Origin of the sequence: Psychrobacter sp. UBA2514, assembly GCF_002341255.1 — a bacterium.
Classification (GTDB): Bacteria; Pseudomonadota; Gammaproteobacteria; order Pseudomonadales; family Moraxellaceae; genus Psychrobacter; species Psychrobacter pacificensis.
The window spans coordinates 37,190-89,120 of the sequence record NZ_DDNS01000010.1 but is presented as its reverse complement, the minus strand read 5'-3'; the positions used below and the strand labels follow the sequence as shown (position 1 = coordinate 89,120).

Genomic DNA, 51,931 nt, shown 5'->3' with positions numbered 1-51,931 from the left:
AATACAAGCGTAGACCTTGCCATTACGCTTTAACTGGCTGTGGTTTTATTAACACCGATTAGGCTTGCTGCTGTTCTCGCGGTAGAACCGGCAACAAATAGCTCGATGAGTCTGTTTTGTTTATACCAACTTAGTTTACTCTTTCTCATAGTGCTATCCTAAATAATTTTACTTATCTAGGACAGCCCCAAAAACAATTAGTCTAAAAAAAAGACTTAGCAAACGTCTCCTTTAAACTCTTTGGCTCACGGCGCTTGACGTCGTTGAGTTTATGGCGAGTCTCGGAGGCGACTTGATAGGCCTTGAGACGCGACTGTTGTAAGTTTCCGATAGGACGGTTCTCTTCAAGACAGCGAAATGGGGTAAAGGATAGATTCTCCATAATCTCAAAATTACCGTCATCTGGTACGTCTTGGCAAGGAAGGGTTAAACGCGCTACGGTGACAAAGGGCGTATCCGACTCTTGCCACTGCGTCGTAATCTCTTCAATCGGCTGCTTTTTGAGATTACGGCATAGCTGAATCTGGATATCAAACTGATAATCATGTTCGCGTATCTCCTCGACGATAAGCGGTCGCAGCGCCTCTTCGCGGGCGTCGACATCGACATCACGGCGCGTGACTTTTTTGACAGAAGCGGCTGTTGGCGTTGCCCGTATCTTTGCCATATAATCACCATGACGCACCACACCTTGCGAATGAAAGTCGTATAACAAGGTATTTTTTGGTTCAATCCTCGTAAAGCCGCCGATAGCTTTAAAGGTTTTAATCGACTCTTTGGTTGGTAATCTTGAGCCGTAATTGGTCAGCCAGTTAAACGCCAACTGCGCTTTACCGATCGCGCCCTTCTCCGTGTATTTAGGTAATTCCAAAAACAGTCTTGAGAGATAGGTATACTCCTCAATTCTATTGCAAAAGAACACCGGATGATTGATAAAGTTATAATCAAAGGTCGTACTGTCCTCCTCCCCGGGAGCGAGCTTCTTACCCGGTACGTCAAAGACTTTAATCGCGAGACCTTGAGCAAAGCCCAACTTACGATCAGCGAATACTCGAGATGAACCGTTGGACAAACGAATCACCGCATCATGAATGCCCGCTTTAGCATACAAACCTTGCGCGTACTCTTTGGGAATATCATCTAATATCTCAAACTTAGCTTTTAGTGCGCAGTACCCCTTGGCATGCGCATCACGCGTGTGATAATCGATATTGCTAGCTTTATCACTACGCGCAATATAGCTTTTGATATCGTCGGTAATAGTACGAATGTTTTTTTCGTCCTCAGCATTTAATTCGATATATTTTGGATCGTAGGGGACGTATTTGGGTTTAAATAATTTTTTTAGCATTATATTTCCTAATTTTATTCATGATTATTATTGTTAAGTGGTGACTATTATAAATGGTACTGAGAGTTAAGACAGCTCGCTAATCCATTTTAGCGCCGATAAACTCGGAATAAAAAAGTACTCGCCGCCGTGCAAGGTATTAAAGGTTTCAATACCATGGTAGCGTTTGCGAATTGGATCAGCCGGAACAGTAAAGGTATCTGCATCGCTGTCTTTATCACTTCCTCCTTTATCACCAGAGTGCAAACCAACCATAGGATCTTTTTCTTCGCCTAAGCTCATAAAGTTGCCATCGTTGATCCACTGTGATTGCAAGAACTCAACCGTCTCCATGGCATGAGCATTAATACCAATAAAAAACAGACCGCGATCTTTGCCATCGTCCTCTATTACATCGGATGGCACAACTTCACCAAAGCCCACGCTACGTCTAACGATACGGTGAATACGCACATCAGATAAAATAAAATCTTCGCTATCGCGTGGGTTCATACGCCTGATATGCGCGCCAAACGGACACTTTTTACCGTAAGGATCGTCTTTATAACCAAAGTCGTTATTGCGGCTAGGATCATCGCCAAGCGCTTTATCATCATGATCGGGAGACAAAACGAGCGGCGCGCCTGAACGCCAGCGTCCCCACATTTTTGCACCCAGCAGCTCCGCCTCTTCTTCGCTGTCGGTATTATCTTTGCGGTATTTATTAAAAGTAGCAACATGGCTATGATAAGCACGTAACACCATAAACGAGCCGTTCTTGCCTAAGACTTCAGGCTGCGGCATAGGTGCAACTAGTCCTGCCTCCCCTTCGTAACCGAGCACAAACTCCCCTGCGGCAATAGGATCGCCGTCATGGTTCGAAGGCGTCTGAATACCACTGCCTTGAATCTCAGGATTACTGATACCATCACGATAACCAAAGACGTTTTTGACGTTGTCATTTGAACCAAAGTCCTGCTCGATTAGGATTTCTACATCACCATTAGCAGGATTGTCCACATCGATATGATCGGTAAGATGATCTCGAAGCTCATCAAGTTTGGCCTGCCATTTATCTTTGGTATCAGCGATAATAGCCGCGCCCACATGGATATCACCCTTATCCCCAAAAGGTGCCATCCAATTCTCAGGGGCATTAACATCAAAATCGCGTAACTGCTCAGCACGCGCTGCCATACCTGCTTTAAAAGACTCAGGAAAGCTATCAAGTGATGACTGCGGTACACCTAATGCTTGTAGACCCTCGTAAGTCATGACGATAGACAGCGTGGCTTGCATGTCTTTGTGCCAGTCTTCACTACCGGTTACATCAGGCAACACCTGTGCTAGCATTTGTTTGCCAACGTCAGCATTATTGATTTTTAGTGCTACTACCGTGCCAAAATATGGGGTGGGACGCTCACGTAGGACGATGGATTGAATATCTTTTAGCTGCATGGTGACGAGATTGGGGTTAAAGACCCCGCGCGCCCTACGAGCCATCATCTCAATACCGTCACCGACTTCCTCTTTCACACCTTTAAGCCACGTCTCAAAATCACTGTTTTCGATGCGATTGCCAAACTCATCTTTTAAGTCTTGCAACTTATCGGTCAATCCCGTTAAAGGTTTGTTATCATCATTACTCATACATCGCCCTATTCATTTTTTATCGTTATTAAAATATGATCGTATCAAAGCCCTGAAATTTATGCGCTTAAAAATACAATGTCTAAAAAATTAGTTTGTTTGCGCTTCATCTAAAGCTTTATTGATGCCTTTAACAATACGCTCATGACGGCGAATATCTTGTACCGTCAGATGCGGGACGCCTACGTACCAGCCTGCAGCGGTAATCTGATGATCAAGAATAAACTGCTTAACACTTGGGTCTTTGATACCCGGCCAGCCTTCGACATTGCCGAATAAAATATCCATGAGTTCAGGAATTTTGGTGGCGAAATCATCAATATAAGGATCCCAGTCACCGTCATAAGCGGTGCAAAAAAGCACTCTTGTATCATTATCTAAAAAGACGAAGCGCAAATCGTGCAAAGTGCCTACCCTTGTCGCGCCTTTTAGATTGCCCCCTGCTATTTTTAGAATCTCTTTGAGACGGGCAGCGCCGCCGTCTTTTAGCGGTGCGATAACGGTAAGCTCGGATACTTTGCCTGACTTTAGACCTTTCTCGCCGGCGCTAGAGATTGAGTGATCATAACCATCATTGCCGCCCTCTTTTAAATTCGCCACTAACAGATCTGCCCGCAGTTTAAAGGCATCCATAGACTCAGTGATTTTATCTTTCAGATCTTCTGAATTATCGATAATCCGCTCTTTATTATTGTTTTTACTCATAAGTCTTTCCTATATGATTGCTGTTGAGCTATTACCATAGCAAAAACGGTAAAAGGCTCAAGTAATAGCGGACTAATCACACAAAACAAAACATAGATTTAACAATAACGTTTTAAATTGCAGCAGTGTTACAAAAATAGACGGCGCACTTACCGGTGCAATAAATCTTGGTCGTACTTATTAAGTCTTTAAAAGCATGACTGTTTTTGTACTCGTTATTAAATACTAAAAAAGCTTGGCTACTCTAGGTAACCAAGCTTTGAAATCATACTTCGAGTTTTTATAATTATTTATATAGTCAGTTCAAAATAAAATTGTTATGGTTAGGACAAACATCATAAAACAATTTGGATAAGTCGTTTTCCATCCAGCCTTGGCGTAGAAACTTTACTTGTGCCCATTTCTTTTCAATGGAATTCAGATCAGGGCTGTATGGTGGCAGCCATAGAATACGATGACCATGCCTATTCAGTAGCTTTTGAATACGCTTACTCTTATGAAATCTGGCATTATCCATCACAATCAAGCATTTGGTTTTAAGACTTGGGATTAGCTTGTGTTTGCACCAGTGATAGAAGACGATGCTGTTGATGTTTGTCTCAAAGTAATCTAGGGCAAACAGCATCTTTTCATACAGAGCACCGATAACGTTGGTTCGCTTTTTACCTTACCAGTTGTAGCTATCGATACAAGGCTTACCAATCGGTGCATAACCATGAGAGCGAATGGTCTGACTCTCAAAGCCGCGCGCGTATATATAAACGATGGGGTAGCCTTGCTGCCTAAAGCTATAAAGCTTACTGTGGTATATCGCTCTTTTGATCGGACAGGCTTTTGGATGTTCTAAAGTCTTTTTTTTGACTGATACCAAGCCGCTTTAGGGCATGATGAATGCCTGTTTTACTACAGTTCAAACGGAAATACCCCCCAAATTTAAAACACCAAATAAGTAGAACTAAGCTGCCATTATACTATCGATATCCTTCCAATTTTCTTGCATCTCTGCGAGTATAAGCCTTATCTGTTTGCTCAAACAAAAAATCCTAATACCACTTTTCATCGTGGTATTAGGATTTTTTTATATCTTTTCTATATTAAAAAGAAGTACGGCGATAGTGACGGTATTCAGGTAACCAAAAGTTTGCCTCTATTCTGCGTTGTAAGTTTTCCGCGGTATCAGGTAGTGCCAGCTTATCTTCAACCGCTTGCACTGCTACGGCATAGGCTATTTTTTCACTAATCTCTCTGATCACTTTGATTGGCGGTAGTATAGCACCCGGTGCTTTTTGGTACTCCATAGAGATATCTGCAAGGGCTTGGCTTGCCGCCATTAGCATATTATCACTGATACTTGTCGCCTGAGCCGCCAAAACGCCAAGACCGATGCCTGGGAATATATAGCTGTTATTACACTGAGACACCTCAAAGGTCTGGCCATTGAAGGTCGTGGGAGGAAAAGGACTGCCTGTTGCAATGATGGCTTTGCCACGACTCCAGTTCATCACTTCTTGCGGTGTTGCCTCAACACGAGTTGTTGGGTTTGACAGCGGTAATACAATTGGATGTTCCGTATTGGCGCATAACGCTTCGATGACCTCTTGGGTAAACAGACCTTTTTGGCCACTGACACCGAACAATACCGTCACACCGCCTTGCTGAACGACTTGTGCCAAACCGAGCTTGTTGCTCTTGTCCCAATGCGCAATGTCTGATTCTTTTTGTACCAATGGTACTTGGAATTTTTGTAGCTCGGTCATGCTGTCGGTCAACAGACCATAACGATCCACCATAAATACTTGGCTACGTGCTTGCGCTTCAGTCAACCCTTCACGCTGCATTTGGCGAACAATATGTTCGGCGATACCACAACCTGCCGAGCCTGCGCCCAAAAACGCGATTTTTTGCTCGCTTAATTTTTGACCTTTATTCAAGCAAGCAGCAATCAAGGTACCGACCGATACCGCAGCTGTCCCTTGGATATCATCATTGAAACAGCATAGCTGGTCACGATATTTATTCAATAATGGGGTGGCATTTTCCTGTGCAAAATCTTCAAACTGCAATAACGCTTCTGGCCAACGGCGTTTAACGGCTTGAATGAATAAATCCACAAACTCATTATACTCATCGCCAGAGATACGTGGGTTTCTCCAGCCCATATACATAGGATCGTCAAGGAGCTGTTGATTATTGGTGCCGACATCTAACAAGATTGGTAAGCAATACGCTGGGCTAATACCACCGCACGCCGTGTATAAAGACAACTTACCGATTGGAATGCCCATACCGCCAATACCTTGGTCTCCAAGGCCCAATATACGTTCGCCGTCAGTGACAACGATCACTTTGACGTTTTGTTTGGTGGCATTTTGCAATATATCATCAATTTGATGGCGCTCAGCATATGAGACAAATAGCCCCCGTTTACGGCGATAGATTTGCGAGAATTTTTCACACGCTTGACCAACTGTCGGGGTATATATGAGCGGCATGATTTCTTCAATGTGCTGCTCAACCAAATGATAAAACAAGGTTTCATTGGTGTCTTGAATATTACGCAAATAGATATGCTTGTCCATATCACTCGTGAATGAGCGCAGCTGATGATAAGCACGCAATGATTGCTCTTCAATCGTCTCAATATTATGCGGTAGTAACCCAGTTAAATTAAAGCTATTGCGCTCTTCTGCTGAGAAGGCACTGCCTTTATTGAGTAAAGGGGTCTCTAAAAGAGCGGGGCCAGCAACGGGAATATATAAGGGACGCTTATTTGACATGATAAAATATTCTTCTTAAGGGCATATGAATGAAAACTGTATTAGGGCTGCATTATACATAGCATCGACTGCTATTTAACAATATGTAACAAAATCATTTTAAACATGTATTTTTTTAGAGATCTTTATCATTATGCATTCCATCCTGATTCGCATCCAATCGCTGACAATATATAATTGTCTTGATAAACAATTGCCCAATTGATATAGCAGATATATACTCTTATAAAAGCATATATTTGTAAGGGAGGCTAAATTGTTTATTAATCATAAAAGATGTCCGAAATGTGATACTAGCCTCAAACGTTCTGATTGGAGCTGTAGCCACTGTGGTAACCAAAATTTGACGAATTGGATGCTCACTTTGCCTATGTGGGGCATTGGCATTTTTATCTTCATCATGATTATTCTATTGATGATTAACAATTTTTGTAGTACTGAGATGTTCCGTTCATTTAGCAAGAGTTATGGTGTTATGTGCTGATTATAGACATAAAAAAGCCCAGCTATATCAATAGCTAGGCTTATATTTATCAAGTAGCTCATATCTATCAAGTGACTAAAGATGACTAAATAAAATCCATGTACCGATGGCAATTAGCATCACACCACCAAATATTTCAGCTCTGTGACCGATTATGGAGCCCAACACCTTTCCTAACATCACCCCTAGCGTGACCATTATCGTAGTCGCTAGACCAATCAGACCTGCCGCCAGCAAAATATTGACCTTGACAAATGCTAGGCTCACACCGACAGCCATGGCATCGATGCTGGTACCAAATGCAGTCAAAGCAAGTTTGAAAACAGAATGTCTCGATAGCACTTCTGCCGTTTCATCACTTGGCTTCAGTCCCTCATACAGCATGTGCAGACCGAGCGTAAAAAGTATGACAAACGCGACCCAATGATCCCATGCCTCAATAAAAGACGCATCTATAAAGGATGTGGCAGAGTGACCAATTAACCAACCAATAATCGGCGTGATCGCTTCAATGGTGCCAAAAATAACACCCATTCTGAAGGCTTCGGTAAAACGAGGGTTTTTAAGAATTGCTCCTTTACTGATTGCCACAGAAAAGGCATCCGTAGACATAGAAAAAGCAAGTAATAGAAGTGCGATAGGATTCATGTGATTTTCTCTGGTCGAGTATAGAGTCCACGACATAGCCACACCCCCGACCTGCAGTGTAGATATATCGATGGTCTCGCCAACCGAGAGGTGTTCGCACCATGGCATGTGGCCAAGTGTGTTGATACGAACGCTTTCGCAGTACGAAAGCAGGCTACTCCCCAAAGAGTGCTTAGATTAGCATTGATACGCTATAAGTCAATCATAAAATACTAAAGAAGAATTTTACACCTGATAAAGCGTGAAGTTGGAAACGCTAGCAAATACTCTTGGAGCAGATGAATGATTTAGAGAGTTATGAACATAAAGAAACCCTTCACGCTAAATTTTCATAGCATGAAGGGTTTTTTAATGCGTGGCGCTTTTTAGTAATCCACGGTATAGCTCAAGCCGTAAGTTGTCCCTGAAGCAGGCAAACGGTTTAAATCGCCAAAGGTCGTTTGATGATACACGGTCTGATAGTCTTTGTTTAAGATATTATACACGCCGTAGCCCATACGGCCGACAGGCAGTTTGACTTGCCCAAGCACATCAAAGGTCGCATAGCCTGTTAATGGCTGCGCACTCGCGTCTGGGTCGTTCTGTTGGTCCTTATAAGCCTTGTCGCTACCGCCGACTGCCAGCGCTTGCAAGCGAATATTGCTGCCTTCGCTAAAGTTATACTGCGCGTATGCCGTGCCTTTGAGTGGCGTCAGGCGTACTGCATCCAGCTCCAGCCAGTCGCCGTCTTTTTTGTATTGCCCGCGGGTATAGGCAAGGCTGCCGCCAAACTGCCAGTCTTTGTTCAAATCATGCGTGAGCGAGGCTTCAGCGCCGTAAATACGTTCGTCCGTATCGACGACTTCGACGGTATAGTCGTTGGTAAAGCGCACGGTTTTGTCCGAGTCGTTATAAAAACCGCTAACCTTTGCGCTGGTATCACCGCGCTTACCTGTCCAGCCCAGCTCATAGTTATTGATAGAAATCGGCTGAATATTGTCTGAGTTGACCACAAATCCAGCACGCACGTCACGTAAAGCGCGCTGCACGTCAGCCGTGGTAAAGCCTTGCGAGAAGTTAGCAAAGACTTGGTCGTCATCGGTCAACTGATAGCTGGTACCAAGGTTAAACAGCACTTTGTCGTGCTTACTGCTACCCGCCTCAACCGCGCCTGCTTCGTAATCAATACCGTAAGCGTCAGCAATATCACTGATGCCATTGGTCGCAAAATAATCCGCCAATAGCTGCTCATAAATGGGCACAAAACGGTCGGTATCTGATTTGATGTTTTGATAGCGCACGCCAGCGCTGGTGTGCCATTTATCGGTCATATCCACATCGGCATTGACGAACGCGCCCCATTTATCGATGGTGGTTTTTGGTCCGCCGTTATAGCTCAGACCATTACTTGTTGAAGTCAAGCCATTACTTGCAAGGAAGGTAGTCAGGTCTTGGCCATAATAGGTCTGCTCACTCTCTTCACGTTCAAAGTCCACGCCATAGCTGAACAAGGTATTTTTACCCATGACATCGGTTTCAGTCTGCATAGCGGCGCGCAGTCCAATCACCTCAATATCCGCTTCAGACTGCGTAACTACGACCGATGCACCCAATAGCTTTCCTAAAGTGTCTGCATCGGTTAAACCATTATTTACCCAAACGTCTTTGGCTTGACTGGTAAATGATTTTCCTGACGGATAAAAACGTGCTTTTTCGTCACGATAATAGCCTGTCAGACTTAGGTTAGAACCCAAAAAGTCACTGTCATTATAATTTAGGTTGACCGAGCTTTTGGTATTGTAGGGCTGGTTTTCGATATCGGCGCCATCGATAGCACGTAGTGACGGTGTGGTTCCTTTTAGCAGTACAGACAAGTTATCACCATAGTCGACACCGTAGTCGGTATCTTGCTCGCTGTCATAATAAGTCGCCGCAAGATTCATGGTCTTGGTATCGCTGATATCAAAGCCAAGGTTTGCGTTGACGCTGACAGTATCGGTGTCTTGGTTGTCGGTTTGGTTGGCGTCAGGGCTGATGCGGTCGCCATGACTGTCGAACTTGCCACCTGTGGCTTCATAATCTATATCGACATTACCATACACGCGCTCGCCACCATAACCAAAGCTATGCCCTACGTGATAGCCAAGCGAGTCCGATTTAAACTCGCGGCTGCTGTTGATACCAAGGCGTGTCTGCCCTGTAAAGCCATAGCCTGCCGTTGATTTGGTCACGATATTAATCAGACCGCCTGCTGCCCCCGCGCCATAGATGCTGGTCGCTCCTGAGAGCACTTCGACGCGCTCAATTTGCTCAGGGTCGATGCTGTTTAGCTCGCGTGACAGACTGCGCGAGCCTGTTAATGGCACGCCATTTAGCAAATACTGTACAGGACGCCCGTGCATGGTCGTACCGTAGTTACTGACCGAGCCGCTGCTCACGCCAAGGCTGGGCACGAGCTGGGCTAAGATGTCCCCAACCGTGCGATTACCTGTCGCCTGCGCCTGAATGTCCGCCTCACGAATCACTTGCGTGACAGCAGGCATTTCGCTGATTTTCTGTGCCAGCGCTGTGCCTGTTTTGGCATTGGCACTAACTGTAATAGCATCTAAAGTCACACTAGGTACATCGCTTGATGATGCATTCGAGGTCGCCGCAGCGGTGGCCTGCACACCTGATGCGCTTTGTACTGAATTGGCATTGGTTTGGGCGTATAACTGCTGGCTGATACAAAGGGTAAGAAGAGATAGAGCAACGTGATGGCGGCTTTTCATAATTACTTCACTTAGGTGGTTTCACTTAATTGGATAGGTAGGCAGTGGTATGCGTTATATTTAGCAAATAATACTGTATGTACTAACTTTGTGAATGATATTCTAAATGATAATGATTTTTATTTCTATAAGTATTTACAAATAGGTTTTTATAAGTGGCGAGTGACCATGTTGACTGACTTACTGCAATTACCGTCCGTTTCTTTGGTAAATTTGGCGAAATGGTTAGACAGTGACATAAGCAGCTTGTCTCAAAGTTTGTTCAAATAAATAGATAAAAGGGATAAGCCTTCAAGCAGATCGTCATTGACACTGGTAATCTACATACTGCCCAACTATGAAGTTGATCGTTATGGCGCGCGGGGTAATTTGCAGGCAGAAGGAAGTGTGAACAATAGCATCAACGCGATTATCACCAGTATTTCTTGGATAGCGCTTGCTATGCCAACATCACTACCTGCGGCTAGTAGCTGCGCGCTTCGACTATGGATATAAAGGGTTGTCAACGTGATAACGATGGTAGAGATGATACGGCGACTGATATTATTGAGTGCAGCTCCCTCAGTGACCGAGTCTTTAGGTAAGCTACTAAAACCCACTGTGGTGGTTGGCAGATACGCCAAACCCACGCCGACACCGCGCACACTCATCGTCAATATGAGTAGCCAAAGTGTGGGCTGGTACAAGCACCATGCGAGCATCAAAGTAGACAGCGCACTAATCGTGATACCCGCCATACCAATCCCTCGGGCACCGCGTTTGTCTACCCGCTTGCCAGCATAATGCGTGGTGATACTGGCGACGAGCGTCGCAACCATCAGAACGACGCCTGTCCATAAAGCGCTTTCACCCATCACCTCCTGAATCAATATCGGCAATAATAAAAGACACAGCATCAAGCCTACTGTTTGGGTGATACTAATAACATTACTGTGCAAATAAGTTTTATTGTCGAACAAACCCACATTTAGCAACGGATGGCTCTGACGACGCTCATACGCCCACCAAGCCACGGCTGACAGCAAAAATAAAATAGACAATGCGCCTAATGCCACTATTTTTAACAAATCATCGCGGCTTGAGATACCGTGAGTAAAATCTATTTTGAGGGTGCTCAGCCAAATCATCATCGTCAGTAGCCAGATGATCAAACTGACAAACCCTACCGTATCAAAAGGGCTTGCGGTGTCATGCGTGCCTCTATCAGGTTCAGGTATCAATCGCCACACCATCGCCATAACGATCACACTAAGGGGTAATGTAATGGCAAATAGTGTCCACCATGCAAACTGCTCAACCAAATAAGCCCCGACCAGAGGGCCAAACGCCAATGACATCATAATAACGATGCCCCATAGCGCCATTATCCTACCGTGTGGCTGTTTTGGGTAAATCTGATATAGCATGCCAATCGAGAGCGGAATAATCAGACCGCCACTCAGCCCTTGGACAGCTCTAGCCCCAATGACAAAGAGCATATTAGAGGACAACATGCCAATGACCGAGCCGAGCATAAAACCAAGTATTGCCGCCAAATAAACCGGCTTAAAACCAAACCTTTTATTTAAGTAACCACTCAGCATCAGCCCCACACTCATGGCCAATACATAAGCATTTAACACCCAGCCGCCCAGCACAATATCGACGTCAAACACTGACATAAAAACAGGGATCGCTGGGTTGAGCGCACTATTACTAAAGCTTATGACCGTACCACCGAGCAATAAGGTCACCAGTACCCGCCGTCCTTGCTTATTGCTTAGGCGATTACTATTGCTGTTTTTGTGAGCGTCATTCATAAGCGTTTGATTGTTGGTTCATCGTTTCATAAAAAAACAAACTAACCACTAGCAGCGGTTGGCACTTTGCGAATAAGCCATAAGAAATAGCCACCGCCAATGATAGCGGCAACGGTACCAGCAGGCAGCTCATAAGGAAACATCACATACCGCCCGATCCAGTCCGCTATTACCATAACCCCCGCGCCTAAGAGAGCAGCCAGCAGCAATTGGCGCTCAAGTTTGACAGCGCCAAGAGACGTCGCTAAATGCGGTACCATCAGCCCAATAAAACTCAACGGCCCCACCGCAAGCGTGCTCGCGGTACTAAGGGCAGCGACGAGCGCCAGTAGTGATAATGTCACGGGGGTCACTGCCACACCCAAATTACGTGCGACACCCGTCCCTAAACCAAGGACACGTAAGGGTTTGACAATCAATAAGCTAAGTACCAATAAGATAAGCGCAATGCCCATCAGATACCATACTGTACTAGGCTGCGCACTGTAGGTGGTGCCTGATAGCCAACTGAGCATCGCCTCAAGACGCGGGTCACCTGAGAGTTTGACCATATGCATGACCCCATCCATCATGGCAGCGATACCAATACCGACTAACAGCAAATAGCCTGAGCTGACTCTACGTGCCAGCCAAATGACCAACAGCAGCACCGCCATCGCACCTGACAGTCCTGAAATCAGTAACGTACCTGCTCCAGCAGAGAGTCCCAAACTGGGTAATAATAAAAATCCTAAAATGACCCCAAGCGCCGCGCCTGAGCTGACCCCTAAGACCTCAGGACTGGCTATAGGGTTACGCGTTAGCGTCTGTAATAATACGCCTGCGACCGCGAGCATCAACCCTGTTGCCGCCGCGCTCAAGCTACGAGGCAGACGATACTGCTGTGTCAGCGCCCAATCTGTGCTGATCCCCCAGCCATTGATATCCTGTACAAAAAGACAAGCCAACATTATCGTGATGATCACTCCAACGCTCCATCGCCAAAACACAACGGTCTTATTTTGACCGCTCATCATAGGGGTGATGGTTTCTATCCGATCGCGGCGCTGGCGCAAAATCAGCCAAATAATCAGTGGCGCTCCTAAGATTCCCGTCATGGCACCAGCGGGAATTTGCATCCCCAGCATAGGCTCAAGCAATAAGGCAACATTACTGGTCAATAGCAATAACAATGCACCCAGCCCAAATGCCGTGACCAAGCGCTTAGCAATGGACGAGATACTTAGCGCATTGACCAAGCTTGCGGCACCAAGCCCAATAAAACCAATCAAACCAACCTCACTAATGACTAGTGCGGTCACCACCGCCACAATCACTACCACTAAGGCGCGAATACCATTGATAGGCACGCCCAAACGTTTGGCTTGTGAGTCATCTAAGCTCATCAGTGTCAGCGGCTTCAATAAAGGCAGGCAGGCTATCGCCGCCAAGGTCGCTGTGATCATCAGCGCTCGACTGCTATCCCAGCTGCTTTGTGCCAAAAACCCAGCCGCCCATGACAACATACCGTTGCTTCTTTCAGCAAAAAATAACACCAATACATTGGCAACAGCGGCAAGCAAGATATTGACGACCAGACCTGCCAGTATCAGAATCAGCGGATTGAAGCGACTAGGCGCGGACAAAGCAAACACCAAGCCCATACTCATGATGGCACCGACAAAGGCCACGTAGAGGCCACCATAAATGGCTAAACTCGGTAAAAACAACGTGACAATGAGCATAGCCAACTGGGCACCAATTCCGACTCCCAAAGTGGTGTCTGATGCCAATGGATTTTTGACCAGCTGCTGTAACAAAATACTGACTACGCCCAATAATCCACCTGCCAATAGCGCCACCACACTGGTCGCAACCAAATGAAGCTGAGTCGCCATACTGGCAATATCAAGCTGCAAACTTGATAAAAACAGATCACTGAGCGGGCGTGTCCATTCTCGCTCTAATAGTGCCCAGCCACTGCAGACGGACAAAACCACCAATCCTATAAAAATCACCCACAATCGCCAAGACGCACTGCTCACGACAGACGACGGAGGCTGAGATGGATGTGGTGGCGGCTTGGGCGATGATGTCATCACAGTTGCCGTATGTGAGGAGGACGTGGAGCTTAGGCTATTAGCGCTATGGGTGTTGCTGGCACTGCTCGCATGATTGGTATGAATAGTCATTATATAGCGCCACCTGTTAACGAAACCGTGGATAAATTATCGGCCAGACTGACCAATGACGACATCCCGCCATATATCCAGACTGGCGGCAACTCCGCCATACAGCGGCGCTCACCATAGCCCAAACGCTGCCATACCAAGCTGTCATTAATCTCAGCTCTGGTGATGGGACTGAGTGGGTCGATGATCAGCAGGCAAGTCTCATCATCTAACTGCGCCAAATCACCCATTCGTATCGGTACAAACCCCCACTGATTGCCCTCCCCTAAGACCACAAGCTCTTTGCCCATCTGTTCTAATACCACCTTAAACAGGCTGTTATCAACATACATGCGCATGTTATTGGCATCCGCAAACTGGACGACCGCGAACTTTTTGATTATTGGATAGCGCTGCTGAAACTGCTGACTGGCAAGCTGTATGTCTTTTTGACTTTGTACAATATAGTCTTCAGCCATCTTGGGATTATCAATCAATGCACCAAGCGCGCGCGTCGGTTCGGTATAGTCAGCCCACGTTGCCGCTTTTCCTTTTGCCGCAAACATCACCGACTGCGCAGGCACATCACCATATAAGCTGCGGGCATGCTCATAAAAAGCGTTATCCACAATCATATCAACGGGAAGCTGTGCAACCAGCTCAGCATTAGGCTGATAACGAATCCCAATATCGGTGGTCGCCGCTGGGAGATGGGGGCGCCCCACCCATCTGTCCCACACTCTGATATCACCAGTGGCAATCGGTGCATGACCCATCGCAGTCAGCGTTGCAGCATTGCCCCAATCAGGGGAGACGATATTAATACGGTCACTATCAATACGGCCACTATGGCTGTTTGCTGTTTCGGTAATATCTTTGGGAGGTGATGTATCAAAGTGAGTAATATCTTTGTCGGATGACGAGTGACTACAAGCGGTCAACGTTAGACAGACTAATATTATAAAAGCTAAAAGCGTCTGCCACTTGCGTACTGTTATTGGCGTCACTGACGCTGGCATGAGTATCGAGCGCTTGAATGATTCGTATTGATAAAAAATAGAAAACATAGGAGCATATCTTTTTAGGCGAGTTTGGGTGAAAGAGAAGCGATCTGATGTCAAGCAACTGCAACAGGCTGCCCAGTAATGGGATGACTGAGCAGCTGCATATCCACATTAAAAATATCGTATAATACCTCAGATTGCATCGTGCTTTTGATAGTGCCATTGTGGCAAACTCGGCCGTTTTTTAACGCAATGATTCGATCCGCATACTGCGCTGCCAGATTGATATCATGAATAATAATCACCACACTCAAGCCCTGCTCATCTACCAAGCGGCGGATAAGCTGAATGACCTCAATCTGATAATGCATATCTAATGCAGCGAGCGGCTCATCAAGCAGTAGATACTTGGTATCTTGCGCCAAGCACATCGCAAGCCAAGCACGGGCACGCTCACCGCCTGATAGCGTCGATGTAATGCGATCAGCAAATGCTTCGGTTTGGGTTACCTTTAGCGCTTGATCAACTTTATCTCTATCCATTTGGGTTGGCTTTTGTAGCCACTTTTGATGCGGATAGCGTCCGAGCATCACAAGCTCACGCACGGTAAATCCAGCGGCGTCAGGTAGTTGCTGTGGCAGATAAGCCATATGACGTGCCAGCTCCTTACTGCCGTAATCATTGATGCGAGTATCATCTAAGGTAATACTACCGCTACTACTCGCCATTTCCCCTGCCAATGCCTTAATCAGAGTCGACTTTCCTGAACCATTGTGTCCAACTAGCGCCACCAACTGCTTGATATCAATCTCGCAGCTCACGTTATCTAGTAAAGTATTCCCTTGTCGACTGATGGTCAGTTGGTTTGCACGTAACATATAGGCACTCATTATTGATAAAAATCAAAATTGATAAAAAGTAAAAAATTGGCGTCGATGATGCTTATAGTTTTGAAACAAAAGCGACAATAAAAGAGGATTTTACTCGTAAACGATAATAAAAACAATTATCATTAACCAACTAGACGTTTTATCTCCTCACTTATCATCTGCTTATGAGTATCAATATGGCTAATATCTTCCTATCTTCTGCATATAATACCTATGATCAAGACAAACCATATACTTCCTTAAACACTCCTGAACTAAACGACATCATCACCTATATCAACGAAGAGCATCTAGATGAACTATTAGGGTTTTTAAACGCATTTACTCCTATATCCACGGCTGAATTGGATAATATAGAGGTGCAATTGACTCGCGTTTACGCTGAAGGCCTTGAGTTACAAGTACAGGCAAAAAATACAGAATCTTCATCTACTAATGCTCAAGATCACCCTGAACAGAGTCAGGCTTTTTTTATTGCCTTTCCTGCAGCCATTACGCATCCTGATGAGCTACAAATTCAATATATTGCACTCAAACAAAAAGCGGATAAAAAGCTGGGTAAAAAAACGATTAAACTGACCAAGCAAGTATTTGATGTGCAAGACAGTTATAGAGTCAGCAAAAATATGCTGCGCCTTGAACTGAACATGCCTACGTTGAATAATACTAACGGCACATCAAACCCGACCTCAGTACCCATCAACGAGGCAGGTTACGCGTATTTATTTGATTTAGAGCACAATGCATTGATTAAAGACACAACAGCTGACAATATTGATGACAGTAAAAATACCTCGCGCCTTGCTCGATCTCATTGTTATTACACCTTAAGAAAAGCATGGCAAACCCCTACTGGCATACAAGCGTGGGTCGATGTTTTCTTGCATGGCAATACACCGGGCGGTAATTGGGCCAACTCACTACAAGCAGGTGATACCGTAGTGACCAAAAGGGAGTTTCCTGAAAAAATTGAGCATTTGCGTGACGGTCAAGCGTTACTGATCGCTGATGAAACGTCTATGCCAACTGTCGCGAGATTACTCGAGCTATGGGAAAACCCAACACCGCCGTTAGTTGTTAGTGTCACACAAAACGCGGCGGATCAACGTTATTTTGATACCGTAAAAATACGTAGTGGTATTGATGGCAGCATAACTAATCGTATTGACAGCAATAGTGAGTGCACTACCAAGAATACCGTTAAAGACAACTTTACTGTCCTTCCCATCGTCACCGATCAGCAATGCTCAGGACAGCATTTAGCGTCCTTAATCGATAATACGATAGGCAATTATTTGATAGATCAACCTATAAAAATTGATAAAGTCTGGGGTGCATTAGAGGCAAGCACTGTCAAGGCACTACGGCCTATGCTTAGAGAGCGGCTTGATCTTAGCCGCGCAGAGGTGGTGATAAAGGTTTATTGGCGTCAGGATTAAATCCATAAGATATGGCTTGTTGACCGCAACAATCGAGCTGAAGAGGACAGTTTTTTAACATACTCATGCATAGCATGCACCACTGACCTGTTCATGACTAAGGTTTGTAGCAGCAGACAGTTGTACGCTATAGTCTTTATTCAAGACCTTATTATGGCAGTATTTCTCGCAAGAGACACCGCAGTTCAATGTAGGCGCGACGATTAACAGTGGTACCACAACGACGCTATCACAAGCGGTGATGGCGGCGTACGATGCACCCTTTCCTGATGAGTCGTACAAAGAAGGCGCGAGGCAATTTCCACTCCTTGTCCTCACCACACCAGATGACCCTGCTTCAGAAAAAAACCGCGCCGCTTGGGTAGTACTGAGCAAATGGAAAAAACCTTTTATTACGCTGTTTAGTGATTCTGATCCAGTGACGGGTGGTGGCGATCGTATTTTGCAAAAACTCATCCACGGCACCAATGGTCAGCAGCATACGACCATTATCAACGGTGGACATTTTCTGCAAGAAGATCAAGGTGAAACGCTGGCTGAGCTGCTACTTAAATTCATTCGAGATAACCCTACCGACTCTACCAATATACCGTAACGACTCTTATCAAATGGCCAATAAAAAAACCCTGACTGTTTAAGTAGACAGTCAGGGTGTTTTCGCTAAAAAGTATCAGTCTTTATACGATGTTTTTAAAAATATCATCGATGTACTTTTCTACCGCAGCGTCATCACTGGTAATCTGAGCATACGTCCTCAGACCTATGATCTGAATTTGAAGATAGCGTGCCAATTCAATCGGGTTTTTCTCTGCACTGACTTCACCACTATCAATAGCTTGTGCGAATAACGTGGCAAATGAGGCTTCTATCCCTTCCAAAATCTCTGTGGCATGTGCCAATAGCTCGGGGCTATCATTCTGAGTCAATTCAGCGATCGTTTTTACAATCATGCACATACCACTTGGTGTTGTCGCTTTATTGACTACGATGACGGTATGGATAAAATGTTTTAATCCAGCAAGCACGGTGTCTTGTTGCTCGATACAGTCAGCCAAACGCTTGGCATCATCTGCCGCATAACGGTTTAATGACTCTATAAAGAGCTTATCTTTACTACCAAAAGCGGCATAAATACTACCAGGATGCATATTGATGACGTCTTGCAGATTGCGCATCGAGGTTGCGTGATAGCCTTTTTCCCAATAGAGATTTTTTGCTTTTTCGCTCACATCCTCGCGATTGAACTTTATCGCAGCACTCATAGTGTTTACCTTAATCACTTTGCCTCAAAATCTATTTTAAGGCAAAGTTTGTAGAACCAATATTAGCTGCTGTTTTTAATCACTTTTTTATTATAAAGCTTTTTACGTCTCTTTGCTGTTATTAGGGCGTGCTGAACATTCAACCATGGCACTGACAGAGGCTATTTTTTAGGCGATTCGCAGGTAAAAATAGTGAGTATAGTCATTCTATACGTGTATTTTTAGCAATGAAGCGGCAAAAAAGAGCCCTGTCATTTCAGGCTGATGCTTTATCGATCCAGCCCCATGCGGAGATATCAGCGATTGAATACTCGTCTCTAACCAAATACTCACAGCCTTCCAGATGGGTGTCGAGCACTTCGTAATGACGCTCAGCCTCACGAAGATAGCGGTTCATCGCATAGGGGATTTTTTCTGGCGCCTTGTGTCTAAAATGCACAGACTGACCATAATAAGGGCCCAGACCAGTTGCTAAAAACATCAACCATGAGAGCATCTCGCTACGATCTTCTGGCTGTCCTTATCAGAATGCTTATATTGAACGGTTTAATCGCAGTTACCGCAATGAGGTTTTAGACTGTTATTTTTTTAATAATTTAAACGAGGTTAGTAAGCTGACTGAAGACTGGATCAAGGTTTATAACACTGAAAGATCCCATGATTCACTTAATGATATGACACCTGCCGAGTACAGGCAGGTGGCTTAATTATTCTACAATGATGTTGTGTTAAGAATGGGGTATTTACAAGGTCATGCCTTGGTACGCTTTTTTATGGCAAAAATAATACTTTTCACTAAAGGTGCTGTGTATTATTTGTTGTTAACACTCGTACACTAAGATTTATTTCTGCTAAAATCATGCAGTAATATTATCAATACCTCATCACTGGTATGAGAAAAAGGACTTACTATGCGATTGAAATCAATCGTTCAAAAACTACATGAACGCGCCCCAAAATTGGGTAAAGCCGCATCACTCACCACAGCCACGGGTGTGATTACCTTTAATAGCATCTTGGCAGGACCTCCTGTATGGATAATGGGCGCCGCCAAAGCCTTCACGGGTGCTGCTATCGCTGACAAAGCCGTTATCGATGTCACCAATTACTGGATCAATAGTAATAATGCCGTCATCGACAATGTCCTGCCTCGTAAAGACTGGCGTATCAGCTTGCCTGATGATGTACACACAGACGGTCAATACCTACTGATCAGCAACCACCAATCGTGGGTCGATACCAGCATCATGCAATATATCAGTGAAAAGCGCCTACCATTGACGCGCTTTTTTACCAAGTTTGAGCTCATCTATATTCCAGTGATTGGGCAGGCTTTCTACTTTCTCGATTTCCCTATGATGCGTCGATATTCTAAAGAAGCCATTGCCAAAAACCCTGCTTTAAAAGGTAAAGACATCGAAGAGGCCAAACGAGCCTGTGCGCTACTCAAAGACAAGCCTTTTACTTTGCTAAATTATTTGGAAGGAACGCGCTTCACCCCTAGCAAACGTGACAAACAAAACTCACCCTATAAGCACTTGCTCAAGCCCCGTGCTGGCGGATTATCACTTGCTTTGAGCGCCCTAGGCTCAGAGATCGATGGCATCTTAGACATGACGATTGTCTATCCTGACGGCATACCCACTTATAGCGACTTGTGGAAAGGAAACATCAAACGTCTAGGCGTCGATGTGCGTCATATCGAGATACCTGAAGACTTATTTACGGCAATCAAAAATGGTGGTTATGAAACAGATAACGCGGTAAAAGCGCAGATGTTTGACTGGGTTGAGCAGGTATGGCACAAAAAAGACCAGCTGATCACAGAGATGCTGGCTGACTTTGAGCATGAAGCTCCGATGAAAGAGGCTTAGTCTACAAACAGATAGTTCAACAGACTGAGTAAATTCTTTATACCAATAATGCTTAGTATTTGATAACCTCGAGGTGTTCTGCGCGTGTACTAATATATAGTAGAGCCTTTTCTGCCAATGGTGTAAAAACACGCTAATACCATGCCTCAAAACGAAATGCGTAATCGTCACCCTATTGAAAAAAAGTGGGCACAGGCTAAGTTTCTACGACAAGGGTGAATAAAGAATAAACTACCTAAACTGTTCAATGATATGAGCTGTGCTAATTTTATTATGGATTGACTATAAGACATGGATAGAAGAAATCGACTATTTTTAGAAGCGGACTTGTGATGTTGTATAAGAAAGGGCTGTATTGATATAGAGCCGTTTATCTGGCTTGAGACGAGGTGATACGTTATATAAATCAGCTAAATAGGTCACTTCATGCTGGCGCTAACCATTCAAATTGATGAGTCAAATTAATAAGCAATCAGGCTCAATCCGTGATTAGCAATCAGCGCAGTGTTATTGATCATAGGTCTTTAGGCATCGTCTGGCTTGTCTCCGATGACTTGGCTGAGATGCCCTGTTTTTAGATATATCGTCGCGCCCTCTCGTCCTGCTGTGATTTGCGCGTACTCACCTGCAGGCAGACGTAACCACCCCCAACGATGATAGACTCGGTCATCATCTACCAGCTCGCCTGCAATGACTAACAGCTCTGCGCCATTAAGGATTGGCTCATTGAATAACAACTCGCCTGCCTCTATACGTTGCAAGCTCACCTGCTCGACATCATCTGAGAACAGAGGACAAACGTCACGGTCACCTGTCGCTGCCAATTGGCACCATCGTGAGTATCGATAGCCACATGCTGCGCTTCATCAGGTGACATCTGCCGTAGTTTAACGAAAATCACTGCGCCTTCATCACTATAAGGCCTATGACCGGATGCTGGTGGATTGCGCACGTACCAACCTGCCGGATAATGGGTATCGTCTGCAGAAAAAGTCCCTGACAGTACGAGTATCTCCTCGCCGCCGGGATGCAGGTGGTGCGGAAAATAAGAGTTCGGTGCATAACGTACTAGGCTCGTCGCACGAGCCTTCTCTTCACCGATGCGGTCAAGCATCACTCGCTCCACGCCATTCTGTGGTGATTTGACCCACTCGTGGTCTTCAGGTGCTAGCGAAGCACGACGTGAAAAATCTGCATTGATACGCATAAGGGGTTCCAAAGATAGAATGAGTGGCGTCAGCAAGTGAGCCGTTATGAGATATAGATTGGTTATCTCAAATATCGATAACCAATCCTCTTTATGAATATTGCGCTGCTGAGAGCGATACACTGCTCGCTCGTGTCTCGAACAAGGCACGGCCTTAATTTAGTGTCGCTTTATCGAAAAACAAGCGACTCATGACAATTTATTAATGCATCCATTAGCGTACCAAAATTACAGGGGATAAGGTACTTGCAATGATCTCTGTCGTTGTACTGCCAAGAAACAACTGCTGCCATTTAGAGTGTCCATAAGCACCGACCACCATGATGTCAATATCGTTGTCTACTTGAAACGTTAATAACCCATCGACCGCATCAGAAGCGGACAGGTGATGCGCCTCAACGATATAACCTGCATCTTCCAATTTTGCAGCAGCCGCGCTCATGCTTTGCTTGGCGGCTTCATTATGATTGCCGACCATCACGATGTGGCCTTTCAAACCTTTCAATAATGGGCTTTTTGCGACCATCCATGCCGCTTTTATAGCGGTTTTGCTACCATCAAAAGCAATCATATATGAGCTAGGCTCTTTAAAGGTTTCTGAACAAATCAGGATAGGGATATCCGATGCGCGAGCTACCGTTTCGATTTGGCTGCCGATATTGATGCGGCTATTTTTGTGGTCTTCGCCGCGGCGTCCCATGACGATCGCGCGATTTTCTTCTTTGAAATACTCGATGCTAGGAAGCAATTTACCATGACGTTGATAAATGCGCACATTGACATCCGCAAAGCTGTCTTTGATATGGCTTTTTGCATCTTGTACTAAGGCGTTGCTATAGCTATTGACGACTTTTGCCCTTTGCTCATCTAGCTGGGACAACTCATCTAATAAGAACTGACGGCTGTTGATCCCTATCGCACCTGACAGATCACGTCTCACTGAGGCAGGAATATCACTGACATGCAGCAATCCAACGGGCAAATTCAGTCTGCTGGCGTACCACGCGGCATAGTCACAAACCGATTCAGTCACTGCTGAGCCGTCAATACAGGCTAGAATGTGCTGTGATGTTGTCATAATCTGTCCTTAGATATGTTATTTAATCCCATACAGCTTGTTATATATGACCAAGCTATGCCCATTGTTTGAGAGATGTTTATAAAAACTGCTCTCTTAATTTGATGATACCCAATTTGGTCGGTTTCATCCAGCGATGTACACGCTTTTGTAAAATCACAAACGTGCTAGCACTATTATTTTATATAGTTTACAAGAGTATTGTTTTAACACCCCGATGAACTCTGGTCATTGTCTAACCACAAGCGTTAGTAAAGTTTGCTACAATACCTCTTTTAGTATTTATGATGCAGTATTTAAGACTTACGTATCGTTATTTAGGTGATTGAATTATGGCAAAGAACGCCCTACAGGCTCAACTATTAAAGGCTGGATTGGTCGATAGTAAAAAAGCCAAAAAAATCAGCAAGCAAACGCAGCATGCCAAGCGTATTGGCGACTCAGAGAGTTTAGAGACCAAAAAAGCATTGGCAGAGGCTCAAGCGCAAAAGCTTGAGAAAGACCAAAAGCTCAATCAGCAAAAACAGCAAGCTTTAGAAGAAAAGGCGCTGAGGGCTAACATCATTCAAATGATTAAGCAGCATCAGATAGCCGATACGGATGGTGACGTTAGCTATCAATTCGTCGATGCGTCTAAAGTGAAAAAAATATCCATCACGCAAAAGCTATACGATCAAATCGTCGCCGGTCACGTGGTGATTGCACGATTAGAAGACGGCTACGCGCTCCTGCCGCGCCCACTCGCAGATCGTATCGATACAAAAATGGAAGGGTTTATGGTCGTGTCCAATGATACTGCTGAAGACACGCCAGAAGAAGATGATCCTTACGCCGCTTATGTGATTCCAGACGATTTGATGTGGTAATCACTTGCCTAATCGCTTAGCGAATTGAATAAGCCTACAAGCAAAACCCCTTCATAGAGCGACCATTCTATGAAGGGGTTTTGCTATTTTCAGTTTAATAGACAGTTTGTTATGGAAATCATCAGCCAGTTAATGGCAGAAAATACTTAAGCATCGTGCCTCTCATTCTACTTTATTGAATGGATAGGGCTTTTAATTGAACAGTCACTCAACACTCAGTACAATATAATATTTACAATCACACAAAACCTTGTGCTTCAACCATATCATCACAACCTCGAAGCTCTCCTCCGCTCTCTGGTTTAGCCGGAAAAATCATGATTAAAAGAATATCTTTAATACTATTAAATATTGATACTAACGGCAAGTTTTTTTATTTTGATCTCAATCAATTATTGACGCTTGAGGGGTTAAGAGGATCGATGGTGCAGTTTGATGCGTATAAAGCCCAGTCGCCATTATTGATTATTGGTGGATTATTTTTACTTTATGTGGTCGTCACTGCTCTTTCCTTACCTAGCGCAACTATTTTGACGCTGGCCGCAGGCACGCTGTTTGGCTTAGCTCAAGGCTTACTCATTGCCTCTTTTGCTTCCAGTATCGGGGCAACGCTGGCTTTTTTGACCTCACGTTACCTGCTGCGCGACACTATCAAATCGTTGGGCCCTATCAATTCAATCATGTGGCCTCGCATCAAGGCTGGTACGCAGCGGTTAACGGCTTATTTGGAAATTTTAAAAATTCAAGGTCGATTACCGCGTGATTCCATGGACGACTTTCATTGATCCAGAAGTCGCTCGCGTGGGCTTGAATGAGCAAGAAGCAATCGATAAGGGCATTGATTTTGAAGTGACGCGCTATGACTTTAAAGAGCTAGATCGTGCGAGCGCCGCCAAAGGTTTTATTAAAGTCATCACCCCTAAAGGCAAAGATAAAATCCTAGGGGTGACGATAGTGGCTGAGCATGCTGGTGACTTGATGAGCGATTTTGTACTGGCGATGAAACATGGTTTGGGGCTCAATAAAATATTGGGTACAATTCGTACCTACCCAACATGGGCGGAAGGCAACAAATACGTCGCTGGTGAATGGAAACGCAATCACGCCCCCGACACGGTACTGAACTGGTTAGAAAAATACCACACATGGCGGCGCGGTTAGTTAGGCATTTACCGATAAGTAACCTGACTTGCAGAACAGGTTTGGACGCTAGCTATCAATAACGATATTAACAGCTAGGTACGAAGTTCTAAAACAGCTAATAAAACTACGAGCGACTCAATCAGTCAGCAATACATGTTTACTCTTTTGGTAAGCGGATAAACCATCGCCGCCCAGCTCACGCCCGATGCCGCTTTGCTTAAACCCGCCCCAGCCTGCTTCTGGTAGCACGATTTGTTGCTCATTGATCCAAATGTGTCCTGCTTGAATTTGCAGTGCCATCTCCAGTGCCTCAGCCTCATCAGCGCTCACAATGGTCGCTGCCAAGGCAAACTTGCTATCATTGGCCAAGCGAATGGCCTCTGCATTGTCGGTAAAAGTTGTACTGACCAACACAGGACCAAACACTTCTTCCATCCATAATTGGCTGGTCGTTGGCACCTCTGTATAAATGGTTGGCGATACAAAGTAACCTGCACCGTCAATTGCCTCGCCCCCCGTTAAGCATGTGAGCTGTTCGGTCGTGGCAATATCAAAGTAGTTTTTGACTTGGCTTAGTTGCTGTACGCTGACCAGTGGCCCCATTTGCGTATCAGCATCAAAGCCATCACCAATTTGTAGACTCTCCGTTTTTGCTTTTAACGTCTCAAATAGCTGCTCAGCAATACTTTGATGGACGATCAGTCGTGAAGTAGCCGAGCATATTTGACCAGCGTTGGTAAATATACCACCAATGATCAAATCACAGGCATGGTTGATATCGACATCTGCGCATACCACAATGGCTGACTTGCCGCCCAGCTCTAGGCTGATGTCTTTGACACTTGTCGCCGCTTGGCTCATGACTTTTTCGCCCACCACATTACTGCCGGTAAACGAGACTTTATCAATCTGCGGATGGCTGGTCATGGCTGCACCCACTTCGGCAGCACCCGGTAAGATATTCACCACGCCTTTGGGCAGTCCTATCTTGGATAGGATATTACCCAGCATCAGCTCTGGTAATAGCGTCATCTCAGACGGCTTTAATAATACAGTACAGCCCGCCGCTAGCGCCGGTGCTAGCTTCCAAGCAGTCGTCACCATAGGGAAATTCCAAGGCGTAATCAGCGCACAAATCCCGACAGGCGCGTAGGTCTTTAGCAGTCGTAGGCCTGACTCAAGCGTGGACACCTCAGACCAAGTGGCTTGATCAGTGATAAGATTAGTATAATAACGATAGCAAGCAATGGCGTCTCCCACGTCTATCTTTGCTTCCTCTATTGGTTTGCCATTATTTAACACCGATAGCCCAACCAACTTATCGAATTGCTGCTCCATAGACGCTGCAATGGTATTTAGATAATGGGCGCGTTCTCTAACGTCAGTCTGCGACCAGCTGTTATAAGCCTTAGAAGCGGCGCTAACCGCTGTCTCTACATGAACACTGGTACACAAGCGTGTCGTTGCAATTATCTTTCCTGAATTAGGGTCATACAAGGCATGGTTATTTGTATTATCAAAGCTTGCATTATCAGAGTCAGTCGCAGGCGCTTCAATCTCAATCCAGTCACCATTGATATAAGCGGCATTTAACACGACTTCATTTTGAGCCGTTTGTGTTGCGCCTTCTCTGGTTAAGCTTGTAGCGTTCATCAATTCCACCATGGTTAATTGCCTTGTATTTTTGGATAAAATTTTATTTATTTGCATAGCCCGCGCAACGTAATCGATGAAATAATCGGTTTATCTGACGACAGAAAAACCAATTATTTTTTACGTTATATGCTTTATTGATATCGAATGTGTGACTAATAAAGCAGATGCGCGACTGAGGTAATCACCACCAAACTGATAAGCGTACGAAGGATAAAAATCCCAAATAGCTCTAATATATTAAGTCTGATGTTTGATTTCAAAATCAGCGCACCGACTTCAGACATGTAGATAATCTGAGTAATTGAGGCAGCACCCACGATGAAGCGTGTCATTTCACTCTCAATACTTTTACCGACCAGCGCTGGCAAGTACATATCCGCAAAGCCCATAATCATGGCAGGTGCAGCCTTTGCTGCCTCTGGAATCTGCAACCATTCAAGCAATGGCACAAGTGGGGTCGCGAGCCAGTTAAAGACAGGCGTGTACTCTGCTAAGCCCAAGCCAATCGTACCGATAGCAAAGACAACTGGGATCAGTCCAAAGTAGATATCAAACAAATTGCCCACGCTGCGTTTGAACACATAACCCAAGCTTGGCATAGAAAGTGCGCGAGTGACGGCGCGATTAACCCCCCATTGGTAAGTGGTATACCCAGTAGGAATGCCTTCGTCTAGCATACTTTTGCCTGAGTGATAGGTATCAGGCTTCATTGATAGTGGCGGTATACGCGGCATGATGATCGCAGCGATAAATCCAGTCAGCGCAATGGTCAGATAAAAATAGACAAAGTTATTGTCCACACCAATGGTTTTGGCAACCACATAGGTAAAGGCAATGGAAGTCACTGAAAAGGTGGTGGCAATGATGGCTGCTTCACGCTGACTGTAAAAACTTTTATCATACTGCTGCATAGTGACCAGCAGGCCGATTGACGCGGCTCCAAACCAAGAAGACATGGCATCAACAGCAGAACGACCTGGCAGTTTAAACAGCTTGATAAATATCTTGCTCGCCAATGTACCCAAGAACTCCATGAGGCCAAAGTCTGTCAAAAATGGCAGCGATAAAATAGCAAAGAAAAACAACGGAATCAGAATAGGAATCAAGTCTTCGAAAATGACGCCGCCCATATTGCGATTGATAATAAACTCAGGGCCGACTTGCAGATAAATCATCCAAACAAACACCATACCTAACAAACGCGTGGTGAGCCAAAGCCAATCAACATCAAGGAGGTTCTTTATCAGTGAGCCTTCAGGCAGACTGGGTTTTAACACCTTGACTGCTAGTGCCCCAAGACAGGAGATGGTCACGATTGCCATGGTGATATAGACCACAAATCCGCCCAATGCAGCTTGTAATGTATCTGTGAGCACCCCCAATAAAATGGTGACCTTACCATCCCACTGAAACGGTATGATAAATAGCGCAATACCCAATGCTGAAAACAACAGAAACTTCCACATTGACGCTCGCCACTGCCCTGCCTGCGGTGTGTTTGGATCGACATCGTTTCCTAAAATCGGTTGCTGCGATTTATCAATAGCATTCGTCATTTACCTTCTCCTTAATGGGTGATGATCGCCAAGTTTTCTATTTTTCTATCTGAGTAATAGCGAGGTTTGCTCTAATGGACATTTTTCCTTAAGCGACCTGCATTTATAATCCTTTAAGCATTGTTTATGAGTACCGTTAGCTAAAATAGGTAACCGTCTCACCCATCTCTTTGAGAAACTCATCTGCTTCATCAATCTCATAAATGATCGGTTGCTTGCCTATCGTGTCTGTTTTTAGCGCCGCCAGCAATTGCTGTTTGTCCGTAATTCTACGGTAGCCAGCGCCAAACCCTGCAGCCAATGGCTCAAAGTTTGGTGTTTTAATATTGACGCCGATCAGTGGCAAGCCGCCCTCTTCCATATAGCGTCGAATCTCGCCATAACCTTGGTTGTTCCATAGCAGCACAATCAATGGCAGCTCAAGCTCGGCGGCGCAAATAAGCTCTGCAATGGTAAATTGAATACCACCATCGCCGATTAAGCTAACAACAGGTAGGTTCGAGCCAATCATGGCACCAATAGCGGCGGGCAAGCCATAACCTAGCGTGCCAAAGCCTGTTGAGGAGTTAAACCATTTACGCGTTGCCAATGCTTCAAAGCCAAGGTTGCCGCTATAGACAGGCTGGGTTGAGTCGCCCACAAAGATCACACCTTCCACTTCGTCTCGAATCAGTTTTAATAAGGCGTTTTGACCCGCAAAATCTGGGGTTGTCTCTTGTAAAAGGGCTTGTTTTGCCTCGTTCACGCGTGACAATGCTTGATGATCGAATACTTGACCGTTTGATATCTGATTTTCTAAACGACTGCATAGTCCACTGATAGCCGTCTGTGCATCAGACAATACCGCGATATCCGCTCTAAACGGACGCTGCAACTGCTCGGCATCGCAGTCAATACGCATCAGTGTGCCATTGATTTTAAACCCGCCATTAAAGAACACATCGTAATCGGTTTCACCAAGCTCCGTACCAATGCCGAGCACCCAATCTGCCTCTGTAATCACGGCTCGTCCTGCATCTAACGACTGATTACTACCCAAACTTAATGGATGAGCAGGTGGCAGTAGCCCTTTGGCATTGATGGTCAAAAACGTAGGCGCATCGATCAGCTCTGCCAGTCTTTGCGCATCGTGATCGACATCGACACAGCCACCGCCGTAAAGCAGCACTGGGTTTTTTGCGGTTTTTAATAATTCAACAATCAAATCCAATTGCGCAGGGTTTGGGAGCGGTCTCATCACTTGGGGTGACGTTAAGCTATTAGCCATATCTTTTAAGCTAGGCGGCTTGGCAACATGTCTGGCATCAGCGGTGATGACATCAATCGGCAGCTGAATATGGACTGGCCCTGGACGTGCGCCATTAAATAAGGCAAAAGCTTCGGCGATAACTTTGGGCAATGACTCAGGCTGCCAGATAGTTTTACTCGTGAGCGCCACATTACTGACCATACCTTGTTGATCGTGCAACTCATGCAAGTGCCCCTCTCCACTTCCCGTATCTTTGACTTTATTGACACTAGAGATCACCAGCATTGGGATAGAGTCAGCCAATGCCTGCGCCATCGCTGTCATGATATTGGTCATGCCAGGACCTGTGATGATAAAACATACGCCGATCTTGCCAGAGGCACGATAATAGCCATCTGCCATGAACCCAGCGCCTTGCTCATGACGCGGGGTTACATGACGAATATTGGTATTGGGTAGACCGCGATATAGCTCTACGGTATGTACCCCCGGTATGCCAAAGACCGTCTCTACCCCATAGTATTCTAGCCACTGAACGAGCAGCTCGCCGCAGGTCAGAGGCTGAGTGTCAAATGATGAAAGAGATGTTTGTGTCAATTGGGTCATGGGATAATTATCCTAAAAGAGTCAGTAGGTATGGAAAATCGCTTATTGCTTATCGTTGTTATGTATAGCGTTGTTATTTATTTTGAGTAGCTATTTATGTTGAATAGCCATTTGTTTTAGATTCTAACTAAATGCTATCAATCACAAATCATGATGGCGTAACCAGTCATCGATCATCACATGCAGACGTTTGCCTGAAAAACTGGGGAAATGACCGCCATGAACGACACGTACAGGCAACGCATTGAGACGGCGCATGCTTTTGGCATAGTCAGTCATGTCGCTATGCCATGTATCTTCTATCAATGGACCGTCATAGATAAGATCGCCAGAAATAAGCGTTTCGCTGGCCGCTTCCCATAAAGCAATGCCTCCTGGAGAGTGGCCTGGCGTATGAATCACTTCAAATTGACGATTGCCCAAGTCAATCATGTCACCATCTTCTAATGACATAATTTTGGCGGGCGCCGCGATTTTGTAGCCGCAATGGGCATAAGGCTCGGGCGGTAGCGCGTCAAACATCTCGTCATTGACAAACATATCCGCCAACGTACGGGCATTGTCTGGTTCAGCGAGGATATGCGCTTCAGCAGAATGCACGTGACAGCAGTTAAACTCGCTCGCAGCGCCGATATGATCAAAATGCGTATGACTGGCAACGCCCACGATATCGCGATCAGCAAGTAGAGCAACGTGACGACGCAGCGGTACTGCCCCTAATCCGAAATCTACTAACAAATCACGATGTCTGCCGCGCACGTGCCACAGATTGCAGCGAAAAAACGGCTTAATCCATGGCTCATCGATGAGCGTGATACCATCGCTATGCGCGGTGGTGCGATACCAGCTCTCTGGCTTGATACGCGCTAGAGATTGTGCGCTCATAAGTCAGCTCCATTAGAGATATCCGAGCAGCTGAGATTTAAGTCTCTGGTATTTAAGTCACTAAGTTTTAAATCATTAAGATAGTTTTGATGCGTGCGGCTCTCATCAATACGGGCAAGATCAATATCGACGATCATCGTGCCAGCCGCTAAGCCGAGTCTGCCGAGCACTTCGCCGTCGGGACCAGCGACAATGCTATTGCCACAATACTGAAGATTATCTTCCTCACCCGAGCGATTGATACAAGCGACAAAGCATTGATTGTCCATGGCGCGAGCGCGTATTTGGAGGACCTGACGTTCTGCATTTGGCAGCATGTTTGCTGTCGGTGATAGGATGATTTGCGCGCCTGCCTGCGCAAGCTCTCTTGCCACTTCTGGAAACTCATTGTCATAACAAATCATCAATCCCAGCTTGCCAAATCGCGTATCGACGACGCAGGACTTTTTGCCTGCTGTAAAAAACTCGTGTTCGCGATCCCACAAGTAGTGCTTGTCATAAGTCGCAAGATGCTGTCCGTTGTCATCTATCAAGATAGCAACATTACTCAGCTTGCCACTAGGACGGCGCTCAGCGAGACCAAATAACACATGTAACTTGTACTGAGCAGCCAGTTTCGCTACTTGAGTCACAATTGGCCCATCGATCGCTTCCGCTAAATCATCAAGCCGCTCAAAGATGTTGTAGCCTGTGAATGCAAGCTCTGGTAGTGCAATCAGATTGACTTTTGCTTCTACAGCGAGGCGACAAAGCGACTCTAGAGCCTCTAGGTTGGCGACTGGTTCAGCCCATAAGGGATTGGTTTGAGCGATCATCAGTTTCATAATACCCCCTCCTCTTGAGCTGGAGTAACAACCTCACTCGGACGGGTAAACACCGTCGCACCTAACCAGTAGAGACCACCTGTGATGATAAAGACGGGTAATGACGCACCAAATGACGGCGGTGCAATCAGTGTCCAATAAGCTGCAAGCGCTGCGCCAATCAAGTAGGCTGCAATGGCAATCTTTGCTGTCGGACGTCCCAATTGATGCGTGGCGTCAAGCAGTTTTGCGGTATAGCCTTCTTTGCCCACAAGGAAATAATCGACAATCATGACTGAAAATGCAGGAATAAATAGCGCGCCCACGACCAGCAGGAAGTTTTGGAACTGATCCAAAATACCCGGAATTAGCGACCCAAAGATAGTGACCAAACCGATGACAAGAGCAGGTTTCCAAAAGCTCATATTCGGCGCGACATTCATACAAGATAACGTAGCACTATAGACTGCCATCACATTGGTTGTCATGACCGAGAAGAAAATAACCAGTGCAGCTGGTAGGCCAAAACCAAAGTCAGCAAGCAGACGCGTCGGGTCATACGTCTGCTCCAGCCCGTACATAATAGACAGACCTGAAATCGTAGCACCCAAACCCATCGCAACGATAGCCGCCATGAGGTAGCCAAAATACGTGCCCCATACAGCAATCTTTGACGTCTTGCAGTTACGGTTATAATCAGCGGCAGACGACATCCATGAAAACGCGGTAGCGATGACAATATCAAAGGCGATGCCTAAGGTAATACCGTTGCGTGATTCAACAGGCATCTCAAACAGTTTTGAGACATCATAATGCTGGTTAAGTTGATAGAGGACTATCACGGTAAGCGCCGCCATTGCCAATGCGGCCCAGCGTTCGACCAGCTCAATCCCAAGGTGACCACGTAGCACGATGAGCACTACCACTGTCTCGCATAAAATAACAAACAGTGGCAGGTTGCTATAACCTGTGGTGGCCTCAATCGCATAGTCCAGACTCATACCAGCCAGCAGCGCCTGAATACAGCTCCACGCAATAAGCACCCCCATATTGACCAAGGAGATGATCTGACTACCAACTGGGCCATAAGCACGGCGTGTCAGTGCCATCGAAGGCAGCCCAGTACGCTGACCCATCAAACCGACCAACAGCAGCGGAATTGCCCCGATCAATGAACCAATGAGCACGGTAGTAATCGCTGTGGTGAACTGCAAGTCAGGTACCAACAACATACCTGTCAAAATAGTCGTCACCACGATATTGGCACCGAACCATAGCGCAAACGTACCAACCGAGCCTAGACTGTGCCCAACCTCATTTGGAGACAGCGTGTCTTGACCAAAAAACGAAGAGGATTTACTCATTGGGGTCTTCCTTAACCGAATTATTTTCATACCAGCAACTCAACACACTGGTCACCATCTCATTAGGCTGCTATCCCTGATGTACCGCATTTGGTAACCGTCTTATGCGCCAACTCTAGCCAATCAGTGTCTGCTACTAGTAGACAGCTTTTACCTTGTCGTCGTAGCGTACGCCAGGTAGGATACATAGCATTTCAAACAGCAGGTTCGCCGCCAGTACAGAGGTGTTGCCAAATGGATCATATGGTGGTGATACTTCGACTAAGTCACCACCGACCACATCAAGACCACGCATCCCGCGTATGATTTCGATGCCTTGCGTGGAGGTCAGACCACCGATCTCAGCCGTGCCTGTACCGGGTGCAAATGCAGGGTCAATCCCATCGATATCGAAACTTAGATAAACAGGGCCATCGCCTAGCTTTTCGCGTACTTCTGCCATGAGCGGCGTCAGCGACTTATACCAGCACTCCTCTGCCGGTACCACACGAAACCCTTGCTGGGTTGACCAGTCAAACTCTTCAGCGCTATAACCTGTACCCCGCAGACCAATCTGCACTACGCGATTACCATCGATGAGGTTTTCTTCGACCGCGCGGCGGAACGGCGTGCCATGAGCGATTTTTTCGCCGAACATGTCGTCGTTGATATCCGCGTGAGCATCAATATGAACCATGCCAACTGGGCCATGTTTTTTGGCAAGTGCCCGCAGGATAGGCAGTGCGATGGTATGATCGCCGCCCAGTGTGAGGGGGATCGCACCGTGTTTGATGATTTTTTCTGTATAGAATTTTTCGATAATATCGACGCTTTTTAGCAGATTGAACGTATTGATAGGCACATCACCGATATCAGCCACTTGCAGTGACTCAAATGGCGCAGCACGCGTCGCCACATTGTAAGGTCGAATCATTCTTGACTCATCGCGAATCTGTCTAGGCCCCAATCTGGCACCGCTACGATTGGAGGCACCAATGTCTAAAGGCACACCAACGAATGCCACATCTAACCCTTCGGCATCAGCCTGAGTCGGCAAGCGCATCATAGAAGCGAAACCGCCAAATCTTGGCATATCGTTGCCACTTAATGGTTGATTGAATGTCATCAGTTACTTCCCTATTTTATTTGATTTATATACACAATTTGCTACATACAATTGACAATACATAAATATAAGGGAAGGAACCATGGTAAAATTTAGAAGTAAACTTCTGATTTTTCGTAGTAAAATGATTTTATCGGTTATTACCAGAAGTTTAAGAAGAATACTACTGCTTGATAAAGTAGGTTTAATGAATAAAGTAATTTGCTGCGGTAGCACGTTATTGCGAAAGTAAGGGGTCGGGTGTGATATTGGATGAGCTGATAAAAATAGACATTAAAACGCTACGTAGCTTTATGGCTATCGTGGAGTGTCAAGGCGTGACTGCCGCTCAGTCACGTTTGAATGTCACGACTTCAGTGATTAGCGGACATTTGACTCACTTAGAAGACCGCTTGGGCATGACACTTTGCCATCGCGGTCGAGCGGGTTTTAAGCTGACAGAGGATGGTGCGGCTGTCTATGAGGCATGTTTGGGCTTTACCGAATCGGTCGCGAGTTTTCAACACCAGCTGCACTATATTAAGCAACTAGACTCAGTACACGGTGGACATATTAGGCTTTGCTTAATTGATCAGATGCCCAAGTTTTTTTATGATGCGCTTAGACAGCGCCTCGCCAGTAGCTACCGAGAAAACCCACTGATACACTTTTCTATCGATGTGCAAAGCCCTGAGAGCATGCTAGAAAAGCTCTTAAGTAACGAGAGTGACATTGGTGTGGGGTATTTTGGTAGCTTTCCGCCGTTACTGACGTTTCAGCCAGCATTTGTCGAAAAACAAGTGGTCTGCTGCGGACGCGAGCATAAGCTATTTTATAACTCAGAAGGATTGACTTTTGAGGATTTAGAGCAGAATTATCCGTGGATAAAAAGGGGCTACGTGGTCGAGCATCATATCAATCATATCCGCCCAAAAACCCTAAGCGCTACTACTTATCACATGGAGGCAACTGCGCAGCTTATCCTTGCAGGTCATCATGTGGGGTACTTACCGCGTGATCTGGCGAGACGATATGAGGGCATGGGACTGATGAAAATACTCCTGCCTAATGAAGCAAGCTACGACGTCGAGCACCATTGGGCGTATCGCGAGAATCAGCAAAAACAAACCGCTGACTTTCTACATAAAATGATGAACTTGCTATAAAAAGAATACGAATATCACTGCACTGCTACGGACGGTCGTTGATGCTTGAGACCAATGCTTCTAAGCTTACCTTTTTCGCCTACTTCTTTGATGACCAGTGACCACTCATCGTTCACCACAACTGTATCACCTGAAACGGGTGCGGTACCTAAGTGTGAGGTCACATACTCAGCGACTGTCTGCTCCCACATATCTTTGGTACTGTCTGCTTCGGTCGTTTTCAGCGTTTTTACCAAAGGTTTGGCGGTCATAGCTTCTGAAAAAAATGGCAAATCTCCGAGTTTTACACTGGGTGATAGCAACCAATCACCATAAAAGTCATCAATAGCCTTACGATCTAACGTTGTGTCATTAAAAATCTTGGCAATTTTGCTCGCGTGATTGCCGCGCATGGCGTACCAAACACTATCACCAAATTTTATTTTCGTATTTTCATCAACGACGACGATTTGTTGTCCCCGTACCAGCGCAAATACGCTGATTTCATCAGGGCTAATGCCTTTTGAGATTCCCATAGGATGACGACCGATTGCAAAGGCGCCTGATTGCGCCTCAAACTCGTATAAGGTAATACTCGCCTTATCCGATACCCAAACCTCATGTTCTTCTTTGGGATCTTTATTGGTTGGAATACGTACCTTAAATAAATTCGCCATAGTAGGAATGGTCGTGCCTTGCAAAATCAGTGACAGCACCACAACCCCAAAGGCAATATCAAAGAGCATAAAGGCATTATCAATCCCTGCCATGACGGGCAAAATCGCAAGGGTAATGGGCACCGCACCGCGCAGACCAACCCAAGAGATAAACCCAATCTCTTGATCTTTAAATTTAAATGGTTTCACACTAGTATAGACCGCGATAGGACGGGCAACGAAGATCATGAACGCCGCTATCGCCACCGAATAATGCCAGACATTAAGAACGTTTGATGGCGTGACCAATAATCCCAACACCACAAACAATACCGCTTGCGATAGCCACGCAAAGCTGTCCATCACGCGCATAACATGCTCGGTTGAGCGCACTTTGTGATTACCGATGAGCACCCCTGTGAGATACACCGCCAAAAACCCACTACCGCCAATCAAGTTGGTCGCAGCAAATACGGCCAAGCCCGCTGAGAGTATCAAAATGGCATACATGCCCTCTGCCAGATGTATCTTGGGTAATAACCGAGAGAGCAGATAACCAAAGAGCAAGCCCATGCCCAATCCAAAGCTCAACTGTTGAAACAGTAAGACCAAAAAGCCAAATGCTGTCTGACCAGCAGGGTCGACGTTTAGAGCAATTAACCCCGTCACCAATAAAATGGCCAAGGGATCGTTGGCACCAGACTCTAACTCAAGCGTGGCTTGGACGCGGTCGTTGAGCTTGACCCCGCCATTACGTAGTAGAGAGAATACAGCGGCCGCATCGGTTGAGCCCACAATGGCTGCCATCAATAGCCCAAAGCGCCAATCAACATCGAGCAACCAAGTAACAAATGCCCCGAGCACCAAAACCGTGACCAGTACGCCCCAAGTCGCCAAGGTAATCGCAGGTTTTAGACCGACCCGAAACGACTTAAAAGACGTACGTAGACCACCATCTAATAGAATACAAGCAAGCGCCGCTTGTCCCACAAAATTGGCCAGCCCATATTGAGAAAACTCAATACCCAAGATACCCTGCTCGCCTGCCAACATACCGACGATCAAAAACAGCAATAGCAAGGGCACACCCAAACGCGCCGATAACGTGCTCGCCATGATACTGGCGAAAATAAGTACTGCCCCTACGAGGTATAGGATATTTAAGGTATCCATTTTTTAAAGCCCTGTTTTTTATCGTTATTGCATCAATATTGAATGAAGCATAATAGTACTTGATTGCGAAAATATTTCCGTTATCGCACTGTTATTAGATATCACGCCAGAGAGTTTGTCATCAGCAACGATTGTCAGAGCTATTAACATTGTCAGAGCCATTAACACAAGAAATTTACACTGATTCTATATCGGCATTAAGAGTAACATCTGCGACTAAATTTATAGACAGTATTTCGAAAAAAGTTATCGAATATACCAGCGCGTACCTATGAACTTATGACCTTTGTTTAGCCATTTTTTATTCTAACTTTTGACAGTATTTAGGCCTACACAATTAAATTTAAATAGTTACGCTTGACTATTTAGCCCTGAATATACTGCCATGTCAGCACCAAAATAGTGGCGGCTACTGTCCAAGCGACAACGCCTAACAATAATGCCTTATATAAGCTCATATAACTGATGCTAAAAAATACCACCAAGGTATAAATCAAATGCGGTATCACACCCAGCATACTAAATATCAGGGCAACCCTTAAATCAGTAGGACTGCGCTCAGTACCAACAATGAAGTGACTGATGAGCGTAAACGTGGGGAAAAGAGGTGCAAGCGCCGCCAGATAAAAAAATCGCGTTTGTGCAAATAATTGAATTGCCAATACCATCAAAGCGCCAATGAGCATTTTTAGCCAGATCATGATGGATCACTCTCCTATTGAGTATGACGGGCTGAACATAGCCCAATCAGCCATCATACTAGAGTCTACAAATTGACATAAGAGGCATCGCTGATTAATTGACCCGTGTGATAAAAAAAACGCAAAAAACCCCATTTAGCTACGCTGCTAAATGGGGCTAGTACTTTTATTAAGAAAGCTTTTAAGAATTATTTAATCCTTTTTTGGCTTTAGTGCCGCGCTGATGTCTGCTAGCAATGGGGGTATATCATGCTTATCTGCGATGACCTCAATCATTACTAGCTTATCGGTAGTCTCGGCAGCTTTGTTTAAAGCCGCTTTTAGCTCACCTGCTGTTTCTGCTTTGAGTAGTAAGCTATTCGCTTCGGTTGCGCCAAACGCTTTTGGCATGATCTGCCAATCGCATTTTGGGATATCGTTGTAGTATTGGTTTTCACCATGAATCGCACGCTCTACGGTATAGCCGTCTTTATTGATTAGGACGATGACTGGATTGATACGCTCTTGAATCATGACCGCCATTTCTTGAACCGTCAAGAGCGCCGAGCCATCACCAATCAGTACAACGCTGCGTTTATTCGGTGACGCGATAGCAGCACCTAAGCTTGCTGGTAATGTGTAGCCAATCGAGCCCCACATTGGCTGCCCATAGGAGGTCACCCCTTCTGGCAAACGCACATCACTGATGCCAAAATAGGCAGTTCCTTGCTCAGAGAACACCAAATTATTATGGTCTAGGCGATCAGCGATAATATGCCATAGGTCATCTTGGAGAATCGCCTCATCATCCCTACCCTTCTGCTCATGTGGTTTGACTGGCTCACAAAAAGGCTTTGGTACGATGTTGATACCAGAGGTCATGACTTCGTGCAGGGCCTGTAATGCATCTTGCAAGGCAATCGGTGCAAAGTTCTTACCACTAATAGAAGCACGCTCATAATGCAAGTCTACTACTATACTCTCGTCAATATCTTGGCTAAATCCCGCGGTGGTCGTGTCGGTATATTGCACCCCTACTTTGATCAGACATTCGCAGTTTTCTACCGCGTCTTTGACAATGGGACGCGAGGCAACGCCTGCATAAGTCCCGGCCCAGCGCTCGCTGTTTTCATCAAGCAGTGTCTTGCCCCACGATAGCGTGGTATAAGGAATGTCTGTATCAGCAATCAGTGCTTTGAGCTGTGACTGCAACCCCAAACGATGCACCATCAAATCTGCCATGAGCGTCGTGGTTTTGTTTGGCAAGAACTCTGTTAGCGCTTGCTTGAAATCTGCCAATGCCGCTTGACTGGTGATGTCTTCTTGGCTATCAATCAGCTTGGTTGTTGGCGGATAAATAGGCTGACGCGCAACATCAGGTGATAGCAGCAGATAACCTGGGCGATGCTTTTTGAGAATCAATCGAATCACTCGATCAATTTCTGAGGCGGCATTTTCAGGAGTAAGCTGCGCTCGTGCTACGGTCACGGGCTCAACCATCTTAATAAAATGATTAAATACGCCATCGCCAAGCGAATGATGAATACGGCGTTTTGCGTCTTGCAAAGCTGTGCTTGGTGCACCTACGATGTGCAATACTGGCGCGTACTCAGCAAAAGAGCCTGCGGTCGCGTTAATCGCTGATAGCTCGCCTACGCCAAAAGTCGTCACCATGGCGGCAAACCCACGCTCGCGTGCATAGCCGTCGGCCGCATAGCCAGCATTTAGCTCATTGGTGTTACCCACCCAGCGCAGCTTATCAGAAGCAAGGACATTGTCCAAAAAGGTTAAGTTAAAATCGCCTGGTACGCCGAATATCTCAGAGGCACCTGCTTCTGCGACACGATCAAACAAATAATCAGCGATAGTATACTGTTGACTCATTTTTTATCCTTATAACTTATCTTCGTAAGTATTGATCATTGTGAATGTAATTAAATCATAATATGTATACCAGCTTATTTATGTATGCAAAGCTTTTGGAATACATATTATAATGAACCGTTATAACACACATTTGTAGATAGAATATATGCCTATTTTAATAACTTTAACTTTTTTCGTCATAGGTGTTGACACATAAAAAAAACTGCGTATAATACGCCTTCATCATCTGATGATAGTTAATCAAACGATGAATCAGCGGGATTAGCTCAGTGGTAGAGCATAACCTTGCCAAGGTTGGGGTCGAGAGTTCGAATCTCTTATCCCGCTCCAAATTCTAAAAAAGCCTCACTTAATAGTGAGGCTTTTTTTTGTCTGTTTTTCGGGGTTTGTAGAGTATTTTTTCGAACATTTATTTTCTTATAGTTAAGTTTATCTACTCAGTCAAAAAGCTCGTTTTCGGTGCGGTGCCCATTTGGTGCCCAAACCGTGCCCTGCCCTAAAACTGCGAATATTGAATTGCCCCCAACCTAGCTATTTTTAGAGCAGATAGAAATGAAGCGTGGTTTAATATTATGATTAAAAGCTTTTAAATTAGCGAACCTCTACTATAATGAGTTTTCTGGTTAGTATTAACTAAGTTTTAGATAGCTCAATGACAATTAGGAAAAATATTATGGCAAAATTAGAATCAAACATCGAATTAGAAGCGGCGACATTTCGTCGCTTATTGGCTCATTTAGACGAGCGTAAAGATGTACAGAATATTGAGCTGATGAACCTTGCCGATTTTTGTCGTAACTGTTTATCCAAATGGTACAAAGCTGCTGGTGAAGAGCGTGGTATTGAAATCGACTACGAGGATGCGCGCGAGCTTGTTTATGGCATGCCCTACGCTGAGTGGAAAGCGAAGTACCAGCAAAAAGCAACACCAGAACAGTTAGCACGTTTTAACGAAATTGAAGCTACCAAGAACAAAACGAATTAAAACCAACAGTAGTGGCTCAAATAAAAGAGCCACCATGATATAATTATATCGAAGAAGACAATATTGCCGCTAGATTAGCGGCTTTCTATAGATTTGAGTATACTACTAAATCCTATGGTTCCTTGTTTCTGCATTTGACGATCAAGTAGGCGACCGATTAATGGCAACGGTACAATCAATCGACCCTCGGATATCCAAGTCACGTGTGTGGTGCCATCGCCCAAGTCTTTTAAATCAATGACGCCTTTATCATGTCGCATTTTGACAGGTTTAGCTTTTTCGATTTGGTATTGCATATGAGTAGGACGCTCAAACGCTGTAATCCGCTCCCAAAACTTAACAGGTCCCGCTTGAATGCTACGTAAAGCGCCAACACCATTGCGCTCCTCATTACCTTCAGCGACTAACTTAGCAACTCCCACCGCTTTAAATGAGCCATAACTGGCATGGTCGCTCAGTGCTTCAAATACCTCATCAATCGGTTTTTTGACAATGCGTTCTACTTTTATTTTGAACATAATATAATCTCGTTAGGATTAAAGTTATTTCGCTTAGTGCCATTTTAGAAACAAATAAAGCCGTTACACTTCAAAAACTTATGATCGTGAAGAAGCTCGTCCTTTTGAAAGACGCTTACCATCAATACTACTCGACATCATCCAATAGCTTATTTAGCTCATCAACCATTGCGTCATCTATGATGCTGGCTTCAATATAACTTACGATCTCATCTACAGTCGTTAGATCCATGGCCGCAATGCCCAAGCTGGCTAGCTGCTCATTGATTGATTCCAAGCTATCATTATCTTTGGAGTCGTCCAACAACTCTTCTTCAAACCTGCCTCTGACAAACCAATACATTTTTTCTAGCACGGTTTCTTTTTTGGTCAACGTAGAGTAGCCATCGCCATAAATGAACAGATTAAAATGATAAGGTATTTCTACATCATTGATGAAGAAGGTACGTTGGCACTCTAGTGTATAGGCCTGAATCTCTTCGCTGTCAGTACTGTCATCATTTTGAGTATCCTCATCATATTCAATCGCTTCCTCTACCAATCCGCCTAGCAACTGATAGCCGCCCACTTTGATTTTGTGATTATAAATGATAGAGGAGTCTGCAATTGCCTCAAAAATAACGGCGCTGACATCTAAAGTATGATTATCAATATCATAAAATGCTTTTAGGGCAGGCAAAAACCCTGTCAGCTCCTCTTCAGGTACTTGAATGAGAAACTGCTGCTCATATATTTTAATCATGTCTTCAGGCGCGTAGGTATTCGCCGTGTCGGTTTCATTTCTGCCAGTGGGCTGTAGTGGTAGGAAATTATATGGATTATCTTTGGTCATTCGAGACTGCCTTTTTGCTTGAGTTAAATTTGTGAAATGTCTGTGTGGCTTAATCTTTAAGAGCCTTAGTACATGATACTTTCTTAATATCACGGCGCTCTAGATTTTATGCGCATATTGTCTCTTATCTAGGCAATTTTAGATAGACAGATATACAAGTTCAATCACTCTGATTTAGACAGACAGGCTAAATAACACAAACTAAAAAGGCATCTCCATACCAGTGACTAGCTAATTTGCTGCCATCCTGAGGTTGCCTGATATTCATCTTGATGCGCAAACAAAGGGTGAGCCTTGGCTTCCTGTAAATTCAGCACGGGGGTCACACAGACATCCGTTGCCGCAAATACGCCTTGCCAATGCTCAAGCGTTTGACTGGCGAATTTTTCCGCCATTGTTTTAGTCGCTATTTGACTCTCAGGCCTATTGGGCATGATGCCAAGCTGCCAATGTACGTCTTTAAGCGCTGGCAACTCCAATACCTCACATAGACCTTGCCAAAATTTCAACTCTAACGAACCAACCGCCATATGTCGCTGGTCAGCGGTTTGGTACAGTCGATAACATGGTAATGCACCGCCTAAAAAGTCATGCTGTGGCATGGGAGCTGTACTTGAAGTATTATTTGAAGCACTATTTGAATTGTCACCTGAAAAACGACTGATTAGCTTACCCGTCACCTTTGGCATAACCATATGATTGTACAAACTGTGCGTCATGCTAATCACAATATGTCGTCCTTTTCCGGTACGCTGCGCGGCAAATACAGCAGCCAACAGTGCTATCACTGCTGTATCACTACCACCTGCCAAGTCCGCAAACTGGACATTGGGCATAGCCTGCTCACCCTGAGCTGTTTTTAACTGATCAAGCACACCACTCATAGCCATAAAATTAATATCATGACCGGCCTTATCAGACCAATTATGATTTATTTGAGAGCTATTTTTTGGCTCAGCACTTTCTAAGTAGACACCTTCTTTTGCGTAACTGCCTGCGATACCATAGCCAGTAATAGATACCATTACCAGCTTTGGGTTGATGACATGCAGGGTTTTAGTATCTAATCCCATTTCTGCTAAGACACCTGGGCGAAAGCTGTCTAGCATCAGGTCAGCTTCTTTGAGATGTGCCTTAATAGCTTCAATCGCTTCGGGATCATGAAAATCATGCTTTTCAGTCGTCTTACCGTGGTTCAAAGCTGCGAATAACTCACCAAATACGCGAGCAGGATCACCTTGTTTGGGTTCGATTTTAAGAACGTCCGCACCCAAATCCGCAAGCAGGCGCGTGGCAAATGGCCCAGGTAGGTTACGAGTCAGATCGATCACTCGTAACCCTTGTAGACAATCTGCCATTTGATCATGATTTGATAAATGCGTATCAGTCATCGGAGAACGCCTCGCCTTTGGCTGCCATGTCTAACAATATCTGGGCAGGCTCAAACCGTTCACCATATTTCGCAGCCAGCTCACGACTCCGCTTAACAAATGCACTCACGCCCATTGCATTGATAAACTGTAGCGTGCCCCCGTGCTGCGGTGCAAACCCCCAGCCAAAGATAGACCCTATATTGGTGTCGGCAACTGAGCGCACGACGTTTTCCTCATAGCATTTGGCAGATTCATTGGCTTGAATAAACATCAAACGATCAACCAAATCTTGCTGCGACGGTTGCTCTGACTTTGGCGGATATAAGTTTATCAGCTCAGGCCATAGATGCTTATCACCGTCTTCTGGATAATCATAAAACCCTTTGCCATTTTTCTTGCCCTCGCGCCCATGCTCATTGACCAGCGTCTTTAGTATCTCGTAAGAAGGGCGCACAGCAACGGACTTGCCTTCGGCTGCCATATCTACCTGCTGTTGCTCGCTGACATGTAATGCTAGGCTTAACGACACTTCATCTTGTAATGCTAAGGGCGGCATCGGCATACCTGTTTTTAGTCCGGCAACTTCGATGCTACGCGGATGCACACCCTCTCCTAGCATTGCGATACCCTCTGATACATAGGTGCCAAATACCCGCGAGGTATAAAAGCCGTGACTGTCATTGACGACGATAGGCGTTTTGCCTATTTGCACAACATAATCAAAGGCTTTGGCCAACGTTTCATCATCAGTTTGCGCGCCTACGATAATCTCAACGAGCGGCATCTTATCTACTGGCGAGAAAAAATGCAGACCGATAAACTGGTTTGGTCGTGTACTGGCTTTTGCTAGCCCAGTAATCGGTAGTGTTGAGGTATTAGACGCATAAATAGCCGTGTTTGAAATCACCGCTTCACTCTGCTGGGTACATTTGGCTTTGATTTCTCGATTTTCGAACACCGCTTCGATGATGAGATCACAATCAGCTAAATCATCGTAAGAGACGGTTGGCGTGATACGTTTTAGGAGAGCTTGTTTTTTCTCTTCGGTAGCGCGCTGTCGGCTGATGGCTTTATCCAAAATATTAGCAGAGTACGCTTTGCCTTTTTCTGCATGGGCAATTTCCGTGTCCAATAACACGACATCTATACTTGCTTTGGCAGTGACATAAGCGATGCCAGCGCCCATCATGCCAGCCCCTAAGATACCGACTTTTTTGGTTTGGGTCTGCTCAAACCCTTGAGGTCGAGACTGACCTTTTTTGATGCTATTCAGCTGCGTCCATAAGGTGTTAATCATGTTTTTTGATTCAGTCGACAGCACACAAGCGGCAAAATAACGCGACTCAATCTCAAGCCCTGTATCGATATCCACTAGGCATCCTTCAAACACACAAGACATGATATGAGTAATCGCTGGATAGTTGCCGTGAGATTTTTGATTGGCCATGGCTGGGGCGATAGAGAATATAGACACTACCTTTGGATGCTTACTATCGCCGCCAGGAATTTTAAAACCCTTCTCATCCCATGGCTGCTGCGCGCTTGGATTGTTTTGAATCCAGTTTTTTGCTTGCTTCAGCATATCTGCTCGATCAGTGGCTATTGCATCAATAAGTCCAATATCTTTTGCCGCTGCTGGTCGCAATTCTTTGCCTTGCGTCATCAGCTCCAGTGCTACTTGAATACCGACCAACCTTGGTAAGCGCTGAGTACCGCCGCCGCCAGGTAACAAGCCCAGTTTCACCTCAGGCAAACCAAGCTTGGTCTTAGGCATGTCAATGGCAATACGATAATGACAGGCAAGTGCCAACTCTAAACCACCGCCTAATGCGGTTCCTGTCATAGCAGCGACGACGGGTTTACCCGAGGTCTCAAGCGTACGCAAACTCCCTTTTAATTCCTCGGTCAATGTAAATGCTTGCTCCGCTGTCTCTATCTGGTTCAATTGATCAATATCTGCGCCAACCACAAAGGTGTCTTTGGCCGATGTGAGAATTAAGCCTGTGGCGGCGTCATCATTGATAAAACTATCAACTAACGTGGCGAATGCCTCCGTAAAGCCATCACCAATGACATTCATTTTGCGTTTGCTTTGGTCAATCGTAACGGTGACGACACCCTCGTCATCACGCTGGACGGAGAAGTCATCTAATGCGTTAATGGCTATTACGCTATCTACTGTTTGGTTATTTGTCATCATTTTTATCCCTTAAATGATTCTTTGTATATTGCGTTTTAGTCTAATTGGTTTTCAGTCTATTTTAGAGAAAGGTTAAACACGCTCGATAATAGTGGCAATTCCCATACCACCGCCCACACATAGCGTAATCATAGCAGTCTGTAAGTCGCGGCGTTCCAACTCATCAAGGACTGTCGTCATTAGCATCGCGCCCGTTGCCCCAAGCGGATGACCCATAGCGATTGCACCACCATTGACGTTGACAATATCAAGCGAGATTCCAAAATCATCAGCGGTATTCATCGGCACAGCAGCGAATGCTTCATTAATCTCCCAAAGGTCTATGTCAGAGGCTTGCATGCCCGCTTTATCGAGGGCTTTTTGGCAAGCTGGCGTTGGACCTGTCAGCATAATGGCAGGCTCTGAACCAATGACTGAGGCCATTGTGATTTTGGCGCGTGGTTTTAGTCCTGCTTTTTGCCCAGCCGCCGCGCTACCGACCAAACAAATCGCCGCCCCATCAACGATGCCAGAAGAATTACCCGCATGATGCACATGACTCACGGTTTCAATCGTGGTGTATCGGTCTAATATCACACTATCAAAGCCCATTTTTCCCGGCATAATAAAAGAAGGTTTAAGACCCGCTAAGGTTTCGACATTGGTATTAGGACGGATGGTTTCGTCTTTATCCAATAGCATCATGCCATTGATATCGGTGACAGGGACAACAGATTTGTCGTAATAGCCGTTCTCCCAAGCCTTTGCTGCGCGGCGATGTGATTCAGTGGCAAAAGCATCGACATCGCTACGGCTAAAGCCTTTGAGCGTTGCAATGGTATCCGCGCCCACCCCTTGCGGCACGAAATGCGTCGCTTCATTCACGCGCGGATCCATGTACCAAGCACCGCCATCAGAGCCCATCGGCACACGGCTCATAGACTCCACACCGCCTGCCACTACCATGTCTTCCATACCTGACATGACTTTGGCAGCCGCAAGATTAATAGACTCCAGACCAGAGGCACAAAACCGAGACAAGGTAAGACCTGCCACACTTTGTGCCCAACCAGCATCAATGACGGCGATACGCGCAATATCAGAGCCTTGCTCGCCCACTGGGGTCACGCAGCCAAGCACCACATCATCGACCAAACTGGTATCCAAGTTGTGACGCTGCTCCATCTCCTTTAATAAGGTACGTGTCAGCCAGATTGGTGACGCCTGATACAAAGAGCCGTCCTTTTTTCCTTTGCCGCGTGGCGTGCGGATAGCATCATAAATGTAAGCAGTCTCAGTCATAAAAAATCCTTTTTTTATTTTTTAAATAAACAATAACTATCGTAGTTTTATAATATAAGCGTTTACATAAAGCGTGAAGCCAGCTCTTTCATAATCTCATTGGTGCCGCCATAGATTTTTTGCACGCGCGCATCAGCATATAAACGGGCGATAGGATACTCGGTCATATAGCCATAGCCACCAAACAGCTGCACGCATTCATCGATGACTTCGCACTGTTTTTCGGTGACCCAGTATTTGATCAATGAAGCATGCGGTACAGACAGTTTGCCATCTAACATCGCATCGACTGCCGCATCACACATGGTACTGGCAGCGAGATAATCGGCATAGCATTCAGCCATCTTGAAGCGGGTATTTTGAAATTTCCAAATAGGTTTGCCAAAGGCTTCACGGCCCTTTATATAATCTAGTGTTAGATTGATAGCCAGCTTCATTGAGCCGACCCCTGATAACGCAATGATGAGGCGCTCACGTGGCAGCTCTTGCATCATCTGTATAAAGCCCATACCTTCTACCGTACCCAACAGGTTGGTTTGCGGTACACGGACATTGCTAAAGAAAAGCTCTGAGGTGTCTTGAGAGGTCAGGCCAATCTTATCGAGATTGCGCCCACGTTCAAACCCTTCTACGTTGTCCGTTTCTACGATGATAAGTGAGACACCTTGCGCGCCTTTTTCACGGTCTGTTTTGCATGCTAATAAGATAAGATTGGCGTGCTGACCATTGGTAATAAAGGTCTTAGAGCCATTGATAATGTAATCATCACCGTCTTTTACTGCATAGGTTTTGATGTTTTGTAGGTCGGAGCCAGTGCCAGGCTCAGTCATGGCGATAGCGCCAATATATTCGCCCGTTGCCATTTTTGGTAACCACGCTTGTTTTTGTGCTTCAGTACCATGGGCTAAAATATAAGGCGCGACAATACCTGAATGCACCATACCGCCAAATCCTGACTGATTGGCCTCAGTCTGTGCGTAGATGAGCGCGGCTTCATGACCGAAATCGCCGCCGCCGCCGCCATACTCGCTTGGTATTGCCGCACACAAAAACCCCATCTCGCCCGCTTCTTCCCACGCAGCACGATCGATCATGCCGTTTTTGCGCCACTGCTCATCCTTTGGCTCCCAAGATTGAAACATTTTCAAGGCGCTGTCATACACCATCTGATGTTCTTCGGTCATCCAGTTTGGGGTAAATTTTTCGATACTCATGATGTCTATCCTTGACAAGATTGAATGAATAACAGCTATATCCAAGCCATTTTTTAAGTTATGGTAATTTATATTACCGTTATAGATATGCGATAAATTCTTTGTATTTATTAATATACGAGTCTTATACTAGGCTATGAAAAACCACTTCGCAATATATTAAATAAAAATGGTAATTCAAATTACTCATTAATTTAATCACGTTAGATTATCGAGAAAATCACTTAACTGATAGGACGTATCAAATAACCAATACTTTAAGAAGCGATAAATATGAAAACCTTTAATCAGTCAGATAGCCCCACGCAAACGCGATCGCTAGCACCCCTATCCGATATGCGACCCGCAACTTTGGATAAAATTGAACAGGCCGTTCGTAAGGTCTTTGCAGGATTTGATGCTAATGAGGTGACGATGGCGCAGATTGCAAAGTCTGCAAATGTTTCCTTGCAAACGCTCTACAAGTACTTCGGGGACAAGCAAACGCTGTTTTATACCATTATGGATATTGTGCTCGGCAGATTAGCCGCTCGCATCATGGATCATCTGCAAGGGATTGATAGCGTACAAGATCGTCTACGTAAGACGCTGTGGGTCTGCTTTGATTTTGTAGACTCGCATCCAGATGCGGTGATGGTGCTGTCTTCTGTGTCGGCCTCGCGTATACGTAATATCGCAATCTATGAAAACAAAGAGTTAATTGGCGCGTTTTTGGCGGTATTAGAAGATGGTCAAAATCGTGGGGTGCTCAATGACACTGTCCCACTGCACATACTCTTCGATGTGTTTATGGGATTTATTAGTCGACTTGGCTTAATGCATACCATTCGCCAAACAGAGACGCCATTAAATGCAGAGTTTGATGCGCTATTTGTAATTTTATGGCGCGCCATCTCTAAACCTGAAGCATTAAACAAAAAATTTAATGCAAAGAACCAAAAAGCCCCACGATAAAGTGAGGCTTTTTTATACTGAGTCTTCTAATTTATACTAAGGCTTCTTAGTCGATGAGCTTAGATTATTACACTCTTCATATACTCACAGCATTTTAGATACTGCTGGATTTTGGTAAGCCATAATCTGCATGATCAACCACATGGTTGTTTTGTTCAATCGTCAGTTGATAACCTTTGATAACACCATCGTATGGCAAACTGCCCTCATACTGCTGATAATGCTCGCAGATGCTGTCTTGAATCACTGATTTACGTTGAGCATCGTCTAATTTGGCAAATCCATCTGGGAGAGGTATGTGAGCCAAACGTGCAGCATTACCACGAGACACCCAATTATCGACACTCGTAAAGGTAAAATCCACTTGCGCTCGTAAGCTATATTTAGGTAGCGTATTAGAGTGGTTCGTCAAGTCATTTTTAATCTGAGCAATATCTTCTGCAAATGGCTGATACGGTATCTCAAGCACGACAAATAGCTTTGCCAAAAACTCATCAGCGGTAAAGTATTTGTCCATATAGCTGCTATCAAGTCCAAGATACCTATGCGACAGTACATGGCGCAGGCGGTCACAGGCAGGAATGGTATGCTTGATAGGATAACCCATGGCGCTGACAATATCTTGCGAACGTAGCTCAAGTGTGGCTATCTGATTGATCGCATATTGTGCTAAGAGATGGCGTGGGTGATAACGACGGGTATATTGAGATTGGTTGGCAATGTGGTTCATGATATTGAACACCTTAGACTCCTATAACTCCGACGAAAAAGGTTGATATACGCCCAAATAGGCAAAAAATCAGGCACAAATGAGGTTGTCGGAGTACAGGCTCATGCGCTTTACCAGGGTTATTTTATATCGTGCTGGAAGTTGCAAGGTTTATCACGCTGCCATGAAACGGTTGTCACGGACGGCAATAACAAAACTGTTAAACCCACGATAGATCGTTCAATGATGATAGCACAACAGATAGCAGAAAATAAATACCGATATGTTTACTTATTTTTCAATAGTAAATGGTTAGGTTTTTAGATTAAAAGCACCTCATATTGAATTTTATTTTCCTATATCTATTGCGTATTTTTTATTAACTCTCTTTTCCTAGGCCTTTCATGCTGAGCTTTAGGTTAACAATCCTTATCAAAAAACATCTTTTACAATCGACTTTGGCTTGCTATCTTGCCTCGCGACCCTTGTATTCCAAGAATACCTGCCCCACCTTGACTTGTCACCCGCTGTATTAGGGCGTGTCCCTATTTTAAAAATGGTGATAAAGATAATATAAATCGCAGACAAACAAGGAAAATAGCTGGTTAATATCGAGATATTGACTAGCTATTTGACGCCGTTTGTCAAAGATTTAGCTATTTTTAGCCCATTTAGTGATAAACGTTTGAATTAGGGACACGCCCTAGCACCTGCTTTGTATTGGATTTTATGACACATAACCTTGAGGCGAGCGCGAACGCTCGCCGAACTCAGTATTTTCAAGTATTTTTGATGGGCGTTAGTGCCTTTATTATGAACACCACAGAATTTGTCCCTGTGGCGCTATTGAGCGATATCGCCCAAGACTTCTCTATTACCACAGCAGAAACGGGCTGGATGTTGACGCTCTATGCTTGGATTGTGGCAGCGATGTCATTGCCGCTGATGCTATTGACCAGTCGATTTGAGCGTAAACGGTTACTCTTAGGGCTGTTTGCCGTCTTTATTGCCAGTCATATGCTATCTGTATTTGCATGGAGTTTTGATGTACTGCTCATTAGCCGAGTTGGGATTGCGCTGTCGCATGCGATATTTTGGTCCATCACAGCAGCAATCGCCATACGTGTGGCACCCGAAGGCAAGAAAGCCATGGCGCTGAGTGTGCTCGCGACTGGGACGTCGCTTGCGATGGTACTCGGTGTGCCGTTGGGACGGTTGGTGGGTCAATGGTTTGGTTGGCGCGCGACATTTGGCGGCATTGGTGTCATTGCGCTTGTCGTCTTTATTTTGCAAGCGAGACTATTACCTACCTTACCAAGTATGTTTGAGGGATCTTTTAGAAAGATTCCAGAACTACTCAAGAACCCCTTACTGGTCTGTCTATATTTGCTTATCTTGCTCGTCTTTACCGCACACTATACGGCCTACTCTTACATAGAACCCTTTATGCGTCAGGTCGGTAATATCAACGAAAACGCAGCTACTTTTGTGCTACTACTGTTTGGGGCAGCAGGCATTGTGGGCAGTGTGATATTCAGTCGTTGGGGTGATAGATATAACACCCAATTGATGCTGGTATCTACGATATTAATACTTGTCTCTATGCTGACATTGCTGTTTGTCGTGACCTCTGTTTGGGCGCTTAGTGTTAGTGCACTGCTTTGGGGCGCGGCACTCATGCTACTGATTATCTCAATGCAGGCAAAGGTCATCATGGTCGATGTCAATGCACAAGACATGCTGATGGCGATGTTCTCAGGTATTATCAATTTAGGTATTGGAACAGGTGCGCTATTTGGTGGCTATGCAGTGACGCATATCTCGATATCAAGCGTGGGTTATGTCGGCGCGGCTATTGCGAGTATCGCTCTGCTCCTAATGTTATTTATGATAAAACGCTTCCCTGAGTTGAGTCGGCGACTTGGCTAAGTGTAATCTATCTATTGATACCGATGCTTTGTGAATGATTAAAAGTAGTGATGTATGTAATAAAATGGTTAGGTAATAGTACAGCCTTGCAAGGCTTGCTAGATTTTTTTTAAGGATATAGTCGAACCACTATTAA

41 protein-coding genes, 1 tRNA gene, 4 pseudogenes and 1 riboswitch are annotated in these 51,931 nt (G+C 45.1%); of the genes and pseudogenes, 12 read left to right on the top strand and 34 right to left on the bottom strand.

Annotated elements, in window-relative coordinates; translation table 11 throughout:
* Window positions 1–32 precede the first annotated feature (32 nt).
* The 13 genes and pseudogenes from B3V51_RS04010 to B3V51_RS03955 all read right to left on the bottom strand — a co-directional run.
* Window positions 33–149 (bottom strand): annotated as a pseudogene (locus tag B3V51_RS04010) (IS1595 family transposase); the annotation flags it as partial.
* Window positions 150–202: 53 nt separating this feature from the next.
* Window positions 203–1,351 (bottom strand): catalase family protein, encoded by a 1,149-nt coding sequence (locus B3V51_RS04005; RefSeq protein WP_093068400.1) that lies wholly within the window; start codon window positions 1,349–1,351, stop codon window positions 203–205.
* A 66-nt stretch (window positions 1,352–1,417) separates the two neighbouring features.
* On the bottom strand, window positions 1,418–2,980 hold the full coding sequence (locus tag B3V51_RS04000; RefSeq protein ID WP_093068395.1) for a Dyp-type peroxidase: 1,563 nt from the start codon (window positions 2,978–2,980) through the stop codon (window positions 1,418–1,420).
* A gap of 90 nt (window positions 2,981–3,070) precedes the next feature.
* Window positions 3,071–3,613: a hypothetical protein gene (locus B3V51_RS03995; RefSeq protein WP_071003634.1), complete on the bottom strand. Its 543-nt coding sequence runs from the start codon at window positions 3,611–3,613 to the stop codon at window positions 3,071–3,073.
* A 370-nt stretch (window positions 3,614–3,983) separates the two neighbouring features.
* Window positions 3,984–4,310: a transposase gene (locus B3V51_RS12880; RefSeq protein ID WP_212564400.1), complete on the bottom strand. Its 327-nt coding sequence runs from the start codon at window positions 4,308–4,310 to the stop codon at window positions 3,984–3,986.
* Between the two features lie 172 nt (window positions 4,311–4,482).
* Window positions 4,483–4,602, bottom strand: a pseudogene (locus tag B3V51_RS03990) (transposase); the annotation flags it as partial.
* Between the two features lie 177 nt (window positions 4,603–4,779).
* A complete protein-coding gene (locus B3V51_RS03985) occupies window positions 4,780–6,462 on the bottom strand; it encodes an NAD-dependent malic enzyme (protein ID WP_058023721.1) in 1,683 nt (560 codons plus the stop codon).
* 559 nt (window positions 6,463–7,021) lie between these two features.
* Window positions 7,022–7,594: a manganese efflux pump MntP family protein gene (locus B3V51_RS03980; RefSeq protein WP_071001792.1), complete on the bottom strand. Its 573-nt coding sequence runs from the start codon at window positions 7,592–7,594 to the stop codon at window positions 7,022–7,024.
* A gap of 7 nt (window positions 7,595–7,601) precedes the next feature.
* A riboswitch (yybP-ykoY riboswitch) is annotated at window positions 7,602–7,769 on the bottom strand.
* 190 nt (window positions 7,770–7,959) lie between these two features.
* On the bottom strand, window positions 7,960–10,344 hold the full coding sequence (locus B3V51_RS03975) for a TonB-dependent receptor (RefSeq protein ID WP_286708027.1): 2,385 nt from the start codon (window positions 10,342–10,344) through the stop codon (window positions 7,960–7,962).
* Window positions 10,345–10,694: 350 nt separating this feature from the next.
* Window positions 10,695–12,143, bottom strand: coding sequence for an MFS transporter (locus tag B3V51_RS03970; protein WP_093068380.1), 1,449 nt, complete (start codon window positions 12,141–12,143; stop codon window positions 10,695–10,697).
* 41 nt (window positions 12,144–12,184) lie between these two features.
* Window positions 12,185–14,314, bottom strand: coding sequence for a Fe(3+)-hydroxamate ABC transporter permease FhuB (gene fhuB / locus B3V51_RS03965; RefSeq protein ID WP_286708026.1), 2,130 nt, complete (start codon window positions 14,312–14,314; stop codon window positions 12,185–12,187).
* Window positions 14,314–15,360 carry an ABC transporter substrate-binding protein gene (locus tag B3V51_RS03960; RefSeq protein WP_286708025.1) on the bottom strand — a complete coding sequence of 349 codons (1,047 nt, stop codon included), beginning with the start codon at window positions 15,358–15,360 and terminating at the stop codon, window positions 14,314–14,316. Before B3V51_RS03960 ends, fhuB begins: the two co-directional genes overlap by 1 nt.
* Before the next feature lie 50 nt (window positions 15,361–15,410).
* A complete protein-coding gene (locus B3V51_RS03955; protein WP_058025721.1) occupies window positions 15,411–16,175 on the bottom strand; it encodes an ABC transporter ATP-binding protein in 765 nt (254 codons plus the stop codon).
* A 188-nt stretch (window positions 16,176–16,363) separates the two neighbouring features.
* On the opposite strand from B3V51_RS03955, the gene B3V51_RS03950 reads away from it, so the two are divergent.
* Window positions 16,364–17,626: an SIP domain-containing protein gene (locus B3V51_RS03950; RefSeq protein ID WP_286708024.1), complete on the top strand. Its 1,263-nt coding sequence runs from the start codon at window positions 16,364–16,366 to the stop codon at window positions 17,624–17,626.
* A 241-nt stretch (window positions 17,627–17,867) separates the two neighbouring features.
* Complete coding sequence (locus B3V51_RS03945; protein WP_286708023.1) at window positions 17,868–18,221, top strand: hypothetical protein; 354 nt, start codon at window positions 17,868–17,870, stop codon at window positions 18,219–18,221.
* A gap of 82 nt (window positions 18,222–18,303) precedes the next feature.
* Here B3V51_RS03945 and B3V51_RS03940 read toward each other — a convergent pair whose 3' ends face one another.
* The gene (locus B3V51_RS03940) at window positions 18,304–18,888 is read right to left on the bottom strand and encodes a TetR/AcrR family transcriptional regulator (protein ID WP_093068368.1); all 585 of its coding nucleotides are present in this window, start codon (window positions 18,886–18,888) and stop codon (window positions 18,304–18,306) included.
* 256 nt (window positions 18,889–19,144) lie between these two features.
* On the bottom strand, window positions 19,145–19,384 hold the full coding sequence (locus tag B3V51_RS03935) for a glutathione binding-like protein (protein WP_228724572.1): 240 nt from the start codon (window positions 19,382–19,384) through the stop codon (window positions 19,145–19,147).
* Between the two features lie 16 nt (window positions 19,385–19,400).
* Between B3V51_RS03935 and B3V51_RS03930 the strand changes: the two are divergent.
* Window positions 19,401–19,595: pseudogene (locus tag B3V51_RS03930) on the top strand (integrase core domain-containing protein); the annotation flags it as partial.
* 204 nt (window positions 19,596–19,799) lie between these two features.
* Window positions 19,800–20,762, top strand: coding sequence for an acyltransferase (locus tag B3V51_RS03925; protein WP_093068365.1), 963 nt, complete (start codon window positions 19,800–19,802; stop codon window positions 20,760–20,762).
* Window positions 20,763–21,286: 524 nt separating this feature from the next.
* Here B3V51_RS03925 and B3V51_RS03920 read toward each other — a convergent pair.
* Both B3V51_RS03920 and B3V51_RS03915 read right to left on the bottom strand, forming a co-directional pair.
* Window positions 21,287–21,969 (bottom strand): annotated as a pseudogene (locus B3V51_RS03920) (cupin domain-containing protein).
* Window positions 21,970–22,183: 214 nt separating this feature from the next.
* Window positions 22,184–23,047: a universal stress protein gene (locus B3V51_RS03915; protein ID WP_093068358.1), complete on the bottom strand. Its 864-nt coding sequence runs from the start codon at window positions 23,045–23,047 to the stop codon at window positions 22,184–22,186.
* Window positions 23,048–23,379: 332 nt separating this feature from the next.
* Between B3V51_RS03915 and B3V51_RS03910 the strand changes: the two genes are divergently transcribed.
* The 3 genes from B3V51_RS03910 (at window position 23,380) to B3V51_RS03900 (ending at window position 25,074) form a co-directional block, all read left to right on the top strand.
* Window positions 23,380–23,913 carry a DUF2058 domain-containing protein gene (locus B3V51_RS03910; protein ID WP_093068354.1) on the top strand — a complete coding sequence of 178 codons (534 nt, stop codon included), beginning with the start codon at window positions 23,380–23,382 and terminating at the stop codon, window positions 23,911–23,913.
* A 317-nt stretch (window positions 23,914–24,230) separates the two neighbouring features.
* The gene (locus B3V51_RS03905) at window positions 24,231–24,698 is read left to right on the top strand and encodes a hypothetical protein (RefSeq protein WP_286708022.1); all 468 of its coding nucleotides are present in this window, start codon (window positions 24,231–24,233) and stop codon (window positions 24,696–24,698) included.
* The gene (locus B3V51_RS03900; RefSeq protein WP_244265475.1) at window positions 24,673–25,074 is read left to right on the top strand and encodes a hypothetical protein; all 402 of its coding nucleotides are present in this window, start codon (window positions 24,673–24,675) and stop codon (window positions 25,072–25,074) included. Before B3V51_RS03905 ends, B3V51_RS03900 begins: the two co-directional genes overlap by 26 nt.
* A gap of 117 nt (window positions 25,075–25,191) precedes the next feature.
* On the opposite strand, the gene B3V51_RS03895 is transcribed toward B3V51_RS03900, so the two are convergent.
* From B3V51_RS03895 to speB, 7 genes are all read right to left on the bottom strand, one after another.
* Window positions 25,192–26,709, bottom strand: coding sequence for an aldehyde dehydrogenase family protein (locus B3V51_RS03895; protein WP_093068463.1), 1,518 nt, complete (start codon window positions 26,707–26,709; stop codon window positions 25,192–25,194).
* A gap of 155 nt (window positions 26,710–26,864) precedes the next feature.
* Complete coding sequence (locus B3V51_RS03890; protein WP_286708021.1) at window positions 26,865–28,268, bottom strand: YjiH family protein; 1,404 nt, start codon at window positions 28,266–28,268, stop codon at window positions 26,865–26,867.
* 136 nt (window positions 28,269–28,404) lie between these two features.
* Window positions 28,405–30,123 (bottom strand): 5-guanidino-2-oxopentanoate decarboxylase, encoded by a 1,719-nt coding sequence (locus B3V51_RS03885; protein WP_093068347.1) that lies wholly within the window; start codon window positions 30,121–30,123, stop codon window positions 28,405–28,407.
* A 141-nt stretch (window positions 30,124–30,264) separates the two neighbouring features.
* Entirely contained in the window at window positions 30,265–31,008 is a 744-nt protein-coding gene (locus tag B3V51_RS03880; protein ID WP_093068344.1) for an MBL fold metallo-hydrolase, read from the bottom strand.
* Window positions 31,005–31,832, bottom strand: a complete 828-nt coding sequence (locus B3V51_RS03875; protein WP_093068340.1) for a carbon-nitrogen hydrolase family protein — start codon at window positions 31,830–31,832, stop codon at window positions 31,005–31,007. The genes B3V51_RS03880 and B3V51_RS03875 overlap by 4 nt, the downstream gene beginning before the upstream one ends.
* On the bottom strand, window positions 31,829–33,175 hold the full coding sequence (locus tag B3V51_RS03870; RefSeq protein ID WP_093068335.1) for a purine-cytosine permease family protein: 1,347 nt from the start codon (window positions 33,173–33,175) through the stop codon (window positions 31,829–31,831). The genes B3V51_RS03875 and B3V51_RS03870 overlap by 4 nt, the downstream gene beginning before the upstream one ends.
* Window positions 33,176–33,311: 136 nt before the next feature.
* Window positions 33,312–34,280: an agmatinase gene (gene speB / locus B3V51_RS03865; RefSeq protein WP_093068331.1), complete on the bottom strand. Its 969-nt coding sequence runs from the start codon at window positions 34,278–34,280 to the stop codon at window positions 33,312–33,314.
* 242 nt (window positions 34,281–34,522) lie between these two features.
* Between speB and B3V51_RS03860 the strand changes: the two genes are divergently transcribed.
* Window positions 34,523–35,425 carry a LysR family transcriptional regulator gene (locus tag B3V51_RS03860; RefSeq protein ID WP_227674260.1) on the top strand — a complete coding sequence of 301 codons (903 nt, stop codon included), beginning with the start codon at window positions 34,523–34,525 and terminating at the stop codon, window positions 35,423–35,425.
* Between the two features lie 14 nt (window positions 35,426–35,439).
* Here B3V51_RS03860 and B3V51_RS03855 read toward each other — a convergent pair whose 3' ends face one another.
* From B3V51_RS03855 to B3V51_RS03845, 3 genes are all read right to left on the bottom strand, one after another.
* Entirely contained in the window at window positions 35,440–37,233 is a 1,794-nt protein-coding gene (locus B3V51_RS03855) for a potassium/proton antiporter (protein ID WP_093068327.1), read from the bottom strand.
* 365 nt (window positions 37,234–37,598) lie between these two features.
* Window positions 37,599–37,934, bottom strand: coding sequence for a GlpM family protein (locus B3V51_RS03850; RefSeq protein WP_093068323.1), 336 nt, complete (start codon window positions 37,932–37,934; stop codon window positions 37,599–37,601).
* Between the two features lie 192 nt (window positions 37,935–38,126).
* Window positions 38,127–39,797, bottom strand: a complete 1,671-nt coding sequence (locus B3V51_RS03845) for an alpha-keto acid decarboxylase family protein (protein WP_286708020.1) — start codon at window positions 39,795–39,797, stop codon at window positions 38,127–38,129.
* Window positions 39,798–40,055: 258 nt separating this feature from the next.
* On the opposite strand from B3V51_RS03845, the gene B3V51_RS03840 reads away from it, so the two are divergent.
* Both B3V51_RS03840 and B3V51_RS03835 read left to right on the top strand, forming a co-directional pair.
* A tRNA-Gly gene (locus B3V51_RS03840) sits at window positions 40,056–40,130 on the top strand.
* Between the two features lie 343 nt (window positions 40,131–40,473).
* Window positions 40,474–40,785 carry a DUF1244 domain-containing protein gene (locus B3V51_RS03835; RefSeq protein WP_071001807.1) on the top strand — a complete coding sequence of 104 codons (312 nt, stop codon included), beginning with the start codon at window positions 40,474–40,476 and terminating at the stop codon, window positions 40,783–40,785.
* Between the two features lie 74 nt (window positions 40,786–40,859).
* On the opposite strand, the gene B3V51_RS03830 is transcribed toward B3V51_RS03835, so the two are convergent.
* The 6 genes from B3V51_RS03830 to B3V51_RS03805 all read right to left on the bottom strand — a co-directional run bounded on the left by B3V51_RS03830 (window position 40,860) and on the right by B3V51_RS03805 (window position 48,203).
* A complete protein-coding gene (locus tag B3V51_RS03830; protein ID WP_071001808.1) occupies window positions 40,860–41,303 on the bottom strand; it encodes an SRPBCC family protein in 444 nt (147 codons plus the stop codon).
* A gap of 127 nt (window positions 41,304–41,430) precedes the next feature.
* On the bottom strand, window positions 41,431–42,135 hold the full coding sequence (locus B3V51_RS03825; protein WP_071001809.1) for a hypothetical protein: 705 nt from the start codon (window positions 42,133–42,135) through the stop codon (window positions 41,431–41,433).
* 227 nt (window positions 42,136–42,362) lie between these two features.
* Entirely contained in the window at window positions 42,363–43,526 is a 1,164-nt protein-coding gene (locus B3V51_RS03820) for a CaiB/BaiF CoA transferase family protein (RefSeq protein ID WP_093068311.1), read from the bottom strand.
* Window positions 43,519–45,708 carry a 3-hydroxyacyl-CoA dehydrogenase NAD-binding domain-containing protein gene (locus B3V51_RS03815; protein ID WP_286708019.1) on the bottom strand — a complete coding sequence of 730 codons (2,190 nt, stop codon included), beginning with the start codon at window positions 45,706–45,708 and terminating at the stop codon, window positions 43,519–43,521. The genes B3V51_RS03820 and B3V51_RS03815 overlap by 8 nt, the downstream gene beginning before the upstream one ends.
* Before the next feature lie 72 nt (window positions 45,709–45,780).
* Window positions 45,781–46,989, bottom strand: a complete 1,209-nt coding sequence (locus B3V51_RS03810; protein WP_212564392.1) for an acetyl-CoA C-acetyltransferase — start codon at window positions 46,987–46,989, stop codon at window positions 45,781–45,783.
* Between the two features lie 62 nt (window positions 46,990–47,051).
* Complete coding sequence (locus B3V51_RS03805; protein ID WP_286708018.1) at window positions 47,052–48,203, bottom strand: acyl-CoA dehydrogenase family protein; 1,152 nt, start codon at window positions 48,201–48,203, stop codon at window positions 47,052–47,054.
* 273 nt (window positions 48,204–48,476) lie between these two features.
* On the opposite strand from B3V51_RS03805, the gene B3V51_RS03800 reads away from it, so the two are divergent.
* Window positions 48,477–49,157 (top strand): TetR/AcrR family transcriptional regulator, encoded by a 681-nt coding sequence (locus tag B3V51_RS03800; protein ID WP_058025725.1) that lies wholly within the window; start codon window positions 48,477–48,479, stop codon window positions 49,155–49,157.
* 94 nt (window positions 49,158–49,251) lie between these two features.
* On the opposite strand, the gene B3V51_RS03795 is transcribed toward B3V51_RS03800, so the two are convergent.
* Window positions 49,252–49,887: a hypothetical protein gene (locus B3V51_RS03795; RefSeq protein WP_286708017.1), complete on the bottom strand. Its 636-nt coding sequence runs from the start codon at window positions 49,885–49,887 to the stop codon at window positions 49,252–49,254.
* A 708-nt stretch (window positions 49,888–50,595) separates the two neighbouring features.
* On the opposite strand from B3V51_RS03795, the gene B3V51_RS03790 reads away from it, so the two are divergent.
* The gene (locus tag B3V51_RS03790) at window positions 50,596–51,795 is read left to right on the top strand and encodes a sugar transporter (RefSeq protein ID WP_286708016.1); all 1,200 of its coding nucleotides are present in this window, start codon (window positions 50,596–50,598) and stop codon (window positions 51,793–51,795) included.
* The last annotated feature ends 136 nt before the right edge of the window (window positions 51,796–51,931 follow it).

Coding starts and splice junctions, on each gene's coding strand:
- B3V51_RS04005 (WP_093068400.1), bottom strand. CDS start 1,351: ATGCTAAAAAAATTATTTAAACCCAAATACGTCCCCTACGATCCAAAA.
- B3V51_RS04000 (WP_093068395.1), bottom strand. CDS start 2,980: ATGAGTAATGATGATAACAAACCTTTAACGGGATTGACCGATAAGTTG.
- B3V51_RS03995 (WP_071003634.1), bottom strand. CDS start 3,613: ATGGATGCCTTTAAACTGCGGGCAGATCTGTTAGTGGCGAATTTAAAA.
- B3V51_RS12880 (WP_212564400.1), bottom strand. CDS start 4,310: ATGCTGTTTGCCCTAGATTACTTTGAGACAAACATCAACAGCATCGTC.
- B3V51_RS03985 (WP_058023721.1), bottom strand. CDS start 6,462: ATGTCAAATAAGCGTCCCTTATATATTCCCGTTGCTGGCCCCGCTCTT.
- B3V51_RS03980 (WP_071001792.1), bottom strand. CDS start 7,594: ATGAATCCTATCGCACTTCTATTACTTGCTTTTTCTATGTCTACGGAT.
- B3V51_RS03975 (WP_286708027.1), bottom strand. CDS start 10,344: ATGAAAAGCCGCCATCACGTTGCTCTATCTCTTCTTACCCTTTGTATC.
- B3V51_RS03970 (WP_093068380.1), bottom strand. CDS start 12,143: ATGAATGACGCTCACAAAAACAGCAATAGTAATCGCCTAAGCAATAAG.
- fhuB (WP_286708026.1), bottom strand. CDS start 14,314: ATGACTATTCATACCAATCATGCGAGCAGTGCCAGCAACACCCATAGC.
- B3V51_RS03960 (WP_286708025.1), bottom strand. CDS start 15,360: ATGTTTTCTATTTTTTATCAATACGAATCATTCAAGCGCTCGATACTC.
- B3V51_RS03955 (WP_058025721.1), bottom strand. CDS start 16,175: ATGTTACGTGCAAACCAACTGACCATCAGTCGACAAGGGAATACTTTA.
- B3V51_RS03950 (WP_286708024.1), top strand. CDS start 16,364: ATGGCTAATATCTTCCTATCTTCTGCATATAATACCTATGATCAAGAC.
- B3V51_RS03945 (WP_286708023.1), top strand. CDS start 17,868: ATGGCGGCGTACGATGCACCCTTTCCTGATGAGTCGTACAAAGAAGGC.
- B3V51_RS03940 (WP_093068368.1), bottom strand. CDS start 18,888: ATGAGTGCTGCGATAAAGTTCAATCGCGAGGATGTGAGCGAAAAAGCA.
- B3V51_RS03935 (WP_228724572.1), bottom strand. CDS start 19,384: ATGCTCTCATGGTTGATGTTTTTAGCAACTGGTCTGGGCCCTTATTAT.
- B3V51_RS03925 (WP_093068365.1), top strand. CDS start 19,800: ATGCGATTGAAATCAATCGTTCAAAAACTACATGAACGCGCCCCAAAA.
- B3V51_RS03915 (WP_093068358.1), bottom strand. CDS start 23,047: ATGACAACATCACAGCACATTCTAGCCTGTATTGACGGCTCAGCAGTG.
- B3V51_RS03910 (WP_093068354.1), top strand. CDS start 23,380: ATGGCAAAGAACGCCCTACAGGCTCAACTATTAAAGGCTGGATTGGTC.
- B3V51_RS03905 (WP_286708022.1), top strand. CDS start 24,231: ATGATTAAAAGAATATCTTTAATACTATTAAATATTGATACTAACGGC.
- B3V51_RS03895 (WP_093068463.1), bottom strand. CDS start 26,709: ATGAACGCTACAAGCTTAACCAGAGAAGGCGCAACACAAACGGCTCAA.
- B3V51_RS03890 (WP_286708021.1), bottom strand. CDS start 28,268: ATGACGAATGCTATTGATAAATCGCAGCAACCGATTTTAGGAAACGAT.
- B3V51_RS03885 (WP_093068347.1), bottom strand. CDS start 30,123: ATGACCCAATTGACACAAACATCTCTTTCATCATTTGACACTCAGCCT.
- B3V51_RS03880 (WP_093068344.1), bottom strand. CDS start 31,008: ATGAGCGCACAATCTCTAGCGCGTATCAAGCCAGAGAGCTGGTATCGC.
- B3V51_RS03875 (WP_093068340.1), bottom strand. CDS start 31,832: ATGAAACTGATGATCGCTCAAACCAATCCCTTATGGGCTGAACCAGTC.
- B3V51_RS03870 (WP_093068335.1), bottom strand. CDS start 33,175: ATGAGTAAATCCTCTTCGTTTTTTGGTCAAGACACGCTGTCTCCAAAT.
- speB (WP_093068331.1), bottom strand. CDS start 34,280: ATGACATTCAATCAACCATTAAGTGGCAACGATATGCCAAGATTTGGC.
- B3V51_RS03855 (WP_093068327.1), bottom strand. CDS start 37,233: ATGGATACCTTAAATATCCTATACCTCGTAGGGGCAGTACTTATTTTC.
- B3V51_RS03850 (WP_093068323.1), bottom strand. CDS start 37,934: ATGATCTGGCTAAAAATGCTCATTGGCGCTTTGATGGTATTGGCAATT.
- B3V51_RS03845 (WP_286708020.1), bottom strand. CDS start 39,797: ATGAGTCAACAGTATACTATCGCTGATTATTTGTTTGATCGTGTCGCA.
- B3V51_RS03835 (WP_071001807.1), top strand. CDS start 40,474: ATGGCAAAATTAGAATCAAACATCGAATTAGAAGCGGCGACATTTCGT.
- B3V51_RS03830 (WP_071001808.1), bottom strand. CDS start 41,303: ATGTTCAAAATAAAAGTAGAACGCATTGTCAAAAAACCGATTGATGAG.
- B3V51_RS03825 (WP_071001809.1), bottom strand. CDS start 42,135: ATGACCAAAGATAATCCATATAATTTCCTACCACTACAGCCCACTGGC.
- B3V51_RS03820 (WP_093068311.1), bottom strand. CDS start 43,526: ATGACTGATACGCATTTATCAAATCATGATCAAATGGCAGATTGTCTA.
- B3V51_RS03815 (WP_286708019.1), bottom strand. CDS start 45,708: ATGATGACAAATAACCAAACAGTAGATAGCGTAATAGCCATTAACGCA.
- B3V51_RS03810 (WP_212564392.1), bottom strand. CDS start 46,989: ATGACTGAGACTGCTTACATTTATGATGCTATCCGCACGCCACGCGGC.
- B3V51_RS03805 (WP_286708018.1), bottom strand. CDS start 48,203: ATGAGTATCGAAAAATTTACCCCAAACTGGATGACCGAAGAACATCAG.
- B3V51_RS03800 (WP_058025725.1), top strand. CDS start 48,477: ATGAAAACCTTTAATCAGTCAGATAGCCCCACGCAAACGCGATCGCTA.
- B3V51_RS03795 (WP_286708017.1), bottom strand. CDS start 49,887: ATGAACCACATTGCCAACCAATCTCAATATACCCGTCGTTATCACCCA.
- B3V51_RS03790 (WP_286708016.1), top strand. CDS start 50,596: ATGACACATAACCTTGAGGCGAGCGCGAACGCTCGCCGAACTCAGTAT.